This is a genomic window from Rhizobium favelukesii, assembly GCF_000577275.2.
Classification (GTDB): domain Bacteria; phylum Pseudomonadota; class Alphaproteobacteria; order Rhizobiales; family Rhizobiaceae; genus Rhizobium; species Rhizobium favelukesii.
The window spans coordinates 113,373-171,043 of record NZ_HG916855.1 but is presented as its reverse complement, the minus strand read 5'-3'; the positions used below and the strand labels follow the sequence as shown (position 1 = coordinate 171,043).

Annotated in this window: 49 protein-coding genes (2 of these 49 cut by a window edge); 21 read left to right on the top strand and 28 right to left on the bottom strand. The window is 59.4% G+C overall.

The annotated features are described in order from the left end of the window. Positions 1 to 552, top strand: partial view of a tetratricopeptide repeat protein gene (locus tag LPU83_RS64430; protein WP_024314417.1) — the final stretch only. 741 nt of this gene lie to the left of the window's left edge; 552 of the gene's 1,293 nt are visible here — the last part of the coding sequence; the start codon falls outside the window, past its left edge; the stop codon is at positions 550 to 552. Positions 553 to 591: 39 nt separating this feature from the next. On the opposite strand, the gene LPU83_RS64425 is transcribed toward LPU83_RS64430, so the two are convergent. Then, positions 592 to 1,629, bottom strand: a complete 1,038-nt coding sequence (locus LPU83_RS64425) for a right-handed parallel beta-helix repeat-containing protein (RefSeq protein WP_029709971.1) — start codon at positions 1,627 to 1,629, stop codon at positions 592 to 594. Positions 1,630 to 1,869: 240 nt separating this feature from the next. On the opposite strand from LPU83_RS64425, the gene LPU83_RS64420 reads away from it, so the two are divergent. The 14 genes from LPU83_RS64420 (at position 1,870) to LPU83_RS64355 (ending at position 16,149) form a co-directional block, all read left to right on the top strand. After that, positions 1,870 to 2,241, top strand: coding sequence for a hypothetical protein (locus tag LPU83_RS64420; RefSeq protein ID WP_024314415.1), 372 nt, complete (start codon positions 1,870 to 1,872; stop codon positions 2,239 to 2,241). 769 nt (positions 2,242 to 3,010) lie between these two features. Further along, positions 3,011 to 4,450, top strand: coding sequence for an exopolysaccharide biosynthesis polyprenyl glycosylphosphotransferase (locus tag LPU83_RS64415; RefSeq protein ID WP_024314414.1), 1,440 nt, complete (start codon positions 3,011 to 3,013; stop codon positions 4,448 to 4,450). Between the two features lie 49 nt (positions 4,451 to 4,499). Continuing rightward, on the top strand, positions 4,500 to 5,549 hold the full coding sequence (gene rfbB / locus LPU83_RS64410; RefSeq protein WP_024314413.1) for a dTDP-glucose 4,6-dehydratase: 1,050 nt from the start codon (positions 4,500 to 4,502) through the stop codon (positions 5,547 to 5,549). Continuing rightward, positions 5,546 to 6,442, top strand: a complete 897-nt coding sequence (gene rfbD / locus LPU83_RS64405) for a dTDP-4-dehydrorhamnose reductase (protein WP_024314412.1) — start codon at positions 5,546 to 5,548, stop codon at positions 6,440 to 6,442. Before rfbB ends, rfbD begins: the two co-directional genes overlap by 4 nt. Continuing rightward, complete coding sequence (gene rfbA, locus LPU83_RS64400; RefSeq protein ID WP_024314411.1) at positions 6,439 to 7,323, top strand: glucose-1-phosphate thymidylyltransferase RfbA; 885 nt, start codon at positions 6,439 to 6,441, stop codon at positions 7,321 to 7,323. The genes rfbD and rfbA overlap by 4 nt, the downstream gene beginning before the upstream one ends. Next, positions 7,320 to 7,880, top strand: a complete 561-nt coding sequence (gene rfbC, locus LPU83_RS64395) for a dTDP-4-dehydrorhamnose 3,5-epimerase (protein WP_024314410.1) — start codon at positions 7,320 to 7,322, stop codon at positions 7,878 to 7,880. The genes rfbA and rfbC overlap by 4 nt, the downstream gene beginning before the upstream one ends. Before the next feature lie 70 nt (positions 7,881 to 7,950). After that, positions 7,951 to 8,334: a hypothetical protein gene (locus tag LPU83_RS64390; RefSeq protein ID WP_029709968.1), complete on the top strand. Its 384-nt coding sequence runs from the start codon at positions 7,951 to 7,953 to the stop codon at positions 8,332 to 8,334. Positions 8,335 to 8,435: 101 nt separating this feature from the next. After that, a complete protein-coding gene (locus LPU83_RS64385) occupies positions 8,436 to 9,473 on the top strand; it encodes a LacI family DNA-binding transcriptional regulator (RefSeq protein ID WP_024314408.1) in 1,038 nt (345 codons plus the stop codon). 380 nt (positions 9,474 to 9,853) lie between these two features. Further along, positions 9,854 to 10,852: a Gfo/Idh/MocA family protein gene (locus LPU83_RS64380; RefSeq protein ID WP_051166647.1), complete on the top strand. Its 999-nt coding sequence runs from the start codon at positions 9,854 to 9,856 to the stop codon at positions 10,850 to 10,852. Between the two features lie 11 nt (positions 10,853 to 10,863). Continuing rightward, a complete protein-coding gene (locus tag LPU83_RS64375) occupies positions 10,864 to 11,766 on the top strand; it encodes a sugar phosphate isomerase/epimerase family protein (protein WP_024314406.1) in 903 nt (300 codons plus the stop codon). A 65-nt stretch (positions 11,767 to 11,831) separates the two neighbouring features. Continuing rightward, on the top strand, positions 11,832 to 13,070 hold the full coding sequence (locus LPU83_RS64370) for an ABC transporter substrate-binding protein (RefSeq protein WP_040680866.1): 1,239 nt from the start codon (positions 11,832 to 11,834) through the stop codon (positions 13,068 to 13,070). A 285-nt stretch (positions 13,071 to 13,355) separates the two neighbouring features. Then, a complete protein-coding gene (locus tag LPU83_RS64365; RefSeq protein ID WP_024314404.1) occupies positions 13,356 to 14,258 on the top strand; it encodes a carbohydrate ABC transporter permease in 903 nt (300 codons plus the stop codon). Next, positions 14,255 to 15,082, top strand: coding sequence for a carbohydrate ABC transporter permease (locus LPU83_RS64360; RefSeq protein WP_024314403.1), 828 nt, complete (start codon positions 14,255 to 14,257; stop codon positions 15,080 to 15,082). Before LPU83_RS64365 ends, LPU83_RS64360 begins: the two co-directional genes overlap by 4 nt. Beyond that, complete coding sequence (locus LPU83_RS64355) at positions 15,079 to 16,149, top strand: ABC transporter ATP-binding protein (RefSeq protein ID WP_024314402.1); 1,071 nt, start codon at positions 15,079 to 15,081, stop codon at positions 16,147 to 16,149. Before LPU83_RS64360 ends, LPU83_RS64355 begins: the two co-directional genes overlap by 4 nt. Before the next feature lie 42 nt (positions 16,150 to 16,191). Here the strand turns inward: LPU83_RS64355 and LPU83_RS64350 are convergent, their stop codons facing one another. The 3 genes from LPU83_RS64350 to LPU83_RS64340 are packed head-to-tail and all read right to left on the bottom strand — an operon-like array spanning position 16,192 to position 20,969. Next, positions 16,192 to 17,223, bottom strand: coding sequence for an aldo/keto reductase (locus LPU83_RS64350; RefSeq protein WP_024314401.1), 1,032 nt, complete (start codon positions 17,221 to 17,223; stop codon positions 16,192 to 16,194). Between the two features lie 28 nt (positions 17,224 to 17,251). Beyond that, entirely contained in the window at positions 17,252 to 19,150 is a 1,899-nt protein-coding gene (locus LPU83_RS64345; protein ID WP_024314400.1) for an ABC transporter ATP-binding protein, read from the bottom strand. A 10-nt stretch (positions 19,151 to 19,160) separates the two neighbouring features. Then, positions 19,161 to 20,969 carry an ABC transporter ATP-binding protein gene (locus LPU83_RS64340; RefSeq protein WP_024314399.1) on the bottom strand — a complete coding sequence of 603 codons (1,809 nt, stop codon included), beginning with the start codon at positions 20,967 to 20,969 and terminating at the stop codon, positions 19,161 to 19,163. Positions 20,970 to 21,417: 448 nt separating this feature from the next. Here LPU83_RS64340 and LPU83_RS64335 point away from each other — a divergent pair, with 448 nt between their 5' ends. Beyond that, positions 21,418 to 22,824, top strand: coding sequence for an FAD/NAD(P)-binding protein (locus tag LPU83_RS64335; RefSeq protein WP_024314398.1), 1,407 nt, complete (start codon positions 21,418 to 21,420; stop codon positions 22,822 to 22,824). Here the strand turns inward: LPU83_RS64335 and LPU83_RS64330 are convergent, their stop codons facing one another. From LPU83_RS64330 to cyoA, 5 genes are read right to left on the bottom strand one after another with little or no spacing between them, the layout of a single operon-like run. Beyond that, complete coding sequence (locus LPU83_RS64330; protein WP_024314397.1) at positions 22,825 to 23,580, bottom strand: SURF1 family protein; 756 nt, start codon at positions 23,578 to 23,580, stop codon at positions 22,825 to 22,827. Positions 23,581 to 23,625: 45 nt separating this feature from the next. Beyond that, complete coding sequence (gene cyoD / locus LPU83_RS64325) at positions 23,626 to 24,027, bottom strand: cytochrome o ubiquinol oxidase subunit IV (protein WP_024314396.1); 402 nt, start codon at positions 24,025 to 24,027, stop codon at positions 23,626 to 23,628. Further along, positions 24,024 to 24,644 carry a cytochrome o ubiquinol oxidase subunit III gene (cyoC, locus tag LPU83_RS64320; RefSeq protein WP_024314395.1) on the bottom strand — a complete coding sequence of 207 codons (621 nt, stop codon included), beginning with the start codon at positions 24,642 to 24,644 and terminating at the stop codon, positions 24,024 to 24,026. Before cyoC ends, cyoD begins: the two co-directional genes overlap by 4 nt. Before the next feature lie 4 nt (positions 24,645 to 24,648). Next, the gene (gene cyoB, locus LPU83_RS64315; RefSeq protein WP_024314394.1) at positions 24,649 to 26,652 is read right to left on the bottom strand and encodes a cytochrome o ubiquinol oxidase subunit I; all 2,004 of its coding nucleotides are present in this window, start codon (positions 26,650 to 26,652) and stop codon (positions 24,649 to 24,651) included. A gap of 46 nt (positions 26,653 to 26,698) precedes the next feature. Continuing rightward, on the bottom strand, positions 26,699 to 27,865 hold the full coding sequence (cyoA, locus tag LPU83_RS64310; RefSeq protein ID WP_024314393.1) for a ubiquinol oxidase subunit II: 1,167 nt from the start codon (positions 27,863 to 27,865) through the stop codon (positions 26,699 to 26,701). Positions 27,866 to 28,245: 380 nt separating this feature from the next. Here cyoA and LPU83_RS64305 point away from each other — a divergent pair, with 380 nt between their 5' ends. Beyond that, positions 28,246 to 29,577, top strand: a complete 1,332-nt coding sequence (locus LPU83_RS64305; RefSeq protein ID WP_024314392.1) for an MFS transporter — start codon at positions 28,246 to 28,248, stop codon at positions 29,575 to 29,577. 73 nt (positions 29,578 to 29,650) lie between these two features. Here the strand turns inward: LPU83_RS64305 and LPU83_RS64300 are convergent, their stop codons facing one another. The 10 genes from LPU83_RS64300 to LPU83_RS64255 all read right to left on the bottom strand — a co-directional run bounded on the left by LPU83_RS64300 (position 29,651) and on the right by LPU83_RS64255 (position 44,278). Next, complete coding sequence (locus LPU83_RS64300; protein WP_024314391.1) at positions 29,651 to 30,118, bottom strand: cyclic nucleotide-binding domain-containing protein; 468 nt, start codon at positions 30,116 to 30,118, stop codon at positions 29,651 to 29,653. 93 nt (positions 30,119 to 30,211) lie between these two features. Next, complete coding sequence (locus LPU83_RS64295; RefSeq protein WP_024314390.1) at positions 30,212 to 32,926, bottom strand: ABC transporter ATP-binding protein; 2,715 nt, start codon at positions 32,924 to 32,926, stop codon at positions 30,212 to 30,214. A gap of 195 nt (positions 32,927 to 33,121) precedes the next feature. Beyond that, complete coding sequence (locus LPU83_RS64290) at positions 33,122 to 34,270, bottom strand: glycosyltransferase family protein (RefSeq protein WP_024314389.1); 1,149 nt, start codon at positions 34,268 to 34,270, stop codon at positions 33,122 to 33,124. Then, entirely contained in the window at positions 34,252 to 35,499 is a 1,248-nt protein-coding gene (locus LPU83_RS64285; RefSeq protein WP_024314388.1) for a glycosyltransferase, read from the bottom strand. The genes LPU83_RS64290 and LPU83_RS64285 overlap by 19 nt, the downstream gene beginning before the upstream one ends. An 11-nt stretch (positions 35,500 to 35,510) precedes the next feature. Beyond that, a complete protein-coding gene (locus LPU83_RS64280) occupies positions 35,511 to 36,719 on the bottom strand; it encodes a glycosyltransferase family protein (protein ID WP_024314387.1) in 1,209 nt (402 codons plus the stop codon). Positions 36,720 to 36,808: 89 nt separating this feature from the next. Further along, positions 36,809 to 37,981, bottom strand: a complete 1,173-nt coding sequence (locus tag LPU83_RS64275) for an ABC transporter permease (protein WP_024314386.1) — start codon at positions 37,979 to 37,981, stop codon at positions 36,809 to 36,811. Beyond that, a complete protein-coding gene (locus tag LPU83_RS64270; RefSeq protein ID WP_024314385.1) occupies positions 37,982 to 38,980 on the bottom strand; it encodes an ABC transporter permease in 999 nt (332 codons plus the stop codon). It abuts the gene before it with no gap. 3 nt (positions 38,981 to 38,983) lie between these two features. Continuing rightward, entirely contained in the window at positions 38,984 to 40,894 is a 1,911-nt protein-coding gene (locus tag LPU83_RS64265) for an ABC transporter substrate-binding protein (RefSeq protein ID WP_024314384.1), read from the bottom strand. Further along, positions 40,888 to 42,780 (bottom strand): ABC transporter ATP-binding protein, encoded by a 1,893-nt coding sequence (locus tag LPU83_RS64260; protein ID WP_024314383.1) that lies wholly within the window; start codon positions 42,778 to 42,780, stop codon positions 40,888 to 40,890. Before LPU83_RS64260 ends, LPU83_RS64265 begins: the two co-directional genes overlap by 7 nt. 154 nt (positions 42,781 to 42,934) lie before the next feature. After that, positions 42,935 to 44,278, bottom strand: a complete 1,344-nt coding sequence (locus tag LPU83_RS64255) for an adenylate/guanylate cyclase domain-containing protein (RefSeq protein WP_024314382.1) — start codon at positions 44,276 to 44,278, stop codon at positions 42,935 to 42,937. Positions 44,279 to 44,712: 434 nt separating this feature from the next. On the opposite strand from LPU83_RS64255, the gene LPU83_RS64250 reads away from it, so the two are divergent. Then, positions 44,713 to 46,065: a nucleotide sugar dehydrogenase gene (locus LPU83_RS64250; RefSeq protein ID WP_197901962.1), complete on the top strand. Its 1,353-nt coding sequence runs from the start codon at positions 44,713 to 44,715 to the stop codon at positions 46,063 to 46,065. On the opposite strand, the gene LPU83_RS64245 is transcribed toward LPU83_RS64250, so the two are convergent. Next, the gene (locus tag LPU83_RS64245) at positions 46,055 to 47,233 is read right to left on the bottom strand and encodes a DUF3095 domain-containing protein (RefSeq protein ID WP_024314380.1); all 1,179 of its coding nucleotides are present in this window, start codon (positions 47,231 to 47,233) and stop codon (positions 46,055 to 46,057) included. The genes LPU83_RS64250 and LPU83_RS64245 overlap by 11 nt on opposite strands. Positions 47,234 to 47,357: 124 nt before the next feature. Here LPU83_RS64245 and LPU83_RS64240 point away from each other — a divergent pair, with 124 nt between their 5' ends. Beyond that, positions 47,358 to 47,837 (top strand): class I SAM-dependent methyltransferase, encoded by a 480-nt coding sequence (locus tag LPU83_RS64240; protein WP_024314379.1) that lies wholly within the window; start codon positions 47,358 to 47,360, stop codon positions 47,835 to 47,837. On the opposite strand, the gene LPU83_RS64235 is transcribed toward LPU83_RS64240, so the two are convergent. Further along, a complete protein-coding gene (locus LPU83_RS64235) occupies positions 47,838 to 48,716 on the bottom strand; it encodes an FkbM family methyltransferase (protein WP_024314378.1) in 879 nt (292 codons plus the stop codon). It abuts the gene before it with no gap. Continuing rightward, a complete protein-coding gene (locus tag LPU83_RS64230) occupies positions 48,713 to 50,434 on the bottom strand; it encodes an adenylate/guanylate cyclase domain-containing protein (protein ID WP_024314377.1) in 1,722 nt (573 codons plus the stop codon). The genes LPU83_RS64235 and LPU83_RS64230 overlap by 4 nt, the downstream gene beginning before the upstream one ends. Before the next feature lie 192 nt (positions 50,435 to 50,626). Between LPU83_RS64230 and LPU83_RS64225 the strand changes: the two genes are divergently transcribed. After that, the gene (locus LPU83_RS64225; protein ID WP_024314376.1) at positions 50,627 to 51,715 is read left to right on the top strand and encodes a glycosyltransferase family 4 protein; all 1,089 of its coding nucleotides are present in this window, start codon (positions 50,627 to 50,629) and stop codon (positions 51,713 to 51,715) included. Then, positions 51,712 to 52,461, top strand: a complete 750-nt coding sequence (locus tag LPU83_RS64220; RefSeq protein ID WP_024314375.1) for a polysaccharide deacetylase family protein — start codon at positions 51,712 to 51,714, stop codon at positions 52,459 to 52,461. Before LPU83_RS64225 ends, LPU83_RS64220 begins: the two co-directional genes overlap by 4 nt. Here the strand turns inward: LPU83_RS64220 and LPU83_RS64215 are convergent. The 6 genes from LPU83_RS64215 to pcaC all read right to left on the bottom strand — a co-directional run. Continuing rightward, positions 52,458 to 53,288 carry an MBL fold metallo-hydrolase gene (locus LPU83_RS64215; protein WP_024314374.1) on the bottom strand — a complete coding sequence of 277 codons (831 nt, stop codon included), beginning with the start codon at positions 53,286 to 53,288 and terminating at the stop codon, positions 52,458 to 52,460. The genes LPU83_RS64220 and LPU83_RS64215 overlap by 4 nt on opposite strands. A gap of 360 nt (positions 53,289 to 53,648) precedes the next feature. After that, positions 53,649 to 54,899 (bottom strand): ABC transporter substrate-binding protein, encoded by a 1,251-nt coding sequence (locus tag LPU83_RS75965; protein ID WP_024314373.1) that lies wholly within the window; start codon positions 54,897 to 54,899, stop codon positions 53,649 to 53,651. Positions 54,900 to 55,025: 126 nt separating this feature from the next. Further along, complete coding sequence (locus tag LPU83_RS64205; protein ID WP_024314372.1) at positions 55,026 to 56,078, bottom strand: 3-carboxy-cis,cis-muconate cycloisomerase; 1,053 nt, start codon at positions 56,076 to 56,078, stop codon at positions 55,026 to 55,028. Positions 56,079 to 56,153: 75 nt separating this feature from the next. Continuing rightward, the gene (pcaG, locus tag LPU83_RS64200; protein ID WP_024314371.1) at positions 56,154 to 56,768 is read right to left on the bottom strand and encodes a protocatechuate 3,4-dioxygenase subunit alpha; all 615 of its coding nucleotides are present in this window, start codon (positions 56,766 to 56,768) and stop codon (positions 56,154 to 56,156) included. After that, positions 56,768 to 57,517: a protocatechuate 3,4-dioxygenase subunit beta gene (gene pcaH, locus LPU83_RS64195; protein WP_024314370.1), complete on the bottom strand. Its 750-nt coding sequence runs from the start codon at positions 57,515 to 57,517 to the stop codon at positions 56,768 to 56,770. The genes pcaG and pcaH overlap by 1 nt, the downstream gene beginning before the upstream one ends. Before the next feature lie 10 nt (positions 57,518 to 57,527). Continuing rightward, on the bottom strand, positions 57,528 to 57,671 hold the 3' end of the coding sequence (gene pcaC, locus LPU83_RS64190) for a 4-carboxymuconolactone decarboxylase (protein WP_024314369.1). Its footprint extends 258 nt past the window's final position; only the last 144 of its 402 coding nucleotides appear in the window; the start codon falls outside the window, past its right edge; it ends in the stop codon at positions 57,528 to 57,530.

Below are 57,671 nucleotides of genomic sequence, written 5' to 3'. Positions count from 1 at the left end.
CAATTGCTCAATCTCGATTACCCACCATCGGTACAGGACGAAGCGATGGCTGCCATCCGGGCGGAGGGACGGGCGGCCGATCCAAATGCGCTGAAGGTGATGGCACAGGTCCTGTGGAAGAAGGACAAGCCGGAGGCGGTCGACGAGGCAATTTCGATATTCCAGACCCTGGCGGAACGCGGCAACGCTGATGCCATCGATTATCTGTCACGGGCTCTGTCGCGTTCCGATGTCAACAAGAGCCGGAAGGACCAGATCATCGGCAGTCTTCAGTCGGCTGCAGCCAGTGGATATGCGAGAGCCTCAAAGGTGCTTGGCAATGCCTATTACTACGGCACCGGCGTCGATGCCTCGCTTGAGAAGGCACAGACCTATCGCGAAAGCGCAGCCAAGCAGAATGATCCGGAGGCGCAATATCTTCTGGGCATGATGATGCTTCAGTCGACCGACGACGCGCAGGACGACGCGACAGGTCGGCAGTGGTTGGAAAAGTCGGCAGCGGGCGGATATCCCCTGGCGCAGGCCGCACTTCAGAAGCTGTCATCCAATTGAGAAGCGGACCGAGACACCTGGCTGCGGCGGCAGCAACCGTCAGCATTTGGCGAGTGGTTCGACCGGTACCTTGCCCTTTTTCTTTTCGGAACTGCTCTGCGAGGTGTTGCCGCACACCTTGCCCTGTGGACCGCGCTCTGCGCGCACGACCGCTACTCCGACTTTGCGAAACGTGTTGCCATAGACATCGTTGTGGAGGCCGTCCTTGTCGCTGTCACCACCGAGACGCACCCCAGCGCCTCGCACATTGCTAACAGTGTTGTAGCGGAAGACGTTGTTGTTGCCGCGAGAATCGAAGCCGCCCGAGTTCTTGTCCTTCTGGCCGGAACATTGATTGTGCTCGACGATGTTACGGCTTGACCCTTCCTTGATATCAACGCACTCGTTGCCCTTGGTGTCGATGACATTGTGATGGACGAGATTGCCGTCTGAGGCGTCGACGGATCGGTCCGGAGCTCCATGAGCGCCCCGCTGCTCCGGCGCGGTGCCAATGTAGATGCCCTCGCCGTTCTTGCCGCCATCTCTGAAGGCGAAGTCGTAGCGGCCGCAATTGCTGATCTGCGAATAGGCAATCTCGTTTCGACGCGTCTGGTAGCGAAGCCTGATGCATTCACCACCGGCATTTTTGACGGACATGTTCAATATTCGCAGGCCCGTTACGCCGTCTCCACGCGTCTTGCCGATGACATAGATGAGCTTGTTGCGATAACTCCTCTTGTTGTTACCGGCGCCGACCTTTCCATCGACGGTGAATCCGCGCAGCACCGTATAGTCGTGGTTGATTTCGATCACCCTCGGCGCGCCAGCTCCCTTGACGATTGCCGACCGAGGACCGGTGATCACGATCGGTTTGCCGGGCTTGCCGTTTCGGACCGTCTTGAAATCTTCATAATACACTCCGGGTTTAAGCCGGATCACATCACCTGGCTCTGCTTTGTTGAGGGCAGCCTGGATGCTGCGCCTTGGCGATGGAGAAACATCAAGTGTCGCCGCGAAACTCGCACCGGCGAACGCCGCGCAGCTGCAGAAAACCGACATGCGAACGACAAGAAAAGACGCCAAAAATCCGTGAGCCATTGTGAACCTCTTCGCACTCGCCGAAGGATTTAGCTGCCAGTGAAAGCATTGCTTGCAGACGGCAAGATCAACGTACATTCACGCCCGCTGAAACATAGAAAGAATTTCTCACAAGACTATGTCAAATCATTGATACAAGCTCGGATCGTCTCTCGTTTTTCTTCTTGAGATTCGAAAAAATCTTGTCGATTAGCTTGTGTTAATATAGCTTTACATTGTTGACAACGAAGGAGCTGGATCATGTTGAGATTATTCCTTGTCGTCTCCGCCCTACTGTCATTGTCCGTGCCTTGCGCTGTCGCCGACAGCCCTTGGTACCGGATTATTCCGGTACCAAACGCGCCGGGCTGCAAGGTCCTTGCCGACCCGAATGGCCGGCCGATTCAACAACGATACGAAACGGGCGGGGCACGCATCTATGCCATCGGTGGCAAGGCATGTCCGCAGAAATTCCCCGGAGAAAGCTACGCCACGATTTCGACCGCGCGGTCGATCACGACGGATGGAAACTTCGCGCGCATCATAACCAAGACGCGCAAATTGGTGGTCAGCCGCGGGGGCACGGGCAACCACTATCAGTTCGCAATAAACAAGCTAGACGCGGTGAGATAGGAAACCGGCTGGAAACGGCGCTGGAGCGAAGACGTTGGTCCGTTCGCACAAGTCCGATTGCCATCAGCAAGCGGGCTCCGGCGCCAACCAGTCGTCGACCGCCTGTGCGTCGAATGCTCCAGGAGGCGAGCCCTCCACGACCCGACGACCGTGCCTGTCATCAGCGGGCAAGCGAACGCGGTTTGAGCCGCTGTCGCGGGCGACGAGCCCAAAACAATTCATCCAATTCTCGGGCGACCGGAGGCCATTTCAAGACGCGCTCATGGCCGTGGCAAATAGCGTTCTTGAGGACGCGCCAGTCGTATGGCCAGTCGTGGCTTGAGCCATCGGCATCGTTTGGAATTCTGTGTCGTTGTCGATTGCGATGAGCCGCAGATGCTGCGCGAAAGCTTTCCGCCTATACCTTAAAAGACCTGCCAAACGCCCAACCTTGGTCGCCTTGTACACGAGTGGAAGCCGGTGCGAGCGTCTGCTCGAGAGGGCGATATTACCTGTCTCGTCGATCCAGCGGGCGTCATCTAACTGGTTGATTCGACTAATCTATGTCGAGCGGCGTGGTGAAAGAGGAGACCGCACGCGCAGCTTGATCTCAGGAGCAGACAATAAATTCCTTCCTTCTCTACAAGTATCAAGAATATATTTAAAGTATAACACAAGTAAAATATTCTTTCAAAAGGCATCTCTCGTTACGCAATAAGGCGTATTCGAGGATAATTGTTGCGTACGTTCAACTCATGTTAACTATTAGGCAGGGTTGAGGGTGTGAAACATGACCATTCCAGTCGAGCATAACTGGGACCTGCACCTTTCCGTCAAGAGCGACCGGAGATGGTTCGGTTTCAATAGCTTTGCGATCACCGGCATTGCGGCGGCGTTCGATTTTATTCTTCTCATCGCGGCGAGCGCCGCGGGCCATCTGTTTTACGAACGGATTGTCTTTGGTGGTCTTGCTGACCCGTCACTTTACGTTGGCATCGGTCTGCTCGTTGCCACGATTTTTGTGCTGGCCATGTTTGGCGTCCATGCTTATCGACCCGGCGAGATGCTCTCGTTCCGTCGCCAGTTGGTGTTGATTTCTGCACTTCTGCCCGCGGTGCTTTTGTTCCTTCTGGCCGTTGTCCTGTTCCTAAAGCTCGACACGACGGTATCTCGGGGTGCAATCATAACGACGTCGGTTCTCTCCATGGGTGGACTGATCGCTTTGCGCCTGTTCTGGCACCACCATCTCCACAGGGCCGTTGCACGCGCTGCATTTCCCACCCGTCGCGTCCTTTTGATTTGCCCAGGCACGATGCCGACCGAACCTGTCGTTCAACGTGCCGCTCTCAGCGGTCTATCCGTCAAGTACACGATGCGGATCGCCGAGGCCGATCTGGCCCTGGCATCAACCAGCGACGCCTATGAGAAACATGGCATAGCCGAGGTCGATGAGGTGCTGGTTGCCTGGAGTGACTTCGCGAATTTGCGTGCCCTGGAAGAGTGCCTGATCACGCTTCGCCAATTCTGCGTGCCGGTGAGCGTCATGTTCGGCGGCATCGTTGGCGACGTCGTCGAAGGCTTTGCGCAGACCGTCGGCGAACGACGTGTATTTCAGACACACCGCCCGCCTCTCGACGTTTACGAGCGCGGGCTGAAACGAGCGTTCGATATCGTCTTTTCGATTGCCGCCCTGGTGGTCATGTTTCCGATCTGCGCCGTCGTCGCGGTTGTCATCAAACTCGACAGTGCCGGACCGATTTTCTTCGTGCAGTCGCGAAAGGGGTATAGTGGCCGCGCGTTTCGCATCCTCAAGTTTCGCAGCATGTCGGTCATGGAGGATTCCACTGACGTGCGCCAGGCAACACGCAACGATCCTCGCGTCACTCGCGTTGGCAGCTTCATTCGATCGACCAGCCTGGACGAACTGCCTCAATTCTGGAACGTCCTTCGAGGCGACATGTCGGTGGTCGGGCCGCGCCCACATGCGTTGGTGCACGATGATCTCTACGGAGCGCTTATCGCTCAATATGCTTCACGTCGGCATGTCAAACCGGGACTAACGGGCTGGGCTCAGATCAACGGATGCCGAGGCGAAACGCCGACTGTGGATCGGATGGCTGATCGTGTTCGCCATGACCTCTGGTACATCAATAACTGGTCGCTGTGGCTCGATCTGAAAATCGTCTTTTTGACAATGGTCTGCATGGTTGACCGCAGCAACGTCTACTAGGTGGTCATCGTTAGTGAGTATTTGCGTTAGTGCGAAGGGTGTGTAAGCGATGATTTTGGTGACTGGCGGCGCCGGTTTTATCGGCTCGAACTTCATTCTTGACTGGCTGGCTCAAAGCGACGAGCCCGTTCTTAACCTCGACGCGCTGACCTATGCTGGCAACAGTGAGAATTTGGCCTCGCTCACGACAGACGCCAGGTACACGTTCGTCCATGGAAGCATTGGAGACGGCGCTCTCGTAACCAACCTCATGACGCGATACCAGCCGCGCGCAATCGTGAACTTCGCCGCCGAAAGTCACGTTGACCGCTCGATCCATGGGCCCGAGGACTTCATTCAGACCAACATCGTGGGCGCATTCCGCTTGCTGGAAGCAGCCCGGGCCCATTGGGGCGGGTTAAGGGATCGCCAGGAGTTTCGTTTCCTACACATTTCGACCGATGAGGTTTTTGGTACATTGCAGGCCGGTGATCCTGCCTTCGATGAACAAAATCAGTACCAGCCCAACAGCCCTTACTCCGCCAGCAAAGCAGCCGCGGACCATCTGATGCGAGCCTACCATCACACCTATGGTCTGCCTGTGCTGACCACCAATTGCTCCAACAACTACGGTCCATTTCACTTTCCCGAAAAGCTCATTCCTCTGGTCATTCACAACGCCATTTCGGGTCGCCCATTGCCGCTCTACGGCGATGGGCGGCAAATTCGCGACTGGCTCTATGTAAAGGATCACTGCAGCGCAATTCGGCGAGTGTTGGATGCAGGCCTGCCGGGGCAGACCTACAATATCGGAGGCTGGAACGAGCGGACCAATCTTGAGGTCGTGATGATGCTGTGCGACGTGCTTGACGAACTTAAGCCAAGAGCCGATGGCAGCTCCTATCAGGAACAGATCACATTCGTGACCGATCGTCCGGGCCACGACCGGCGCTATGCGATCAACGCGGGCAAGATTGAAGCAGAGTTGGGTTGGCGACCAGCCGAGACGTTCGAGACCGGCATCAGGAAGACCGTTCGCTGGTATCTGGATCATCCGGACTGGGTCCGCAATGTCACCTTGGGCAGCTATCGCAACTGGATCGCAAAGCAATACGCATGAACATCCTGCTGCTTGGCAAGAACGGCCAGGTGGGCCGGGAACTTCATCGAACGCTTCTTCCGCTCGGTGCGGTGACGGCGCTGGAACGGCGAGACCTCGACATGGCGGCGACGGACACCCTTCCTGCGATCTTGGAAGCTCATGCGCCCGATCTCATCGTCAACGCAGCCGCCTGGACTGAGGTTGATCGCGCAGAATCGACGCCCGATACCGCTTTCCGCATCAATGCCGATGCGCCGCAGATTATCGCTCGGTTTGCCCGCGACCGCGGCGCGACGCTCATTCACTACTCGACAGACTACGTATTCGACGGCCGGAAACAGAGGCCATACGTCGAAAGTGACGACACCAATCCGCTGAACGTCTACGGGCAATCAAAGCGAGCAGGCGAGCAAGCGATCAAGGCATCAGGCTGCAGGTTCGTCATATTGCGGACGAGCTGGGTTTTCTCGGCGACGGGTGCCAATTTCATCAACACCATCCTTCGCTTGGCGCGTGAACGGCCGACGCTGCGAATTGTTGCCGACCAGTTTGGCGCGCCGACATCAGCCGAACTTATCGCCGACGTTACGGCGCTGGCGGTGGCGGCTCATCGCCAAGGGCAATTTGACAGCGGCATCTATCATCTGACGGCGCAGGGCCAAACCAGCTGGCATGAACTTGCATTCTATGTCGTTCGACGTGCGCGTGAACTGGGGTTCACCCTGCGGACTGATGTTGGCGACATCGAGCCCATTGCGACGGAGGAATACCCACTGCCTGCAGCGCGGCCGCGGAACTCCTTGCTCAACTGCGATGCACTCGCCAGTTGCCTGGGATTGGATCTGCCGTACTGGAGCGTGCACGTAGACAGGATGCTTGATCAACTCAGAGAACGGGAGCCGCAGACGTGACTCGAAAAGGCATCATCCTCGCCGGCGGTTCCGGCACCCGCCTGCACCCCGCGACGTTGGCAATCAGCAAGCAGTTGCTGCCGGTCTTCGACAAACCGATGATCTACTATCCGCTGAGCACGCTGATGCTCGCGGGTATCCGGGACATACTCGTCATATCGACCCCGCAGGATACCCCGCGCTTTGAGGCGTTGCTGGGGACCGGCGAGCAATGGGGCATCAACTTCTCCTATGCCGTACAGCCGTCGCCCGATGGCCTGGCCCAGGCCTTCGTCATCGGCGAGGACTTTCTCGAAGGATCACCGAGCGCCCTTGTGCTCGGCGACAATATTTTTTACGGACATGACCTGCCGCTGTTGCTCGCCAGCGGCATGTCGCGCACAAGCGGCGCAACCGTCTTCGCCTACCATGTGCTCGATCCCGAACGCTACGGTGTCGTCGAGTTCGACGGAGCAAACAGAGCCCTGTCAATCGAGGAAAAGCCGTCTCGAGCGAAATCGAACTATGCCGTAACAGGCCTTTATTTCTATGACGAGAGGGCTGTCGAGTATGCCAGGCAGCTCAAGCCCTCGGCGAGGGGCGAGCTAGAGATTACCGACCTCAACAGCCGCTACCTGAATGACGGCAGCCTGACGGTGGAAATCATGGGTCGAGGCTATGCCTGGCTCGATACGGGCACCCACGACTCTCTGCTTGACGCCGGCCAGTTCATTTCGACGCTGGAACACCGCCAAGGTCTGAAGGTCTCCTGCCCAGAAGAGATTGCCTTCCGAAACGGCTGGATCGACGGTGGGCATCTCGAGCGCCTGGCTGCACCGCTTGCCAAAAGCGGCTATGGCAAATACCTGCTGCGGCTTGTGGCGGAGGCCGGCAATCAATGAAGGTAAAGTCGCTGGAGATCGCTGACGTGTTGCTGATCGAGCCGACGGTCTATGGCGACGATCGCGGCTTTTTCTTCGAGAGCTTCAATCAGGCGCAGTTTAGTGCGCTTGTCGGTCAAGATCTCACCTTCGTGCAGGACAACCACTCCAAATCGGCAAGGGGCGTGCTGCGAGGACTGCACTACCAGATCAAACAACCGCAGGGAAAACTGGTGCGCGTCGTCGACGGAGAGGTGTTTGACGTTGCCGTCGACCTGCGCAAGGCGTCGCCGACCTTCGGCAAATGGGTCGGGGAAACCCTGTCTGCCGACAACAAACGGCAGCTCTGGATTCCGGCCGGTTTCGCCCACGGCTTTCTTGTGCTTTCCGAGTCCGCGCAGTTCCTCTACAAGACCACGGATTTCTATTCGCCGGAGAACGAGCGGGCGATTATTTGGAATGATCCGACGCTGAACATTCGCTGGCCGATCGATACGATGCCCATTCTTTCGAGGAAGGATGCGGTGGCGCAGGCGTTCCCTGATGCGGAGGTCTTCGCCGGTTCACTGGATTCTTGAATTCGCTTTCGTCGCATAGTTGAAACCGTGCCAGCGCGTCTGCATGTTCCTGCAAAGCGGCGATAAGAGGATGTCCGACGTGTCCGACGAAATTGTCAGTGGGTTGCACCTGGTCGTCGTTGCGCAAGCAATCGCGTGGCTGCTGTTTGCCTTGATTTTCTTCGTGACGATTGCCCCCATCAGGCTGCGCCCGCGAACGATCACGCGCGTCAACCTCGACAGAAGCCTCGCCTTCGCGGCAATGGCGTTCTTCTTTGTGCTTGGCTATTCACATTCCGCGGCACTGGTTGGTGTCAGCTGTGTGATCGGCGCGGGCATTTCGGAATTGCTGCAGCTCTTGTCGCCGTCGCGCCATGCGCGACTGCCAGACGCAATGGCGAAATCGACCGGAGCCGCCGCCGGCGCCCTCGTGGCGATGGTGGCGCTGGCGACATCCGGCTCACTGGCGATTTGAACACCGGGCCCCATCGCTCGTCGTAAGGACGCTTTCCGGAAACGTTTTAGTATGGCAGATAGGAAGGCAAATCGTTCCATCGGGGAGGAAGATTGCCGCAGATGAAGGGTATTCGCCAACTCGCCAAGCATCTCGACATTTCAATCGGGACGGTTTCGCGTGCGCTAAACGACAGGCCCGACGTCAACGAAGAGACGCGCAAGCGTGTGCTCGCAGCCGCCGAAGAGCTTGGATATGTGGCGAACCAGTCCGGACGCAGCCTGCGTCAGGGCACGACAAACGTCATCGGCCTGATGATCGAATCCAGCAAGGAGACGGTCGAAAACAGCGACAACTTCTTCCTTGGCGTCACCGGCGGCTTGCAGAGCGTGCTGTCGCGTCACAAGCTTGACCTGCTCATGCTGCCGTGCCCGAATGATGAAGACCCCCACGAGTATCTGAAGCGGATGGTCGCGCGACGGATCGTCGATGCCATGATCATCTCGGCAACGCAGCGCGTCGACAAACGCATCGACCTGCTGGTGAAAGCCAAGATCCCCTTCGTAGCACTCGGCCGCAGCACATCCGGCGGCAGCCACACCTGGATCGATCTTGACTTCGAGGGCGTTGCTGCCTGCGCCGTCGATCGCCTGGTATCGAAGGGACATCGTCGTATCGCCATCGCCGCACCATCCAACGACATCAACCTCGGCTATATCTTCGTCGATACCTATCGGCAAGCCCTTGAGCGGCATGGCATCGCCTTCGATCCGTCGCTGGTCATCCGCGTCAAATCCAGTGAGCAGGGCGGCTATCAGGCCGGCCACGAGATGCTGCGGCTCGACAGCAAGCCGACGGCGATCATCCTTATCTATGAGCTCATGGCGATCGGTCTCTACCGGCGCCTGAATGAGGCAGGCATTATTCCCGGTCGCGATCTCGCGGTCATCGGCTTTCGCGAAGAACCGCGCGGCAAATTCCTGCAGCCATCACTCACCTGCTTTCGCATGTCACTGCGCGATCTCGGCGTCGAGCTTGCCGAAACCTTGCTTGCGACAATGCCGGCCTATGCGGCGCACTACCCGAAAGGCGCACGCAACACGATCTGGCCTCTCGAACTCGTTCCCGGAGAAAGCGACGCTTTTTCTCTTAAGGCATAAGCTCGGATGTCTTGCCAGTCTGCTCACTGCAGCGTTGACGAGGGCGCAAGTCCGCGTCCTCGTTTGCCGACTGACGACCTTGGCGCCGATGACGTCATCTGTTTGAACGATCCATCCTCGCTGCAATGCTCGTGCACCGGTCAGCCTTTGAAATCGACGGTGATATTTTCCTTGCTGCGGCGCAATATCGATTTGCCTAAGGGTCCGCATTTGCAGGTGTTTTCCGCAGCATTCTTGCAAGAACCGCATGGTATTGACACCAGGAAACGTTTCCGCTTAGTATCGTAAACGTTTACGGGATGCGTTTCGGGAGGAAAACCAGAAACGATCCACCGGAGGAAATCGTGATTTTGAATGCCGTTCTATGCGGGTGCGGAGCCATGTCCAAGGGTTGGCTGCGCGCTATCCAGGAAACCCCGGCTCTTAAAGCCGCCATAAAGGTCAAGGGCCTCGTCGACGTCAATCCGGCAGCAGCCGAGGCGCTCGCCGCCGAGTTCGGCCTCGAAGGGGCTGTGACCGGTACAGATCTTGCCGACGTCATTGCAAGGTCGAACGCCGAGATCGTGTTTGACGTCGTCGTCCCGACGGCACGTTTCAACGTCGTCTCCACCGCGCTGAAGGCCGGCTGCCACGTTCTCAGCGAAAAGCCGATGGCAACCTCGCTTGCCGAAGGAGCGGCCCTGATCGATCTGGCGGCTGAAACCGGCAAGATCCACGCCATCATCCAGAACCGTCGGTTCATCTCGGGCGTGCGCCGCATGCGCCGTTTTGTCGAGAGCGGGTCAATCGGTGACCTGACCGCCATCCATTGCGATTTCTTCCTCGGACCGCATTTCGGGGGCTTCCGCGAAGAGATGGACAATGTCCTGCTCCTCGACATGGCGATCCACACGTTCGATGCCGCCCGCTATGTCGCCGACAAGAAGCCGCTCGCCGTCTATTGCGTTGAACGCAACCCCAAAGGCTCCTGGTACAGGCACGGCGCATCTGCCAATGCGACCTTCGAATTTGCCGATGATGTCGTCTTCACCTATCGCGGCTCCTGGTGTGCGGAAGGCGAGCGCACCAGTTGGGAAAGTGAGTGGCGTCTCGTCGGCTCAAAGGGCATGCTGACCTGGGATGGCGCCGATACGTTCAGCGCCGCCGTTGCCGGCAATGAGCCTGGTCTGTTGCATGGCGTTGCGCCCGTAAACGTTCCTGAACCGGCTCACGAGGGAGAAACGCATGGCCATGCCAGCGTCATTTCGAGTTTCGTGGAGGCGATCAATACCGGCAAGCGGCCTGAGACGGCAAGTTCCGACAATATCAGAAGCCTCGCCATGGTCTTCGGCGCGATCGAGAGCGCCAAGACCGGCAGGCGCATTGAGATTTCAGCATAAGGAAAGAGATTGTGAGCAACCCTGCCAAGTCCATTCGTATCGGCACCATGGTCAGCGCCTCCAAGGGCGGTGCCGACAAGCGTATCGGCCAGATCGCCGATATGGGCTTCGAAAGCTTCGAGCCCTTCTTCTGGCAGACGACCAACGGCCAGGATCTTGCCGAACTTGGCAAGCGCTGCGTCGATGCCATCGGCGGTCGTGACATTACCATTTCGACGCTTGGCATGTTCGGCAATCCGCTGGAGACCGCCGACATCGACCTTGAGACGCTAAAGGGCTGGAAGGATTGCATCGACAACGCCCACCATTTCGGCGCAACCTGCGTTGCCGGCTTTACCGGCCGCATCCGCAACAAGCCGCTGACCGACAGCCTGCCGCGCTACAAGGAGATCTGGAGCGAGCTTGCCAAGCGTGCAGCCGACAAGGGCATCAAGATCGCCTTCGAAAACTGCGCCATGGACGGCAACTGGGCGACCGGTGATTGGAACATCGCCCACAACCCGGATGCCTGGGAACTGATCTTTAACGAAACCCCGGACGATCATATCGGCCTGGAGTGGGAGCCCTGCCATCAGATGGTCTATCTGATCGAGCCGCTACCGCAGATCCGCAAGTGGGCAAAAAAGATCTTCCACGTGCACGGCAAGGACGCGACGATCCGCTGGGATGTCATCAAGGAGCACGGCATCTTCGGCAAGGAGAAGTTCGTCTTCATGCGCACGCCGGGCTTTGGCGACAGCAACTGGACCGACGTTATTTCCGAACTGCGGCTTGCCGGTTGGTCCGGCTCGATCGACATCGAAGGCTGGCACGACCCGGTCTACCGCGACGATTTGGAAATGACCGGTCAGGTCTACGCACTGAACCATCTCAAGCATGCCCGGGGCGGCGACTTCGTCGTCGATCCGGTCTGATGACATCGTGGCCGGCGAGGAGGAATCGCCGGCTTCCGACAGGATAACCACAAAGGAGGAGAACTATGGGTATCCGCAAGTTTGCAGTAATCGGCGCTTTGGCGCTGGCAGGCGTTTCTCTCTTCGGCCTGGCCGCCAAGGCCGAGGATGTCACCATCACGGTCTGGTCGCTGGACAAGGATGTCCAGCCGGCGCCGAACCTGGTGAAGGAATTCAACGCGCTGAACAACGGCATCAAGATCGAATATCGCGAGATCCAGTTCGACGATGTTGTCAGTGAAGCGATGCGCGCTTATTCCACCGGTCAGGCGCCAGATATCATCGCTGTCGACAATCCGGAACATGCAATGTTCGCCTCGCATGGCGCGTTCCTCGATCTCACCGACATGATCGCCAAGTCATCGGTGATCAAGAAGGAAAACTATTTTCCTGGTCCGCTGAACTCGGTCACCTGGGACAGCAAGCTCTTCGGCGTGCCGAAAGCAACCAATACGATTGCGCTCTACTACAATGTCGACATGTTCAAGGCCAAGGGCCTCGATCCCGACAAGCCGCCGCACACCTGGGATGAACTGGTGGATACGGCCCGCAAGCTGAACGATCCGGCCAAGAACGTTTATGGTCTGGCTTTCTCGGCCAAGGCGAACGAGGAAGGCACTTTCCAGTTCCTGCCTTGGGCGCAGATGGGCGGGGGTGGCTATGACCACGTCAATACGGCTGGCGCCGTCAAGGCGCTGGAAACCTGGAAGACCATCCTCGACGAGAAGCTTGCTTCGCCTGACACCCTGACCCGCGGACAGTGGGACTCGACGGGTACCTTCAATTCCGGCAATGCGGCGATGGTGATTTCCGGTCCGTGGGAACTCGACCGCATGTCGCAGGAAGCCAAGTTCGACTGGCGCGTGACGCTAATGCCGGTGCCGAAGGACGGCGTCGAGCCGTCTTCCGCGATGGGCGACTTCAACTGGGCGATCTTCGCCAGTACCAAGCATCCGGCCGAGGCCTTCAAGGCGCTCGAATACTTCGCTTCACAGGATGACAAGATGTTCAAAAACTATGGCCAGTTGCCGGCCCGTTCGGACATCGCCATTCCGCCGACCGGCAATGAGAAGAAGGATGCTGCACTCAAGGTATTCCTCGAGCAGCTGAAATACGCCAAGCCGCGTGGTCCGCATCCGCAGTGGCCGAAGATATCCAAGGCGATCCAGGACGCCATCCAGTCCGCGCTGGCGGGGCAGGCCACACCGCAGGCTGCTCTCGACCAGGCAGCCCAGACCATCAAGGGTATCCTCGGCGAAGGCTGAGATCGGCCTGACGTGCCGCCGGATTGTCGTCCGGCGGCACCGCCAGGAACACGGATTGTCGTGTTATTGTTCTTCGGACATCTTCCTCTCAAGGGAGAGGGTGGAGACTGTGGTGGCGCTCCCTCCCGGCACTCTCTGCTCTTGCTTGCGCGGCACGGATCTTGACGTCGCGGTTCGGCAAGCATCTGCTCTCTTCCTTGAGAGGAAGGTGCCCGGAGGGGCATTCAGAAAATATGGACATTCGAAGCATATCGCGTCGAATGTATGGGTCAGGAGCCTTGGAGTATGCGCACTGTTGCCAGCGGAATAAGAGACGGAAAGGGGTTTGACGTCACACTTGCGGCGATTCCCTTTGCATTTCTGTTTTTCCTGTCTTTCCTGCCGCTTGTCTACAACGTGCTGATGAGCCTGCAACAGGTCGATATGTTCAGTCTCGCGCAGGTATTCCGCCCCTTTGTCGGCTTGAAGAACTATCAGGAAGTGTTCGCGCGGCCGGAAGCCTGGCTGGTGATGAAGAACACGGTGGTCTTCGTCGTAGCGTCGATCGCCGGACAGTTTCTTATCGGCTTCGGGCTGGCGCTGTTCTTCTGGATCGGTTTTCCCGGATCGTCCTGGCTGCGCGGTCTGTTTCTTGTTTCGTGGGTGATGCCCGGCCTCGTCGTCGGCGCGATCTGGAATCTGATCCTGTCGGGTGATTTCGGCGTGCTGAACTACCTGCTCAAGAGCCTGTCGATCACAGATGCCAACATCTTCTGGCGCTCAGATCCGGCCTATTCGCTGTGGGCGGTGATTATCGCCAATATCTGGCTCGGTGTGTCCTTCAATATGATCCTGCTTTCGGTTGGTCTCTCCTCCATTCCCGGCGACCTCTACGAGGCGGCCGAACTCGACGGCGCCAATGGCTGGCAGCGGTTCTGGACCATCACGCTGCCGATGATGCGTTCAACGATCGGTGCCGTCGTCTCGCTCGGCATGATCTTCACATTGCAGCAATTCGATCTCTTTGCGGTTATCACATCAGGCGGCCCGAACAATTCCTCCAACGTCGCGCAATACTGGGCGTGGCTTTGGTCCTTCAAGGAGTATGATTTCGCCAAGGGCGCAACGATTTCAGTGGTGATGATCATCGTCGTGATGATCGCCTCGGTCATCTATGTACGTTCGACCCGCCATGAGGTGCGCGGATGAGCGAGACCATGAAGTACCGTCTGCTTTTCGTGATTGCCGTGGTGCTGGCAATCATCTACCTCTTTCCGCTCTACTGGATGTATCTGAGCAGCCTCAAGACCACGTCGGACATGTTCGCGACGCCGCCGACTTTCCACGCCAGCAATCCGCAATGGCATGTCTATGGTGACGTCTGGTTGGGCCTGAAGATGGGCCACTACATCTGGAATTCGGTGGTGATCGCCACCGGCAGCGTCGCGCTGGTGACGATACTGGGCACCGGGCTTGCCTATGTGCTGGCGCGCTACCGCAACATCTGGATCGATATCGGTCTTTTCCTCGTGCTGATGCTGCAGGTGTTACCCGCCTCGCTGATGATTACGCCGATTTTCGTCGGGTTTTCGCAGATTGGCGTTCTCGACTTCCCACGCTTTGCTGTAATTTTGGCGACAGCGGCGAAAACCATGCCCTTCTTCGTGGTGCTTGTGCGAGCCACTTTCATGTGCGTGCCCCAGGAACTCGAGGAGGCGGCGCTGGTCGACGGAAATTCGCGTGTCGGCGCCTTCTTCAACATCGTCCTGCCACTGGCGCGCAACGGCATCCTGGTCGCCGCGATCCTGATCTTCATGCAGGCCTTCGGCGAATTCGTCTATTCGAAGTCGATGATCCAGAACATCGAACTCCAGCCGTCGAGTGTCGGCCTTTATTCCTTCATCGGCCCAAATACCAGCGAGTGGAACAAGATCATGGCTTTCGCGGCGATGTATGTGACGCCGATCCTCGCCATCTTCGTTCTTCTACAGCGCCGGATCGTCTCCGGCCTGACTTCCGGAGCTTTGAAATGACCACACAGATCGAATTGACCGGCGTCAACAAGCATTACGGTGCCTACCATGCGCTGAGGGATATCAACCTTACGATCCCAAAAGGCAGTTTCGTGGCACTTGTCGGTCCGTCGGGCTGCGGCAAATCCACGTTGCTCCGGTCGCTGGCGGGGCTGGAGAAGATTTCCGAAGGCACCTTGCAGATCGCCGGCGAGGTAATGAACGACATGCCGCCGCGCAAGCGTGACATCGCCATGGTGTTCCAGTCCTATGCGCTTTATCCACATATGACGGTGGCCGAAAATCTGACCTATTCGTTGCGCATGCGTGGCGTATCCAAGGATGAAGCGAGAAAGAGGGCGCACGAGGTGGCGCAGATAACCGGTCTTACCGGACTGCTCGACCGCTATCCACGTCAGCTTTCCGGCGGCCAGCGCCAGCGCGTCGCCATGGGCCGCGCAATCATCCGGCATCCCAAGGCCTTCCTGTTTGACGAGCCGCTATCCAATCTCGATGCGGCACTGCGCGTGTCGATGCGCAAGGAAATCCGCGCGCTGCACGACCGGCTCGGCGCGACGTCGGTCTATGTCACCCACGACCAGATCGAGGCGATGACCATGGCCGACCATGTCGTCGTCATGCGCGAAGGTATCATCGAGCAGCAGGGCAGGCCGCTGGACCTTTACGACAAGCCCGCCAACAAGTTTGTCGCAGGTTTCATCGGTTCGCCCGCCATGAACTTCATTCCGGCTGTTGTCGCCGACGACGGCAAGAGCCTGACGATCGATCTTGGCAGTGTGAAGCACAAGATCGCGATCGACCATCAAGTCCAAGCCGGCCGCAAGGTCACCGTTGGCCTTCGCCCGGAGCATATCGGGATCACGGCAGCAGGGCAGGGCACGTTCGACGTGCCGGTAGCCGTGGTGGAATCGACCGGTTCATCCACCTTCGTCACGGCGGCGACCACACCCGAACTGACGATCGTCGAGACGGGCCGAGGCATCGCGCGGGCGCGCGAGACGATTGGCGTGACCGTCGATCCGTCGCGGCTACATCTTTTCGACGAGACAAGCGGCGTGCGCCTCTGATCAAAGTGGCAGCCGAAATGCCTTCCGGCCGCCACGACCAATTTACCGTCCGCCTTCGATTTTTCGATACCGCTGGTTCGTGCCGCCGGCACCATAGGGGTAGTCGGCCACATGGGGCTGGCTGACTTCGCTCAGCTTCGTCATCTCCTCTTCGGAAAGCAAAAGCTTTGCCGCAGCGAGATTGTCCGCAAGCTGCTCACTCGTGCGCGCGCCGAGAATGACCGACGTCACCGCTGGTCGCGCCGCCGTCCAGGCAAGCGCCACCTGCGCCATGCTGACGCCACGGGCCTTGGCAATCTCCTCCACCGTGTCGATGATCGCCCAGGTGCGCTCCTGCGCATTGCGCGCGGCGTAAGATTCCATACCCCTGTTCGGGTTCTCGCCGAGACGGGTCGCACCCGTCGGCATCTGGTCACGCCGGTATTTGCCCGTCAGCCAGCCGCCGCCAAGCGGTGACCATGGCAGCAGGCCCATGCCGGCATCCTGGCATGCCGCGATAATCTCCAGCTCGATGTCGCGCACCAGAAGGCTATATTGCGGCTGCAGCGTTACTGGTCGCGTATAGCCGCGCGACTTGGCGATTTCCACGGCTTTGGCGATGTGCCATCCCACATAGTTGGAGAAGCCGTAATAACCGATCTTGCCGGCCGATACGGCATCATCGAGAAAGCGCAACGTCTCCTCGATCGGCGTCAGCGCGTCCCATGCATGCATCTGATAGAGATCGATATGCTCGACACCGAGACGCGAAAGCGAAGCGTCGAGCGCCTGGTTCAGGTGGCGGCGCGAAAGGCCGATGTCGTTTGGACCGGGGCCCATCGGGAAGCGCCCCTTGGTTGCGATCACGGCCTGTTTTGCCTCGGTCGGCCGTGTCTTCAGCCACTGGCCGATGATCTCTTCGGACTTGCCGGCGCTGTAGACATCGGCGGTGTCGACGAAATTGCCGCCCCAGGCGAAATAGTCGTCGAGAAGCTTGTGCGATGCCGCTTCATCAGCCTCGGCGCCGAATGTCATGGTGCCGAGGCAGTAGGCGGCGACGACCGCTCCACTATGGCCAAGCCTGCGATAATCCATGGAAGGTCCTCCTCTTCAATTAGTAACGTTAAGTGGCTGAACCGTTCGCCGCCGTTTCTTCCAAAACCGTGTCGGGAATATCGTCGAACGACGCGTAGTTCAGATTGTAGAGCCTGGAATAGAGCTTGCGGTTTTTCATCAGCTGTTGATGGTTCCCGGTCTCGATCAGTTCGCCGTTCTGCAAGACGATGATGCGATCCGCCTCCCGGATGGTGGCGAGGCGGTGGGCTATGACAAGTCCCGTGCGGTTTTCGAGGAGCTTGACCAGCGCCTTCTGGATCAGCATCTCCGTATAGCTGTCGATATTGGCCGTCGCCTCGTCGAGGACCAGGATTTTCGCGTCAGCCACCAGCGCGCGGGCAAAGCTCAGAAGCTGACGCTGACCAAGAGATAGATTGCCGCCACGCTCGCCAAGCATGCTGTCATAGCCCTGCGGCAAACGCATGATGAAGTCATGGGCGCCGACGGCCTTCGCAGCCTCGATGACCTGCTCGCGGGTTGCCTCCGCCTTGTGGTAGCGAATGTTGTCGAACACCGTGCCGGTAAACAGGAATGGTTCCTGAAGAACCATGGCGATCTGGTTGCCAAGCGAATCCTGTGTCAGATCGCGCACATCGTGCCCGCCGACCAGTACCTGTCCCTGCTGAACGTCGTAAAAGCGATGGATCAGCGACATGCAGCTCGATTTGCCCGAACCTGTCGGGCCGACAAGGGCAACCGTTTCGCCCGGGTTTACCTTGAAGCTGACATGCTTGAGAACCGGGAGCTTGGGATTGTAGCCGAAGACGACGTCACGAAATTCAACCGATCCGTCCATATCGGCGGAAAGCGCCCTGGCATTTGGTGCGTCCCTGATGTCGACCGGCACATCGAGAACTTCCGTCAGTCGCTGACCGGAGGCCATGGCGCGCTGCATCACCGAATACTGCAGTGTCAGCGACCGGATCGGGTCGAAGAACCGCTGGATATAGAACAGGAAAGCGACAAGGACGCCGACATCAAGCGCCTGGTTGAGCACACGTGCACCACCGACGACAATGACAAGCGCCATAGCAACACCGGTCAGCGAGTCCACGATCGGCACCATCACCTGGGCGTAGCGCGCCGCCGTCAGGTGCGTCGTCAGGTTCGCCTTCGCCTTGTCGTCATAGAGCATGAAGTTGACGCCCTGGCGGTCCATGCTCTGGACGGCCCGCACGCCATGGATCGCTTCGGCCAGCGCGCCGCTGGCGACGGAATTGGTCTCATGCGCTGCCATGAAGGACTTGCGCGCCAGCGGCAGCCAGAAGAGACGCACGACAAAAAGGATCGGCAGGACGGAAAGTGTCAGAAGGCCGAGCTTGAAGTCGAGATAGAGCATGACGAAGACGATGCCGAACAGCAGTGCGATATCACCGACCGACAGGACGGAGGTTTCCAGAAATTCCTGCATCGAATTGACGTCGCCCTGCAGGCGCGACATCAGGCGCCCGACCTCGGTTTTGTCCATGAAGGAGAGCGAAACCCGCTGCAGGTGCGAAAACATCGCCTTGCGGATGTCGAAGAGAACCTCTTCGGCAACGTTGCCCACCAGCGTCTCCTGCGCGTAGCTGGCACCGTAGTTGATCAAGATCGCGATCACAAAGGCGACCATCGACCCCATCAGCGCTGAATGGCTTCCTCCGGGCTGCATGCCGTGATCGATCGCATAGCGGATGATCAGCGGGATTAGCAACTGCATCGCCGTGAACGTCAAAACGGCGGCCACCGAGAGTACCACCTGCCTGCGATAGGGATGCACAAAGCCCCAGATGCGTTTGACGATGTTGCCGTCGAAGGCCTTGCCGAACATCTCCTCCTCGATGCGGTGGGAGCCGACGACCGCGCGCGGCGGGCGGCGTCCGTCCTCGCGAACGTCGGAGCGTTCGGTTTCCAGTTCCTCGGCCATTCATTCCTCCCTAGGCACTGAGGGCCTCGTCGCCCGGCCGCACCTGTAGATCGAAAAGCGCCTTGTAGCGCCCGCCGGCGGCCAGCAACTCTTCATGTGTGCCCCGCTCGACGATTTCTCCATGCTCGACAAACAGGATCTGGTCGGCATGCATCAAAGAACTCAAGCGATGCGCCACGATGATCGTCACGCGATCAGCCGCATATTTGCGCATTGCTGCACGGATGCGCTGTTCGGTTGCGGCATCGATTGCAGCCGTCGAATCATCGAAGATCATGACGGCAGGCTTCAGCATCAGCGCGCGGGCGATCGACAGACGCTGGCGCTGTCCTCCCGACAGCGACACGCCGCGTTCGCCGACGACCGTTCCATAGCCGGTCGGCAGGCCGAGCACGTAGTTGTGCAGCTGTGCGCTTTCGCTCGCCCGCTCGATCCGGCTTTCCTTTGCCCAGGGGTCTCCATAGGCAATGTTGTTTTCGATCGAGGTCGTGAACAGGAAGGAATCCTGCTGCACGACGGCGACGGCGCGACGCAGCGACTGCAGCGTCGCCTTGCCAATGTCCTGTCCGTCAAGGGTAATCCTGCCCTTGGTGACGTCGTAAAAGCGCGGGATGAGGTGGGCAAGCGTCGACTTACCGCTGCCGGGCGGACCCACGATGCCGATCGTCTCGCCGCGCTTTGCCTCGAAGGAAACATTGCGCAACACCTCGTGTATCGGCGAACTCGGATAGGTAAAGCTTACATTCTCGAGGCGAAGCGTACCGTCATTCAGCGCCAGATCCTTTGCATCCGGCGCATCGCGCACGGCGATCTCGAGGTCGAGCAGGTTGAAGAGGCGGGTGCCGCAGGTCGAAGCACGTGCGAAGGCATTGACCATGAGACCAAGCTGGCGAACCGGCATCTGCAGGATCGTCATGAAGGTCAGGAACGAGGCGAGCGTGCCGACGGTGATCTCGCCTGACATCACCTTGCCGCCGCCGATCCACAGCACCAGTCCCATGGCCGCGAAGAAGGAGAAGGTCATAGCGCTGGTGTTGACAACGCGGATACCGACGCGCTGGTGGGCGAGTGTGAGAGCGCTCTTCGAGGCCTTCTCGAACTTCCTTATCTCGTGCGCCTGCGCGGCAAAGGCGCGGACGACGCGGATGCCCCCGAGATTTTCCTCCATGATGCGCGTCAACACCGATAGCCGCTCCTGCAGCTCGAGCCAGGTTGCACGCAACCGCAACTGCGTGACCGAGGAGCGCCAGCCGACGAATGGCACGAAGCTTAAGGCAAGCAAACCGAGAACGACGTCTGTGGAAAGCAGCATATAGGCGCCGATGCCAATCAGCATCGTCAACAGCACCATGCGCACCAGCGCCGTCGAAAAGTACATGCGCACACCTTCGAGGTCGAGCAACCCGATGGTGATCAGGTCGCCCGAATGGACGCTGTCGTGAAAGCTGAAGGAGAGCCGTTGGATCTTCTCGTAGCAGGCAAGGCGTAGCTCGTAGCCGATATGATGGCCGACGCTTTCGCTGTAATAGTTCTGGATCATCGTAAAGATGCCGCGCAGGACGCTGGCGCCGAGCAGCATCAGCGCGGTCGTCAAAAGCGCATCCTGCGCCAGTTGCCCTGCCTGACCGCCTTGCACCGCGATCTGCGTGTGGTCGACGGCCTGGCCGAGCAGGCGAGGGATCATCAGCTGGAAGGTGGAGGCCACAAGGGTTGCGCCAATGGCGAAACCGGATTGCCAGGGATGGCGAAACGCCATGACGGTGATGCGCACGAGCGTGAAGAGGCCTTTGCCCCAGCCTGCCGCAATCGCCTTCGCCATCGAAGCCGAGGGCTTCGTCGCGCGTGTTAAAGCATCGCTGCTCACGGTAATGTTCCAAAACATAAGGTGTGGCCGGACGCTGGTCCGGAAAGACGGCGAATCCATGAAGGATTGATTAGCGCCCTTACTTTTGCCGATTCCTCTCGGCCCTTCAAGTCAAGAATTCACCAGTTGGTTATTTTATCGTGAGCTTGGCAAGTTGAAGATGCGGGCACCGAGACGGCCCGTTTTCTCCAAAAATATCCAAATGTTTCCTGTACTTATCATATTCCGACAATAGGACTTCGAATAAAATGCTTGCCTAAATCGTCTTTTGGAGCTTTCATACACGACCAGTTTGATAGACTATAGGCGGTTCAAAACCGCGTGAACCTTGTCAACGCGCGAGCAATTTTCCCGCGTTGAAACCAATCGAGACACGATGCGCAAGGGTCGCAGGGGAGTTGAGATGACGGTTCAAGGCCTGTTTTCTTCGAAGTCAGCGGCGGCAGCACAGATCTGCGCCATGCCGCGGTTTGCCATTGTCGGCCGCGGCTTTTCCGGAATGATGAGCGCAATCGCCCTGATGAAGACGGTGCGCATGCCGTTTCATCTGCAGCTTTTCGATCCCAATTCGTCGGTCAGCGGTGGACAGGCACTCTCCTCAACGCGTGCCTCAACGATCCTGAATACGCGTGTGCGCGATCTTTCGGTTTGCGCCGGCGATAGCGACGATTTCAACGACTGGCTCTGTAGCAACGCGGAATTTCGCGCCGCCGTACCTGCGGCGATCCCGGGATTTCGCCAGATCTTCGTGCCGAAAGAGATTTTCAGCGACTACGTCTACCAACGCTTCTCGGAAGCCTTGTCCGCCCGCAAGGACATCACCGTTCAGGTCTGCCACGAACCGGTCGTGGCGATCCGCAGGAGCCACCGCAACCGCTTCCTGCTCGAAAGCGCCAATCCTGCCAATCCGCTGTTCGATGCAGTCATCCTCGCCACCGGCTACGGCTTGCCAGAGATCGAAGAACCGCAGCAAGAGCCGTCGCCGATCAGAGCCCAGCGCCTGATTGCACGACCGCACACGGTCCTGCTTGGCAGCGGCATCAGGGTCGTCGATCAGCTTCTGCAGTTGCGCGATGGCGGCTATGCGGGTCAGGTTACCATTCTTTCCAGGCACGGTTTCCTGCCGCAGAGCCATACGCCGAACTCTGCTGACCCGGTTTTTCCCGCAGATGCTCTGCCATCAAACCTTCCCGACATCCTGCGCTTCATCCGCAGCGCCTGCCGCCAGGCAGAGGAGGAGGGCCGAAGCTGGCAATCCGTCATGAACGGATTGCGCAGGCACGCCCGTTCTTTGTGGCGCGCGCTGCCGGCCCATCAAAAGCATCAATTCAACCGGCATCTACGAGCCATCTACGACAGCCATCGCAACCGCCTGCCGGAGGCCATTTACGCCCGTCTTCAGAGCGAACTGGCCGGTGGCAATACGGTTCTTCGCCGCGGCGTCGTGGGACGTCAGGGCCTGGGCGGCCTCTTCTTCCGGCCTGCCGGCTCGCAGTCCGACGAGATCGTGCATGCCGAGCGCATCCTGGATTGCCGCTGCCGCGGACCGCACCTGAGCGCACCACTGCTCGCAAGCCTGGTAAGCGAAGGCTTGGCTCTGCCGGACGAATTATCACTGGGCCTGGCCGTCAATCAGCGCGGCCAGCCTTGCCTTGCGGATGGATCAACGGCCGATGGACTGTTTGCCGTCGGACCTCTTGGGCTCGGCAGTCTGCCTGACATCGATCTCGTTCCCGAGATCGTCAGTCAGGCTTTTGCACTGGGAGAGCATGTCGCCCAGCGCTTCTACCCGCAGAGCAAGGCTGTCTGATCAGACCCGACGGGCGCGCAACTCACTGCGGGCAACCAAGGCCAGCAGCCCGGCAGCCATGATCGCCAGCACGAACCAGGTCAGCGCATAGACCAGATGGTTGTTGGGGAAGACGATCTGCGTCAACCCGCCGACCGGCAGGCCGCCGGGATTGGGCGTCGCATCGGCATCGATGAAATAGGGGGCGACGTTAGCGACGTCGCGGCGCTCGGCGATGGCGGCCACATCGCGTGAATACCAGCGATCGTTGGCCGGATCGTTGGACTTGATCAACGTGCCCTTCGGCTCCGTGATCCTCAGCAGCCCGGTGATCTTCACCGGCGTCGGTTTCTGCCCTTCGCTGCGTGTTGAAGGATCGCGCTTGTCGGCTGGTACGAAGCCGCGGTTGATCAGGATAGACGTCCCGCCCGAGAGCGTGAGCGGCGTGATCACCCAATAGCCGGGGCCGAGCGTCGTCGACGCGTAGATCAGCGTTTCCTTGTCGTTCTGCAAGATACCTTCGGCCGTCACATGACGATATTCGTCCATAGCGCGGCTGACCTGTCCCCATGCTGCGCGTGCCGGCGCAGGAACCGGTTCGCCATGAACACGCTGATCGACGCTGGCAATCAGGCCCTTTTTCCAGGAAAGCCGTTCGACCTGCCAGACACCGAGCAAAACCAGCGCGGCAATCAGCAGCACCATGAGGCCGCAGAACGTCGCCAACCCAGCGGCACTATGCTGTCTTTGTGCTTTTTTGGTGGGAGCGTCGGCCATGGCCAGAAACCTTGCGGGCGGCGTGACCGCCACCCGCTCCTGCCCTTAGGGCATGTTCTTCATCATTTCGGGGCTCATCGGCATCATGTTTGTGTTCAGATGATGCATGACCCAGAGGGAGCCGGCGAGCGCGATCGCGACAAGCAAGAGCGTGAAGATCAGCGCCATCATCGTCCAGCCGCCTTCCGAGCGCGGGTTCATATGCAGGAAGAAGATCATATGAACGACGATCTGAACGGCGGCGAGCCCCATGACGCAGACGGCGGTGACGGCCGAGTTGTCGAACACGCCGGCGATAACCAGCCAGAACGGGATCGCCGTCAGGATGACCGACAGCACGAAGCCGATCATATAGCTCTTGAAGGTGCCGTGGGCGGCCTCGTGACCGTGGCTGTGACCGTGATGGGCTTCGTGAGCGTCCTCGGTTGCAGGTGCGTTAGAGGTCATCCGAGAACTCCCATCAGATAGACGAAGGAGAAGACGCCGATCCAGACGACGTCTAGGAAGTGCCAGAACATCGACAGGCACATCAGGCGGCGGCGATTTTCCGGGATCAGACCGCGCATCGACACCTGCACCATCAGCGTCACCAGCCAGACGATGCCGAAGGTGACGTGCAGACCGTGCGTGCCGACCAGCGTGAAGAAGCACGACAGGAAGGCACTGCGCGTCGGGCCGGCACCTTCGTGGATCAGGTGCGCAAACTCGTAGAGTTCGAGGCCGAGGAAGGCCAGGCCGAAGATGCCGGTAATGGCGAGCCAGAAGAGCGTGGCGCCCTTCTCCTTCCGCTCCATCTGCAGCATCGCAAAGCCGTAGGTGATGGAGGACAGAAGCAGCATCGAGGTGTTGATCGCCACCAGCGGCAGATCGAAAAGATCGGCCGGCGACGGCCCGGCCGCATAGTTGCGGCCGAGAACGCCATAGGTTGCAAACAGCACCGCAAAGATGAGGCAGTCGCTCATCAGGTAGAGCCAGAAGCCCAGCATGGTGCTGCCTTCCGGGTGGTGCTCCTCGGTCAGGTAGAATTCAGGCTTGTCGGCCTTGTCGATCACAGTATCGCTCATGGTCTTACACCTGCTCGGCAAGCAGTGCCGTACGCTTGCCTTCCGTTTCCGTAACTTCCTTCGCGGGGATATAGAAGTCGCGCTTGTAGTTAAAGGTATGGCCGATCGCGACGGCAATCATGGCTGCGAACGACAGAACGGCGAGCCACCACATGTACCAGATGAGGGCGAAGGCCAGCACGACGCTGATTGCGCCGAGGATGACACCGGTTCCGGTGTTCTTCGGCATGTGGATCGGCTTGAAGCCTTCCAGCGGGCGGGCATAGCCGCGCGCCTTCATGTCGTAGAAGGAATCATGGTCGTGGACGACCGGCGTGAAGGCGAAGTTGTAGGCCGGAGGAGGCGACGAGGTCGACCATTCCAGCGTCCGGGCATCCCACGGATCACCCGTCGTGTCACGCAGCTCTTCGCGCTTGAAGAAGCTGACGACGAGCTGGATGATGAAGGAGGCGATGCCGATCGCGATCAGGACGGCGCCGAATGCGGCGATGATGAACCAGATCTGCAACGACGGATCCTCGAACTGCGACACGCGGCGGGTCACGCCCATCAGGCCGAGCACGTAAAGCGGCATGAAGGCGAAGTAGAAGCCGATCAGCCAGAACCAGAAGGACATCTTGCCCCAGAACGGATCGAGCTTGTAGCCGAACGCCTTCGGGAACCAATAGGTGACGCCCGCCATCAGACCGAACACCACGCCGCCGATGATGACATTGTGGAAGTGAGCGATCAGGAAGAGCGAGTTGTGCAGCACGAAATCTGCCGGCGGGACGGCGAGCAGAACGCCGGTCATGCCGCCGATGACGAAGGTCACCATGAAGCCGATCGTCCAGAGCATCGGCACTTCGTAGCGAATGCGGCCACGATACATCGTAAACAGCCAGTTGAACATCTTCGCCCCTGTCGGGATCGAGATGATCATCGTGGTGATGCCGAAGAACGAGTTGACGCTGGCGCCCGAGCCCATCGTGAAGAAATGGTGCAGCCAGACGAGGTAGGACAGGATCATGATCACGCAGGTGGCATAGACCATCGAGGCGTAGCCAAAGAGACGCTTGCCGCAGAAGGTGGCAACGACTTCCGAGAAGATACCGAAGGCCGGCAGCACCAGGATGTAGACTTCCGGGTGCCCCCAGATCCAGATGAGGTTGACGTACATCATCGGATTGCCGCCGAGGTCATTCGTGAAGAAGTTCGTGCCGGCGTAACGGTCGAGCGAGAGCAGCGCCAGCGTCGCCGTCAGGACCGGGAAGGTCGCCACGATCAGGATGTTGGTGCACAGCGACGTCCAGGTGAAGACCGGCATCTTCATAAAACTCATACCGGGTGCGCGCATCTTCACGATGGTCGCAATCAGGTTGATCCCCGATAGCGTCGTGCCGACACCGGCCACCTGCAGACCCCAGATGTAATAGTCGACACCGACGCCCGGGCTGTAGTCGGACCCCGACAGCGGCGGATAGGCCAGCCAGCCGGTCTGGGCGAATTCGCCGATGAAGAGCGAGAGCATGATGATGATCGCGCCGGCCGTCGTCATCCAGAACGAGAAATTGTTTAGGAACGGGAAGGAGACGTCGCGTGCGCCGATCTGCAGCGGCACGACAAGGTTCATCAGGCCCGTGACGAACGGCATCGCCATGAAAAAGATCATGATGACGCCATGGGCGGTGAAGACCTGGTCGTAGTGATGCGGCGGCAGATAGCCACCCGATCCGTTGAAGGCGATTGCCTGCTGCAGGCGCATCATGATCGCGTCGGAGAACCCACGCAGCAGCATGATGAGCGCAAGGATGACATACATGATGCCGATCTTCTTGTGATCGACGCTCGTCAGCCATTCACGCCAGAGATAACCCCAGAGCTTGAAGTAGGTGACAACGCCCAGAAGCGCGATGCCGCCAAGCGCGACGACCGCAAAGGTCACGACCAGGATCGGCTCGTGATAGGGGATCGATTCTAGGGTCAACCGACCGAAGATGAACTTCAGGAGGTCCGGATTGGAAAACATGGAATAAACCCGTTTATTGATGTCGTATCGACGCAAAGCGCCAGGTCTAGTTGCTGTTTGGTTGCGCAGGCGTCGTATCGCCGGTTTTCTGGTCCATGCCGGGCATGGAGTGCCCATCATGCTGCATTCCCGGCATGGTCTGCATGTCGTCGGTCTGGCCGGCGCCGTTGACAGCGTCTGCCGGCCTGGTTTCGATGGCATCGTGGCTCTCATCCGCTGAAGCCCCGTGGCCCGTTTGATCGGCGTGGCGGGTGTCGTAGCTCAGCTTCTCGCGGTTTTCGGCGCTTTCCTTGCCGCCGCCGCCCATCATGTCGATGTGCATCATTTCGTTCATGCACATCTTGCCTGGTGCTGCGCACAGGTTGAGGATCGCATTGAAGAGATCGTTGTCGACCGACGCGAAGTAGCGCACCGGCTCTCTCTCACTTGGCCGCTCGAGCTTGAGATAGGTATCCCGATTAAGCGCCGTCCCCTTCTCCTTGACCTGCGCCACCCACTGATTGAAGCCTTCTTGATTCACGCCATGGAACTTGAAGCGCATGTGCGAGAAGCCGGCGCCACTGTAATTGGCCGAAAAGCCGTCATAGACGCCTTCCTTGTTGATGACCGCGTGCAGATTGGTCTCCATGCCGGGCATCGCATAGATCTGGCCGGCGAGCGCCGGCACGTAGAAGGAGTTCATGACCGACGAGGCGGTGATCCTGAATCTAATCGGAACGTCGACAGGGGCCGCCATCTCATTGACGGTCGCGATGCCGAGTTCGGGATAGAAGAACAGCCATTTCCAGTCGAGGGCGACCACTTCGACGGTCAGCGGCTTGACATCAGCAGGGATGCTGCGTTCGGCATCGAGCCGGTCCAGCGGCCGAAACGGGTCGAGCTTGTGCGTGCTGATCCAGGTAACGGCGCCGAGCGCGATGATGATTGCCAGCGGTGCCGACCAGATGACCACTTCGAGACGTGTGGAATGGTGCCATTCCGGATCATAGGTGGCTGCCGTGTTGGACCGGCGGTAACGCCAGGCAAACAGCAGCGTCAGGAAGATCACCGGAACGATGATCAGCAGCATCAAAACCGTCGACACAATGATCAGGTCGCGTTGCTGCACAGCGATATCGCCCGAAGGCGACATGACCACCAAATTACATCCTGCCAGCGTCAAAAGCAGTGGCAGAATGAGGAGATGGCGAGAAAACTTTGGCAGTTTTTGCACGTCTCTATGCTCTTGTTGTTTCGTCCGAACCGCGACTAAAGCACTGTACCTGATAGCAACATGAGGTGTTTGGTCGCAGTGCAGCAGAATTGCCGCACTGCGGGATAAGACACGTGGCGCAGGATGTCAAAATCCTGATCAAGATTCGAAGGATTTTTGCGCACAACCCTTTTCGAAGGGCTAATATATCCCCGAGGGCCGATCATGCCAGCTTTTTGCGGGCCGATTTCGCGGCACGGAAAGCGATTTTTCATCCACATCTAATTTTCGGAGCAGGAAGATGAACTATTTACGTCGATCAGACTTGATAAGCGCAGTGGTTTGATCAAGATCGCTGCTGAGGCGCTTTGCCACAGGGTGCCTCGACAGGGAGGCGTTTAATGGCGAATACTACACATTACGGACCATCATCCACATCGATGGAACAGGATGCGCGGCGAATTCATGCCGACAAGCCGGTATCACCCGGCAGCATCGCGATCGGCGTCGTCATTGGGCGCATGTCGGAATTCTTCGATTTCTTCGTCTACGGCCTGGCATCGGTCCTGGTCTTCCCTCAGCTTGTCTTTCCTTTCGCACCCGATCGACTGACGGCAACACTCTATTCCTTTGCGATCTTTTCGCTCGCCTTTCTGGCGCGCCCGGTCGGATCGGTCGTGTTCATGACCATCGACCGTATCTACGGCCGCGGCGCCAAGCTGACGATCGCATTGTTTCTGCTTGGCGGTTCGACGGCGTCGATCGCGTTCCTGCCGGGCTACAACGAGATCGGCGCCTGGTCGATCGCCTTGCTGGCCCTGTTCCGGCTCGGCCAGGGCTTTGCACTCGGCGGCGCATGGGATGGTCTGGCCTCGCTGCTTGCACTCAACGCACCGCCAAACCACCGCGGCTGGTATGCGATGATCCCGCAGATCGGCGCCCCGATCGGCTTTGCGCTGGCAAGCGTGCTGTTTGGTTATTTCATCGCCAATCTGTCCAGTGAGGACTTCCTGAGCTGGGGCTGGCGCTTTCCGTTCTTCGTCGCCTTTGCAATCAACGTGGTTGCGCTCTTTGCGCGTTTGCGTCTCGTCATGACGCCGGATTTCGGCTCGGCGCTGGAACAGCACGAACTCGAAGCAGCACCGATCCGTGATGTGCTGCGCGTCCATGGACGCGACATTCTGCTCGGGGCCTTCGTTCCGCTCGCAAGCTTCGCGATGTTCCACCTCGTGACGATCTTCCCGCTTACCTGGATGTACCTCTACGGAACCCAGCCGATCGGCACGTTCATGGTCGTGCAGATCGTCGGCGCCATGGTCGGTCTCGTCGCGATCGTCGTCTCCGGCATGATCGCAGACCGCATCGGCCGGCGCGCCCAGCTTGGCATCTGTGCCGTGCTGATCGCGATCTTCAGCTTCATCGGGCCGTTCCTGATCGCTGCCGGATCCGAAGGGCTGGATGCCTTTGTCATCATCGGCTTCGGCGTCCTTGGCCTGTCCTTCGGCCAGGCGACCGGCTCGATCTCATCGCGCTTCGGCAGAGGCTACCGCTATACGGGCGCCGCTTTTACCTCCGATCTTGCCTGGCTCGTCGGCGCTGGTTTTGCGCCGCTGGTCGCACTGACACTGTCCAGTCGTTTCGGCCTGCCTTTCGTTGGCTACTACCTGCTGTCGGGCGCCGTTTGCACACTCGCTGCTCTGGCCTTCAGCAAGGCGCTCGAACAGCGCGACTGAATGCGCCAAAACAGAAAAAAGGCCTGCCTCACGATCTGAGGCAGGCCTTTTGCCTTCAAAGACGTTGAAATCGCTACATCGCGACCTGCGGCAGCTTCGCCGCACGGGCTGCAGTCAGTTCCGCCGTTGTATGGTTCAGACGGTCTGCCAACACCCGCATCACCTCGACGGCCATTTCGGGGAAATCGCTGAGCAATTTCAGGAAGTGTTCCTTGCTGATGCGCAGGACTTCCAAAGGCGAGGTGGCGCGAACCGTCGCGGTACGCGAGACGTCACATAGAATGGCGATTTCGCCGACGATCGAATTGAGTTCCACATCGGCGACCTTGATGTCGCCGGCGGGCGAATGGACAAGAATGTCGGCGGTTCCCGACAGAACGACATAAGCGGCATCGGCCGGATCGCCCTGATGGAAGAGGTCCTGTCCGACGTTGTATGTCATGCGATCGGAAGTGAAGGCCAACAATTTGAGTTTCGCAGGTGCTATCCGCGAGAAGATTGGCACCCGCCGCAGCATTTCGACTTCGTCTCTCAACAGCATAAACGTATTATCCCTGTCGCGCTGTTCGGTGCACGACGTTTGACCGTGGCACCTCGCAAGGGGCGCCATCTTTATTGTCCCCTCAGTAGAATATTACGATAACAGTTCCTTGAACATACCGTTTTGTTCGGAAAGCTCCGGAAAGTTGCCTGCTTCGGCCAGCGCGCCGCGGTCAAACAACAGGATTCGATCAAACATTTCCGCGAGTTTTGCGTTCGAAAGCACCCAGATGATGGCCGGCCGTTCGCCTTCCTTGTGCAATCCTTCGACAATGTTGCGCGTGATCTGGTCCTGAACACGCTGGTCGAGCGCTGACATCGGCCGATTGAAGACGAAATAGTCAGATCGTTTGAGAAGCGCGCGGGCAAGATTGAGCTTCTGCCGCTGCACCATTGTCAGGCGTTTGCCGCCTGAGCCAACGTCAAATTCAAGCCCGATCGACAAGACGTCGTCGAACAGGTCGAGCTTGTCGAACAGGTCACCCATGATGGCCCGGATACGATCGGACGCGTCGGCCTGCTGGTAGGCGATACGTCCGAACAGGACGTTGTCCATCAGGCTTGCCGAGGAGATGAAGCGCTCCGGATCGTATCGTTCGATGACGGCGGCGAGATCTTCAGGAATGTTCTCGTGGAACTGCTTGCGGGCATTGACGATCTTTTCCATCAGCTCGTCTGTCAGCAGACCAAAACGATGCCGCGGCTCGATATAGGCAAAGCTTAGCCGAATAATGGCCGAACGCTCGTCGGGAGCTGCGTCGTCAAACCGTCGGCTCTGCAGTTTCTGCAGCAGAGCCTGATAGGTCGGGATATCGTCTGCCGTCATGAAGGTCAGCTGCTGGAAGAACGGGTGATCCGGCGGCAGGTCATGAAAGAGTTCGACGGCGTTTTCCGCGATCTCAAGGCCCATGGCATAGAGATCGTTGCTGAGACCGGTCTCACGAAAAAGCGCCTGGAAATAGGGATGCGCCGCCAACCGGCGATTGTTCATCATCGGCCGCTTCATCGAACCGAAGAGCAGGTTCTCGCCGACCGTGGCCTGCCGATTGTAGGCGTCGAAATCAAACGGCACGACGATGTTGGCGAGCTCGGTTTCCTGCATGCGCTGGCGCAGTGCCGATCGCAGATCGACGATGTGATCGGCGAGCGCCACATGCACGCTTGTGTTAACCGTCGATCGAAGCGCGAGATCGAGAATGTCCTGCGAAATGAGCACGGCATCGAGCACCGGCCGGATCGCCGTTAGGATGTCGTGCGGGCCCGTCGCACCGGCGGCCTGATAGTCCACCCAGTCGCTGTTGATATCCATCGTCGGATTGCCGGCCTTGACGGCCTCTTCAGCATGCCACTTGGCCTCCAGAGCCTCCTTGCCGTCATATTGCGGCTCGCGCAAGGGGGCGTGCTTCAAGCCGTAAAGGAGATTGTCCTGCAGCGTCCCGTGGAAGAAGTAGGTGTCGGCGGATGCGTAGGAAATGCGTCGACCGGTGATGGACTCGGGCAGATCGAGAAGGTCCTTGCCGTCGATGGTCACGCGGCCGGAGTCCGGCCACACCAGCCGACCGAGAGCCTCCGCGAAGGCTTCCGCGCCGCTGGAGTTCGGGCCGACCACCGCGACCGTTTCATTCGGCTTGATCTCGACCGAGACGTGGTCGACCAGCCGCGCGCCGCTATCGTCACTCACAGTCAGGTTGGTGATCACGAGCGGGGCCGACAATGCGCCTATCGCCGCATCCGAAATCTCCTGGATCTTGCCATCGATCAACGGCTCCACGTTGAACTGCTCGTAGACCTGCTGGTACTTGACCTGCACGTCCTGGCGCATCTGATCCCAATCGATTAGCTCCTTCAGCGGACCGGGCAGGTCCTTGTAGGCGCTGATGACGGCCACAAGCTGACCGATATCCAGGCGCCCCTGCAGCGCGAGATAGCCGCCGATCGCATAAAACAGGAACGGCGTCACCTGGGCCAGAAAGTTGTTCAGGAACTTGACCAGAAACTTCCACTGATAGAGATCGTATCGGATCGAGAAGATCAACCCAAGCCGCGTGGCAATGTCGGCACGCTCGAAATTCGACGTGTCGTTACCATGAATTGTGCCTATGCCATCGACGATCTCGCCGACGCGGCCAGACAGTTCGCGCGCTGTGATCTGACGCAGGCGGCCAAGCTCAAGCAGCCGCTTTCTCATGCGCGGGATCACGACCGCCTGGACACCGACGATCGCCGCAGCGATCATCCCGAGCCAGAAGTTCTGAATGATGATAAAGGCGAGTGCCGTCAGCGCCTGACCGCCGAGCAGGGCCGGCGAAACGAAGGCATCGCCCGTGAAGCCGCCCATCGGCTCCACTTCATCCTTGATCATTGTCGCGATCTCAGCCGATTTGACGCGCTTGAAATGCGACGGCGGGAACCGCAGGACCCGGTCTATCAGCTCGAAGCGAATGCGGCGCAGCATCCGCTCGCCAAGCCGCCCCTTGTAGGTGTTGATATAGAATTTGAAGAGTCCGTTCAGAACAACAAGCGCCAGGAAGACGAGGCTCAGCCCCATCAGCATCTGCAGCCGGTCAAGCTGGACACCCTTGAAGAACTCGACTTCGCCGATGACGGGAAACGTATAGACGAGCCGCATGAAGGTTTGTGTTGCGCCCTGGCCCTCGAAGCCCGAACCCTGAATCGGTCCGTTGACGATCTGCTTCGGCAGGTCGAAAGACAGGAAATAGGGGATCATCGAAACTGCAACGACTGTCAAAATCCAGAGCTGCTGCAGCCGCGTGTTTGACCAGATGTAACGCGCGAGGCTTTTTTCCATTGCTAACCGTCAGTTGCCTGGGAAATCTGGGGGCAGTGAACCTGCGGCAAGACAAAGGGGAATGCCGAAAACAGGACCATGCAACCGGACCGCCGGATCTCATAATGAAAACAAGGCGAATCGGCTTGCCGTCGTCATGCCGATTCTCGCCGGGACGTTGTTTATATCACATGACTTTCGCAAAGTGCGAGGGTTTCAGCCAATCATTGAACGAATGATCGCCGCTGTTTTGTGAGCACCGCTCAGATCCAGCGACACCGGCGCCGCGCGCCGCGTCGCAAGTGCAGTCCTGATAGCACCGGCAACGATCTCGGGGGTCAGACCGGCCTGCGGCAGGACATCTGCAAGCCCGAGTGCCTGCAGCCGTTGCGCACGAACCGTCTGCTCCGTTTCTCCGCCAGCAACGAAGGGAACGAGGATCGCCCTGCAATCGGTCTGCAGCAGATCACCAATGGTGTTGTAACCCGCCTGCGAGATGGAAACGCGCGCGCCGCGCAGCAGCGAAGGGAAATCCTTGCGAAACCGGACGAGGGTAACATTTTGCGGCGCCGCATCCGCCAAGCTGGCGAAATCGACCTCCGGAAGGTTCGGCCCGCCGATAAGCAGCCACCGCAGGTTCGCCGGCAACAGGGCGGCGGCTTTGTTGGCGGCACCAAGCAGATCAAGGCCGACCGCTCCGCCACCGGCGGATGCAATAATGTCAAAGGTTTCCTTGGGATCGGCCGAGCGTGCGGCCGCCACCATGCCGGTATAGCGAATTTTCGATGCGATCTCGCACGTCAAGGGAAACGTATCTTCCAAACGCACAAAGTCGGGATCCCCGTGCACCAAGACCCCGTCAAAATGGTCCCTGACAAGCCCGACGGTCTCCTCGTCGCGTCCCGGCTTGCGGTTCTGCTGCAGGATATCGCGCACGGAGCTAAAGAGCTTCGGTCGAGGATGCGCCGTTTCGAGGGCGTCAAGAAGCGGAAGCAATTCGAACCGCATCTGCCGGCGACCAAAGGGAAAAGCTTCGATGATGACGACATCCGGCACTGCATCAAAAAAGGCGGCAAGCAGCAGATCGCGACGCCGGCTCAGGAATGCCGCGTCGGCGGCAACGCCATTGCCGTCCGCAAGTCCGGAAAAACCCGCATTGCTCGCCACAACCGGCGGCAGCGCCACCGTCTTGATGCCGCCTGCGGGGAAACCCGGAACCGGCAGACCGCCGGTCACAACGGTGACGTCGAACCCGTCGCTGACGAGCGCGCTGGCGATGCGGCTTGCCCGAGCAATGTGGCCGATGCCAAGCAGGTGTTGGACATAGAAAAAGACCCGGGGCGTCTTCATGAGGCTTTCTGCCATTCGTCTGCAAACAGCCGGCCAAGCTGATCGATACTCGCCTCATGATCGAAATGCTCGCGCACGCGCTTTTCCGCGGCGTTTCCCAACCGCGACCGCAAGGCGGGATGGCGGATCATTTCCTCAAGTGCCACCGCGAACGCTGCTGGGTCGTCCGGTGGCACCACCATCCCGTTTTCGCCATCGACGAGAAGCTCTGGGACGCCGGATACCGACGTCGAAATGCAAGGCACACGCTGGCTGGACGCCTCCACCAGCACGTTCGGCAAACCGTCGCGATCACCATTGGAAGCAATCCGGCAGGCAAGCGCAAAAACATCGGCCCGGCGATAATGATCGAGCACATCTTCCTGGGCAAGTGCACCCTTCCAGGTGATCCGATCCGCCAGATTAAGGTCCGCAGCCAGGACCTTCAGCTTCGACAGATTGTCGCCACCACCGATATGTTCGAAACGCCAGTTCAAGTCGCCGGGCAGCAGGGACAGTGCCTTCAACAGCGTGTCGTATCCCTTCTTCTCCACCGCGCGGCCGACGCTGAGAATGAAGGCCGGATCCGCCGGGTCGCTGCCATCGCGCTGCGATCGTTTGCCGCCGAAATGCCCGAAACGTGCCAGATCGAGCCCGTGATAGCTCAAATGCACAGCTTCCTTGCGCGGTGTCAGCGTCCGCATGTGCTCGTATCCGCTTCGCGTGCAGGTCACGGTCCAGCGGGCACTGCCAAGCTTCTCATGCAGTTCCCAATCGGGCGATGTCCAGATGTCCTTGGCATGGGCAGAGCACGTCCACGGCACGCCGGTAAGAATGCTCGTATATTCGGTCACGGAGGCGGGGGTATGGATGAAATGTGCGTGCAGCCATTCGCCATTGTCCGGCCACTCGCGTGCGAGTACCATCGCCTGTCCAAGCCGTCTGAAGCGGTTGCGGGAGAGGTCGCGCGCCAGGTCCTTGAAGAAGCGTTTCCACAGCGCCTTGATGCCGGGCTTACGAAAGCTCGCCATCAGTCCCTTCAGCACGCGGATCGGCTCCTCATGGAGATACTCCGGCAGATAGACGACGCGTGCCCTGATCTCGTCATGCACCGGATGCCGCTTCTTGTCGGTGGGGCGGCGCATCGAGATCAAGGTCAGGTTGAAGCCGGCCTTCTCCAGACCGCGCAGTTCCTGGGCGATAAACGTTTCCGAAAGGCGCGGATAGCCCTTCAGAACGACAAGGATCTTACGACGCTGCGACAAGGTCTTGGTCTTCACTCGGCCCCGACGACGGACAGGTGGCGACCGCGGCCATCCAGCCAATGTCCGACCGTCTGCGAGATATGATCCAAGCCTTGCAGCTGCAAGGTACAGCCACTCTTTGACGGCGGTACGCGTTCGGGCAGTCGTTTCAACGCTTCAGACATGACCGTCGGATCTGCGGACTGATCCGGCAGCAATACATCAACGAGCCCGAGCGCACTTGCCCGCCTGGCGCGCAACAACTGCTCCTGCCGCGGCTTCACGCGAGGAACAATAAGGGCAGGCTTGTCGAACGAGAGGATTTCGCAATAGGTATTGTAACCGCCCATGGCCACGACGCCCGTGGCGCCCACCATCAATTCTTCCATGTGGTTATCGAACTCGATCACCTCGATGTAGGGGATGCGTGACCCTTTGGCCACCAGCTTGGAGCGCTCGGCCGCTGGCATGTAAGGGCCCAGCACAACGAGGGCTTTTTGTTGCAAGGTCGGATCATTCTCATAGGCATTCATGACATCGTGGACCAGATCTGACCCGTCGCCGCCACCGCCGGTCGTGACCAGAATGTAGTTGTCCGAGCGTGCATTGATCGAGGTCTTGCTCGTGGAGACACTGCGTTGCAAGAATCCCACGAAATCCATCTTTCTGCGCACACTTGCCGGAACGTCCAGACCGACGAGCGGATCGTAGAAATCCGGCGGCCCGTAAACCCAGACGGAATCGTAATAGTGGTCGATCTTTTGCATGATGCCGTTTCGCTTCCATTCGGCATCGAGCAGGTGTGGCGCATCCATGATTTCGCGCAGCCCAAGCACCAGAACGGTGCCGCGCGCCTTGAGATAGGCCAACGTCTCCTCGACCTCACCCTTCAGCCCCATCGGCTCCTTGTCGACGATGAAAATGTCGGGTTGGAACGTTTCGGCCGTGTGGCGAATACTGGCCTCACGCATCTTCAGCGTTTCATGCAGGTCGATATGGCCCGCCATCGAGGTATATTCGCCGTTGCGAAGCTTGATAACGCTCGGGATCTTCACGAAGTCGACGCGCGCTCGATAGTCGAACGCGCCGGCGATCGTGGCACCAGAGATAATGAGAATGTTGAGGCCGCGATAATCCTCGACCAAAGCATGCGCGATCGCGCGGCAGCGGCGCAAATGGCCGAGTCCGAACGTGTCGTGGCTATACATGAGGATACGGGCATCTTCCAGGCGCCGTGCCATGGGCAATCCTTCTGCGCTGTAGACCATACTAGCACCGTCGGTTTCTGCTGGCCGTCAGAAGACAGAGCAGCGCTCCGCCGGGCTGGCCGCTATTTGTAGGGATCTGCCGCATCGCGCAAGCCGTCTCCCAGAAAGTTGAACGCCAAAATCACCAGAACGACCGGTATAATCGGAAAAAGCAACCATGGATAGAATGCGATGACGCTTACGCTCTTTGCTTCTGTCAGCAGAATGCCCCAACTGGTGATCGGCGGACGCAGACCGAGGCCAAGAAAGCTGAGTGCCGTCTCGCCAAGAATCATCCCAGGGATCGAAATCGTGGCAGAGGCGATCAGATGGGACATGAAGCCGGGAACAAGGTGTCGGCCAATGACGCGCGGTGTGCTGGCGCCCATCAGCTGGGCGGCCTGCACATAATCTTCTTCCCGCAGAGCCAAGAGTTTCGAGCGCACCGCTCGCGCCAGCCCGGTCCAATCGATGATCCCCAGGATGACCGTGATCCCGAAATAGATGACGATCGGGCTCCAGGTGACCGGCATGATCGCCGCCAGCGCCATCCAAAGCGGCAGGCTCGGCAACGACTGCAGCACTTCGATCACGCGCTGAACGATCAAATCGAAGGCGCCGCCCCAATAGCCGGCAAGGCCGCCGATCACGATGCCGAGGCAGAAGCTGATGGTGATGCCGATCAGGCCGATCGTCAGCGAAATGCGCGCGCCGTAGAGAATGCGGGAAAGCACATCGCGACCGAGGCGGTCAGTACCGAGTAGAAACATCTGTCCGCCGATTGCCGGGCAGACCAGATGCAGGTCAGAACTCACCAGCCCCCAGAGCTTGTAGGGATCGCCGCGGCAGAAGAAACGGATCGGCTGCACATCGTTTGGCTTGTCGGTGTAGATCCGGTGCAGCGTGTCGAGATCAAGCGACATGCTTCGCCCGTAGACGAAGGGGCCGACAAACTTGCCATTGTTGAAGAAATGGACGCGCTGTGGCGGCGAGTGGATGAAATCGACATTCCTGGTGTGCAGCCCGTAGGGCGCAATGAATTCGACGACGACAATCATGAGGTAAATGGCAAGCAGGAAGATACCGGAGGCAAGCGCCAGCCGGTGCTGCTTGAATTTCCACCACATCAATTGCTTCTGCGAGGCGAGATGGATGCGCGATTGCGCAGACGTCATCCCTTCGGTCGCCATGGGATCGAAGGGTGCGGTGGAAACATAGTGCGGCAGCGGTGCGCCGGGCGGTGGCAAGGGCGACATCTATTTGGTGCTCCTGCCTTGCAGGCGGATACGCGGATCGAGGAAACCAAGCGCGATGTCGGAGACGAGAACACCGATCACGTTGAGAAAGGCGAGAAACATCAGGAAGGAACCTGCCAGATACATGTCCTGGCTCTGAAGAGCCTTGATGAGCATTGGCCCGGTCGTCTCCAGCGAAAGCACGATCGCAACGATTTCCGCACCTGAGATGATTGAAGGCAGGATCGATCCGATATCGGCAACGAAGAAGTTAAGAGCCATGCGCAGCGGGTATTTCACCAGCGCGCGAAGCGGGTGAAGCCCTTTGGCGCGGGCGGTCACGACATACTGTTTTTGCATCTCGTCGAGCAGGTTGGCGCGAAGCCGCCGGATCATACCGGCCGTGCCTGCCGTTCCCACGATGATCACCGGTATCCAGAGATGCGAGAGGATCGAACGCGCCTTTTCCCAGCTCATCGGCTCGTTGAGGAACCTCTGATCCATCAAATGCCCGATCGAAACCCCGAACCAGATATTGGCGAAGTACATCAGGATCAACGCCAGCATGAAGTTCGGGACGGCGATGCCCAGGAGACCGAGAAAGGTCAGCCCGTAGTCTCCCCAACTGTACTGATGGGTCGCTGAATAGATCCCGATCGGAAATGCGATGAGCCAGGTCAAAAGGATGGTGGAAAAGGAGACGAGCATCGTCAACCAAAGGCGATCACCGACGACATCGGAAACCGGCAGCTGGTACTCGAACGAATAGCCGAAGTCCCCATGAAGCATGCCGCCAACCCAATAGACGTAGCGGACGATCTCGGATCTGTCGAAACCATACTGCTTGCGAAGCTCTTCGATCTCCTCAAGGTTGGCGCTTTCGCCCTGGGCGCGCAGTTCGGCGATCTGGCTTTCGAAGAAGTCACCTGGCGGCAGTTCGATGATCGTGAAGACCAGTGCCGAGATGATGAACAGCGTCGGCACCATCGCTGCGATGCGCCAAAGAATGTATTTCAGCATCCCTCAAGCCTCCTTGAACCAGAAGGCATCCGGCATATAGAGGCCGAGATAGGACGTTGGATCGAAACCATAGAGGGCCTTCTCAGGCACGTTCTGCAGCTTGGCGGATCTGAGGATCGGCTGCAGGGTGCCGTTGATGAGGCCGATCGAGAAGACCTGTTGGGTATAGAGCCCCAGCATCTGATGCCAGATCACTTCGCGCTCTTTAAACCTTGCGGTCTCGCCCCACTGTTGGAGAAGATCGACCAGCTGCTCCACTTCCGGCAGATCGGGAGCGCTGCCTTCCTGCCCAGCAGACAGGTGGTACATTCCCCAAAGCGGCCATTGCAGCTGATCGTCAAGCGTCGGTGCAAGCTGCCCGGGAGGCATGTCGGCGGTTGCGACGCCGTTCTCGATGCCGAACCAGATCGACATCATGATCGTGCCGCTCATGGCGCGGCTGCGAAAGACATCACGCTGCGAGGTGCGGGTATAGAGGGCGAGACCGACCTCGCGCCAATGGTCACGCACCAGTTCCAGCACGTCAGTGTCGAGATTGCTTTCCCCAGCCGTTTCCACGGTGATTTCGGCGCGGCGCCCGTCAGACAGCAGACGAATGCCGTCGTCGGCACGGTTCGTCAGTCCGAGCTCGTCCAGGAGCTTGTTTGCCTGATCCGGATCGTGGGCAATGAAGGCTTCGGCATATTCCGGCTTGAAAAGGGGGCTATCGGGCAAAACGGTATCAGCACTTGCCCTGCCAAGGCCGTAGAAGGCGACCATGTTGATCTCGTGCCGGTCGATCGCCATCGACAGCGCGCGGCGGAAGCGGGCTTCTCGAAACAGGTTACGCCAGACCTCGTCGGCGCAGTTGAGGTTTGGCAGCAGCGCCACGCGCGATCCGCGCACCTGCTTCCACAGGTTGACCTTCACCGGAAACCGCTTTTCGGCATCCTTAAGGAATGTGTAGTCGTTGAAGTCGACGCCCGTCGCCTGCAGGTCGGATTCACCGGCACCGGCCTTGGCAGCGATGATCGAGGACGAACTGACGTTAAGGATGAACTTGTCGATATAGGGCAGTTGCACGCCGTTCTCGTCGACCCGGTGGAAAAACGGGTTTCGCACGAACACGAACTGGTCGGCCGGCAGTGGCGTGGTGTTGCGCCATGGATCGAGCGTCGGCAAGTTCGGGTTTTCAGGGCGTGAGGAGCGCGACATCTTGATGTGCAAGTCCGCCCATTTCTTGACGCGGTTTTCCTTCATCAGCGCCGACAGGCGGAAGTCGTCCTGATATTTCTTGTGGAACTGCTTGAGATAGTGCCCTGGCCCGAAGATTACGAGCGGCAGTGGGCCGGCGAGCGCCGGCATGAACATCGGATTGGGTCGATCCCAGGTGTAGCGAACCGTCAAAGCGTCGAGCACTTCAAATTTCGGCAGCTTGCCGTGCGGTCGCAACTCAAGCGCGCCTCCCCCAGGCGTCAGATCCTTGCTGAGGATCACATCGTCCCACCAGTAGCGGAAATCGTCCACCGTAAAGGGTGCGCCATCGGACCAGCGGTGACCCTCGCGCAGATAGAAGGTGAAGACCGTGTCATCCTTGGATTCGAAGCCCATGAGAATATCCGGCTGGAACATCAGATGCTTGTCATAACCGACCAGGCGCGAATAGCCGTAGACGGTCATGTAGCGGATGTCCTTCTGGCTGCCGATGATCGTGCGAACCGTGCCGCCATAGACGCCGGGTTGCCGCCCCGCTTCCTTCATGTTGACGATGCGCGGATGCGTCGGCAGGCGATCCACCATCGGAGGAATGCGGCCCGCGCGCAACCAATCCCTGAGAAACTCCGGCTCAATGTCACGATCCGCCGCTGCCTCGACGAGGGAAGGCGCTATTGCCGAACCGATAACACCACCAAGAAATGTGCGCCGCGTTACCATGAGCGAAGCTCCTTTGCGTCGGCACCCTTGCGGGCCCGCACAAGATGGCCGTTGCCGAGATCGGCATAATCGAGCTCGGAAGCATCATCATGTTCCGCCGTAAAGGTAATGCCCCAGTTCTGCTTGTCTGCGGCGCCGTTTTTTCTCAGCGCCTCGAAATCGAGCGGCCGATTGAGGTCGGGGAAGGGGACTGCCGCCAACAGCGACTTCGTGTAGGGATGCACCGGATCACGCAAGATAATCTCGCGCGGGGCGATCTCGACGATGCGCCCCTTGCACATCACTGCGATGCGGTCGGCCATGTAGTCGACGACCGCCAGATTGTGCGAAATGAACAGGTAGGTCAGCCCGAGGTCCTTCTGCAGGTCCTTGAGCAGGTTGAGGATCTGTGCCTGAACGGAAACGTCGAGCGCCGATACCGGCTCGTCGAGAATGACAAGTTTCGGCCCAAGCGCAAGCGCACGGGCAATGCCGATACGCTGGCGCTGTCCGCCGGAGAAACTGTGCGGGTAGCGATTGAGGTAGCGCCGGTCGAGGCCGATCGCGCCCATCAACCCCTCCACCCTCTGCTTACGCTCCGCACCGTTCCCACGATCGTGAATCTCCAGCGGCTCGCTGAGGATATTGCGCACGGTCATGCGTGGCGACAGCGAGGAGACCGGGTCCTGGAAGACCATCTGTATCTTGGTGCGCAGCGCCTGCAGATCGTCACCGGAGACGGACAGGACGTCGATCACGTCCTTGCCATCGTTGAAAATGACCGAGCCGCCGTCCGGCGTCACGGCCCGCATCAATATCTTGCTGACCGTCGTCTTGCCGCATCCCGATTCACCGACGAGCCCCAGGCACTCCCCTCGGCGGATGTCAAAGCTGACATCGTCAACAGCGCGGACAAGGGCAGCTTCGCGCGTTCCAAAGAAGCCGCGGTTGCGGGTCTTGAACACCTTGGAGAGGTTGTTGACGGAAAGGAGGATCTCCGGCCCTTCGGCCTTCACCTTCTTCTTGCCGATTAAGGACTCCAGGTTAACCGGAACATCGCGCAACGCCTTAAGGCGCTCGCCCGGCTTCATGTCGAAATGCGGCACGGCCGCCATCAGGCCCTTGAGGTACGGATGCTGAGGGTTGCGGAAGATCGACTCGACCGGTCCCGCCTCCATGATCTCACCGTGATAGATCACCACCACCTCGTCTGCCATGTTGGCGACGACGCCGAGATCGTGGGTGATCAGCAGCATCGCCATTCCGAGCTTGTGCTGGAGGTCACGCAACAGCTCCAGGATCTGCGCCTGAATTGTCACGTCGAGGGCGGTTGTCGGCTCGTCGGCGATCAGCAGCGCCGGATTGCAGATCAGCGCCATGGCGATCATCGCGCGCTGGCGCATGCCGCCCGAGAGTTCGAAGGGGTACATCTCGAAGGTGCGCTTCGGGTTGGCAAAGCCCACGAGACCCAGCATCTCCTCGGTCTTCTCGCGTGCTTCCTTCTTGTCGGCCTCCGTGTGGATGAGGAGCGCTTCTCCGATCTGATTGCCGACGGTGTGGAGCGGCGACAGCGAGGTCATCGGCTCCTGAAAGATCGTCGTCATACGCCGGCCGCGCAGGTCACGCATCTCAGCGCTGTCGCGCGAATATTGCAGAATATCGGTCGTTTTGCCGTCCAACGGATCGGTGAAGAGAATGCGCCCTTCCGCTCTCGCCGGGTTCGGGAGAATCCCCATTATGCTCTGGCTGATGACCGATTTGCCCGAGCCGGATTCTCCGACGAGCGCGGTGACCTTGCCCGGCAAAATACGAATATTCGCGTTCTTTACGACGCGCAGGCGATCGCCGAAAACCGAGAAGGAAACGTCGAGGTTCTCGATGCGCAAAAGATCCGAGGCGGACGCCATACCAATGAAATTCCCCAGTTTTTCTTTGTTCCCGTTAAGGCACACTATCGTACCGCAATCGGGGTGTCCAGTTGATGACGGACACGGAAAAACTGGCGCATTTCATACGCTGGACAAGTTCAAACCTCGACTGTCTCTGGGGTTGCCAGCACCCCTATTGAATGAACTCCTCCACCGTTGGTTTCTTGGCCTGCTTGCGAGCATCACGATGAAGCAGGATGACCTGCTCCGCCTCAGAAAGTGCGGCTGGTACGACGTCCCGGAAGTTCTCTTCGACATGCAGGACAGACGCCGGCACGTGCGGCTGCAGAACCGTGACCTTCTGGCGGATGCCGCGCAGCTTTTCTTCTCCCAAGGTGCGCCACTCGCCACCGCAGTAGCCGGCGAAAGCCTGGCTTGCGACCACCTCGCTCGAGTATTTCTTCGTCAGCGATTGCAGGCGCTGGACCTCGTTGACAGCAGAGCCGAAGGCCGAAAACGTCAGCCGGTCCTTGAGGCCGACATTGCCGAACATCACATTGCCGACGTGCAGGCCGATCCCGTAGGAAACCTTGCTCAAGCCCGCCTCCAATCGTTCCCGGTTCAATTCCGCAACCCGGGCTTGCGCCTGATGGACCGCAGAAAGGGCGGCCTGACAGGCAATCTTGGAGGGATCCTTGTGCCGGCCGCAGGGATAGACCGCCAGGAAGCCGTCCCCGAGGAAACTTAGGATCTCACCACCATTGCGATTGAACGGCGCCGCGATTGCGTCGAAGAACTGGTTCAGCGTATCGATGTAGGCCTGCCGGCCTTCCTTTTCGGCATACACGGTCGACTGGCGCATATCGCCCATAACGAGAGCGGCACGGATCGTCTCGCCGTCGCCGCGACGGATCTGGCCATTCAACACCCGCTTGCCGGCATCGCCGCCCAGATAGGTGGTCAGCATGTTGTTGGCGAGCTTGCCGAGAACTGCCATCTTGGCCGCAACGGCAAGGTGGTTCTGCATACGCAGCAGCGCATCGATCATGTCGTCGGAAAAACCGGTATGGCTGTCAGTCGACCACGATCCCATCATCCCCTGCACCGAGCCATCGCCGAACGGTTGGACGAACGCCAAATAGTCGGTGATGCGCTCTTCGCGCAGATCGACGAAGACCGGAAACTCGGCTGCCCCATCGGCTGGGATGCGACGGCGGATGTGCTGGAGGTTATTGTCCAGGAGGTAGTAATACGGGCTCTGCAGAAAGCGGTCTGGTTTCTGCCCTGCGGTATGGCGATATCCTTCGATCGTCACGCCGCTTGCGCGTCGCCATGTGAAGCTCAGCGCATCGTAGAGCGGATGCAGCATGGAAAATGTGAGATGCACGCGCGCGATCGGCAGGCCGGCCGCCGCGATGCGTTCGCAAAATCCGCGAACGACGCTCTCTAGATCATCCCCGGCCAACGAGGAATTGGTCAGCCATTCAGCGACCCGATCCAACAAAATAGAGGAGACGCTGGATTCGATCGTGCCCATTCTCGGTAGTATCCTCATAAAGGACGTCCACTCCTGAAAAGCGTCAGCGACCCAGCCTGCAGCAATGCCGTGCGCAGGGCGGGTAGGAGGATGGACGAGCGGTAATATTGTGTCAACGATCTGCCGGGAGCCCGGCAGCGGCACCTGTCAAACCCTTGATAAAGCGGGCAGGATAGGCAGTCCTTTCTCGCGGTTCGTTATTCAACGTAGATAGGCATGGGGCAAACCCCAAACAATGGCATCTGCACATTTTCTGGCATTGCGATGGCTCTCTTCGGGCACACCGGGTCTTTTTGGTCACACCGGTCAGACCTGCGGGGTGATCGCGGCGCATCCTTGGCGCGAGTTTCACGATTGCGTCGTGGGCAGTGATTTGCGGGCGGGTTTCAATTGCCACGGTCTTCCATTAGATCAGGGTACCGTTCAGCACTCAGATGAGACCTGCCTTGGCCAGTTCCTTTGCCTACGACATCCTTTCAAGCAAGATCGAAACCCGCAGCGCCCGAGCCGGCGTCATAGGCCTCGGCTACGTCGGCCTGCCGCTGGCAATCGCCATTGCCCGCAGCGGTTTTGTCGTTACCGGCTTTGACATCGACGCCAAGAAGATCGTCGCGCTCGAGGCGAGGCGTTCCTACATCGATTCTGTCGGAAGCGACGATCTCGCTGCCGAAATTGACGGCGGGCGCTTTTCTGCCACAACGGACTTTGCCAAGCTTGCGGCCTGCGATGTCATTGTCATCTGCGTGCCGACGCCGCTCACCAAGCACCGCGACCCTGATCTTTCCTTTGTCGAGGAAACGTCCCGCTCGATTGCCGAGCATCTGCGAGCCGGCCAGCTTGTGGTGCTGGAATCGACGACTTATCCGGGCACCACGGACGACATCGTCAAGGTCATCCTTGAGAAGACCGGTCTGAAATCGGGCAGCGACTTCTTCGTCGGCTTTTCGCCCGAACGTGAGGACCCGGGCAATCAGCACTATCACACGGCGACCATTCCAAAGGTCGTCGCCGGCGACGGTGCACAGGCGCTGGCGCTGATGACGAGCTTTTACGGCGCGGCGGTCAAAACCGTCGTTCCGGTGTCTTCCAACGCAACCGCAGAGGCCGTCAAGCTGACGGAAAACATCTTCCGGTCGGTCAACATCGCGCTCGTTAACGAGCTGAAGACCGTCTACGCCGCCATGGGGATCGATGTCTGGGAAGTGATCGACGCTGCAAAGACCAAGCCATTCGGCTACATGCCCTTCTATCCCGGCCCCGGCCTCGGCGGCCACTGCATCCCGATCGATCCCTTCTACCTCACCTGGAAATCCCGCGAATACGAGTTGCCGACGCGCTTCATCGAACTCGCCGGTGAGATCAATTCGGCCATGCCGCGTTACGTCGTCGGCAAGCTTGCCGAAGCACTCGACATCCGCGCCGGCAAGGCCCTTAGCCGCTCACGGGTCCTGGTTCTCGGCCTTGCCTACAAGAAGAACGTCGCCGACATTCGCGAGAGCCCTTCGCTACGCCTGATGGAGCTCATCGAAGAGCGCGGCGGCAAGGCCGATTATCACGATCCCCATGTCGCCGAGATTCCGTCGACACGCGAATACCAGCATCTGAAGGGCCGGACGTCAATGACCCTGACGCGGGAGACTTTGGAAACCTACGACGCCGTTCTCGTGGCAACCGACCATGATCAGCTCGACTATGCGGTCATCGCAAGCAGTGCCGCGCTGATCATCGACACGCGCAACGTTTTCGCGCGTCTCGGGCTGCGCGCCGATCACATCGTCAAGGCGTGATGTTGACCGCAGACAGCTTCTTGCCTGTGATCTGGCTCGCGGCGACGGCGTAGCCGCCGCTGGCGCCATCGATGAAGTGCACGTGATCGCGCGAAAGCGGCGTGGGAACAAAACAGGTCATCAGCGCTGAAGCCTGCCGGTGAAGACCAAAACGAGCAATGCCCTTCGCTTTCGCCTCTTCGAGGAGCGCCTCAATGCGGCCGAGATGTTGCGCGTCGACATCGATCGTCATCTTCAGGCCATCGTCGAACTTGCGAAAGTCAGAGTTTCCGGAAACGTCCTGCGTGTAACGCCGGGCATCGAAGCCGAAGAACTTGGCGCCCAGCCTGTGCAAGACGACCACGAGAACGATTTGAAGCATGATGAACAGCTTCTGCTTCAACCGCTTTCCCGGCATTGCTGTTGCCCGCGCCTCTCGATCGACGCCCCTCATCGAAAAGGCAAATTCGGGGCCGTCCGGAGGAACCGGGTGGCCGCCGCGGCCCTGCTCTGCAGAGATGGCCACCACCTCCATCACGAGCTTGCGGAACGCCGCGCTGGGGCGACCGCCCTCGGCCGGTACGGCGATAATGGAGACAATCTCGCCGTTGTGTGCCGCGATTGGGCTCCATCGGCACGACAGACCGGTCAGATCCGGCCGTGTGCCGGGCGGTGAGGCGTCAACACCATAGCGTCCGCTCTTCATCTGGCGTTCGGCCCAACTGGCTCCACCGCCGGCAAACATCGCATAGGTGACGAACGGGCTGGCAGCATGACGCGCGACGCGAACGTCCAGGCCTTCCTTGCGAATATCGGTGAGAGGCACGACCGCAATGCGCAGCGTCAGGCCCATTTCCTCCTCAACCCATCGCTGCGCCGCCGCCAATGCGCCACGCGCTAAACCCTCCAGTCCTCCCGGCAATGCGACCACGGCGCCATCGCCGCCGAACACGAACGGGTAGTCGCCCTTGTCAACCGCATTCAGCACCGCCGAAATGACGCTGACGCCGGCCATGTTCACGTCCTTGTAGCGGCCGGCCGCGATCGCCTGCGTCGAACCGACGATGTCGGCGAGCGCCAGGAACCAGCCGTCGGGGAGCGGGTGATAGTTGCTGGTATCGGTGACGCGCTCGAAGTCGGTGAAAACCGGCACGTCGGCAAAGAATCTTTCATTTGATACGTCGTTCATGTGAGAAGCCTAGCACAGACCTATGCTGCGACTGCAACGCCATTTTGCATCTACGGCAATCGACTTCATACGGTTTCATGTGTTAGCACCGATGTCGAAAATTAGTGAATGGACAAGGACATAGATGAGCCGCCTGGACAGCTTTATCCGCCGCTTAACGGCTCAGCGCGACATATTGAATGCAATCGTCGCCCTCGTGAACGGCACCGAAGGTCCGGTTCTGGAATTTGGCCTCGGCAATGGCCGCACCTATGATCATCTGCGCGAGCATTTTCCGGATCGTCGCATCATTGCCTTCGATCGCGAGGTCCGCTCCTATTCGTCTTCGACGCCGCCGGCGGAGAACATGGTGACCGGCGATATCCGCAAATCCGGCCAGGCTTTCGTTGGTATCGGGGCAGCACTCGCGCATGCCGATATCGGCACCGGGCACGACGAGATCGACGCCATCACGCTGACGTGGCTGCCGCAACTCATGGTCGGTGTGCTTGCCAGGGATGGTATCGCGGTCAGCGGCCTGCCGCTGGAGCGCCCGGAACTCGAGCCACTGCCCTTGCCCGCCGGCGTCAAGGAAGGCCGCTACTTTCTCTATCGGCGGACGTGATCAGGCAAGAAAGAGCACGTCATACTGCTCGATGCTGCCCGGCAGGTCGATGACTTTCATCTCCTGCTCGTCCTCCTCGAAGAAGACCAGGCAATTCTCGTAGAAGGCGGAAAGCGTCTTGATGAACTCGCGTGTCTGTTCCGGACCGTAAAAAAGCGGCGTGAACTCCATGTAGAGCGGCACGCGGCGTGACAGGAGCGGCGTCATCGAGCGGCAGGCAATCGGTTCATAGCCCTCGATGTCCATCCAGACGAGGCCAATATCGGCAGGATCGATGCAAAGCTCGTCCAGGATCTGCATCACCGGCTTGACCGGGACGCTCGTCTTCCGGTCTGTGGCGCTCTTTCGAAACGCGCTGCTTTTTCCATGATTGTTGGCGTTCATGTAGAAGTCGATCTCGCCCGCTGTCGCCCCGGCGGCGCAGTGGACCAGCGTTACCATTCCCTCGAGCTTGTTCTGGCGGATATTGGTCTGCAACAGCGGGAAGTTGCGCGGGTCGGGCTCGACGCTGACGATGCGCGCATAGGCGCCGCTCAGCGCGAAGTAGACGGTCTGCGTGCCGATGTTGCCGCCGATCTCCAGAAGACAGCCATGTTTGTGCATCAAGCCGCGCTCGCGCAGCACGGTGATCAAACGGTCGACATGCTCGCGCTCAAAGTGTCCCTTTCGAAAAACCTTGCGCCCGATGTAGTCCGACGGCGAAAAGGTCATCAGGTGATCGCCCGCATCGACCGTCATTGCAACGACGCGTGGCCCGAGATTTTCGATCAGCAACCGCCGCCCGGTGCGGGTATTGAAGAACCTTTTGGCAATTGCATTGCGCGCCCTACGCAGGCGCTTCTTCCAGAATTTGGCCCTGAACCAGTCGCGGCTCGTCATGCATCTTTTCCTTCGACCAGTTCGGCGGCTTTGTCACTCGGAATGACATAGACTTTCAAGGGCAGGGCGCGACCGCGCACACTGATTTCACGGCTTTCCACACCGGCCGTATCCGCTCCGGAAAGGTTTGCGACCGTTTCGGAAATGACGATGGCCGCATCGAATTCCTTGGCCGCAGTCTCCAGCCGGCTTGCCACATTCACCGTATCGCCGATTGCGGTGAGGCTGCGCACCCGGCCATAGCCGAGCGTTCCGACGACGGCCGGGCCCGTATGAATGCCGATGGCGATGTGAAGCGGCATGGAAAGTTCGTCCGAAAGTTCGGCGCCGAGCTTTTCGATGTCGCGCACGATGGCCGCCGCCGCGGCAAGCGCCTGGCGACACGCCTCTTGCGGCGAGCTACCGATGCCGAAGAGTGCCATGGCGCCGTCCCCGATGAACTTGTCTATGCGCCCGCCGGACTTCTCTACGGCGTTGCCGACCAACGCAAAATAGCGGTTGAGCAGAAACACGATGTCGAAGGGCAGGCGCGTTTCCGTCAATGAGGTGAAATGGCGGATGTCGCAGAACAGAACGGTGATCTCGCGCTCGCGTCCAGGGCTCGTCTCCTGGGTGTTTGGCGGCAATGTCGTTTCCGTCGCCGCAATGAGCAGCGGCGCGACTGTCACGTCGTGCGTCGGTCGCAGTTGGCAGGCAAGCCGTACGTCGGCGGCGGCTTTGATCCGTTTGAGCGTCGATTGCTCCAGCTTGTCAGGCGGCGGCAGGTCGTCAAACCGGCTCAGAATCTGGACCCGGCAGGTCGAGCATTGCCCTTTTCCGCCGCAGACAGAATAGTGCGGCAGGCCGCCGAGCCGGCTTGCCTCGAGAACGGTAAAGCCACGCGGCACGCTGATGGCCTCACCGCCCGGATAGCGCACCGTGACTTGATTGACCCGCTCGCGCCAACGTCGCCAGGAGCGGGCACCGACGACGATCAGCAGCGCGCCGGAAAAGGACCCGTAAAGTCCCGCGCGGACCATGGCGAGTTGACGCTGCGCTTCCGGGTCCGAGTAGTGGCGGGTGTTGAGATTGTCGCGGTAGCGATCGGTGTTGACCATTCCCTCATAAGCGGGTTCTGCGATCGTCCGGCCCATTTCGATGAAGCCGAGGATGGCAAGAACGGGCAGCAGGATCGCAACGGCAAGGAAAAGGGCGGCGATGCTGCCATACCAGGGCCTATAGCGCAGCCAAAAATGCAGACCGATGCAGCCGTGGATCCAGACGGCGAGCAGTGCGGCGACCTGGCGCCATCCGCTCGCCGGCGCCGTGATCCACAAGAGACGAACGATTGTCTCGTAGTCGTCCCGGTAGTGGAAGAGCGTATGGGCGATGCGGGTGCCGATGACATGGTCCATCAACAGCAAGGGGATGGAGATCCCAAGCACGATCTGAGCCATCTCGCCGGCCGGCATCACCAGGCTGCGACGCATATAGACAGCGCGCAGAACCAGCGTGATGTGAACGAGGACGGCCCCGTAAAACACCGTCGTTCCCAAAGGGTTGCGCCAGACCGCCAGAAAAAGCCTTCGCCCATCGTCGGCGGCCGAGACGGAAATAAGACCCAGCGCATGGTTGGACAGATGCAGCAGCACGAAGAAAAACATAACGAGCCCGGAGCCGAGCCGAGCTCGTCTGATCGAGCGCTCTGAAAAAATACTGGTGGCAGCGATCGTCGCCATTCATTCCCGTTCTTGAATATCAAATGACAAATGCAATAGAGATGACGGAATTGAGGTGGAATTGCCGCCACTGCGATTGCGATCGCCTTTCACATGTTATCAGCAAAACTCAAGGGAGCTGACAATAGCGGAATTTCTCGTGGCAAGCCCAGACATCGATTGTAAACAGTGTGTGTCGGCGGAGGTAGGACAATGCGGGTTGCGTTCTTCGCACCGTTGAAATCGCCGGACCACCCTGTTCCGTCCGGCGACCGTTTGATGGCGCGCCTGCTCATGCGGGCCCTGGAGCTTGCCGGGCATTCCGTCGAGATCGTCTCGGCATTCCGCAGCTTTGCCGCGACGCCCGAAGAGGCGACCCGGCGACTGTCAGCCGCACACGTGGAACTGCAGCGCCTGCGCAACGACTGGTCCAGTCAGCAGCGGCCAGATCTGTGGTTCTGCTACCATCCATACTACAAATCGCCCGATCCCTTCGGACCGACACTGTGCCGGGAATTCGCCATTCCCTACGTCACAGCCGAGGCATCCTATTCGGCCAAGCGAGATGCAAGCGAATGGGCGCCGCTGCAGCGGCTGGTGGTGGATGGCGCCCGCGACGCCGCCGTCAACATCGTTTTGACGGAGCGTGACAGGGCGGGTCTGATTAAGGCCCTGCCAACAGGTTCATTCGCCGCGCTTAAGCCTTTCATCGACACTGCGCTTTTCGAGACCGCCTTGCCTCAGGCTAAGCCACAACGCCTGATCGCCGTCGCGATGATGCGCGGCGGCGACAAGATGCAGAGCTACACGATGCTCGCCGAGGCGCTGGGGCTCCTTCGGGATCGTCCCTGGACACTGGCAATCGCCGGGGATGGGCCGATGCGGGCCGACGTGGAGCGGTTGCTTGGCGTGTTCGAACCGGATCGCATCGAATGGCTCAAAGAGCTGAGCGCCGGCGAGATCGCTGATGAGCTCAGCCACTCCGGCATCTATGTGTGGCCGGGTTGCGGAGAAGCCTACGGACTTGCTTACCTGGAAGCCCAGGCGGCGGGGTTGCCGGTGGTCGCCCAGAGGACCGCTGGCGTTCCGGAGGTGGTTATCGACGGCATCACCGGCGATCTGACACCCCAGGCAGATGTGCCGGCCTTCGCAGCGGCAATCGCGGCTTTGCTTGACGATCCCGTCAGGCGCTCGACAATGGGGACACGTGCGCGTCACTTCGTTCTGAAAGAGCGCTCTATCAAGGTCGCGGCGACAGCGCTCGACACCATTTTGCGGACTTACGTGAGACAAGAAGCATGACCGACGATCAGATCTGGACCCCACTGCGACAGGAGCTGGACCGCTGGCGGGCAGCAGGTTGCCAGGCACGATTTTGGTTGCGCGACGACGATGCCACCGAGCCGACTGACGCACTCGAAACCCTGCTGGAGGTCACTCGCCGGGCTTGCCTCCCGCTAACAATTGCGGTCATTCCGGCCTCTACCGGAGAAGCCCTGGCGACACGTCTGTCTGGAGAAGGCCACATCCTTGTGGCCGTGCACGGCTGGTCGCATGCAAACCATGCCGGCCCAGACGAAAAGAAACAGGAACTCGGCCGCCACCGGTCGGCCGACGTCGTGCTCGGGCAATTGCACGATGGACTTGTCGCCCTTCAAGGCCTTTACGGCCCAAGGCTGGTCCCGATGCTGGTGCCGCCCTGGAACAGAATAAGCGAGGCACTGGTCCCCCAACTTGGCGCGCGGGACTTCAAAGCTCTGTCGATATTCGGCAGGGCTGAGGCCGGCGGTCCGATCCGCCTGTTGAACACGCATGTCGACGTTGTCAACAGCCGCAAACAGCGCGGGAACCGGCCGCATGGCGATCTGGTCGCAGACCTGGTCGCGCAATTGCAGGCTCGCTTTGCAAAGGACGATGAGCCGGTCGGCATACTCACCCACCATCTGGTGCATGGCGCGTCGGAATGGGAGTTCCTGACCCGTCTCTTCCAAGAGACCGGGCATCATCCGGGCGCCGCCTGGATGTCGGCGCGCGATCTGCTTGGCTAGATTTCGAGGACCTGATTGTCCCTTGCGGCGAAAGCTCCTCGGAACGAAGCCTGTGCCTCGTGTTCCATCCGCTCCAGCTGGGTATCTGTTCGCGAGGGTGCATGGTGGAACAGGGCAAACTGCTTGGTGCCGGCCATCTTGGCGAGTTCGACACCATGCTGCCATGTGGAATGGCCGAAGCCCTTGAAGCGCTGCATCTCGTCTTCGTTGTAGGTGCAGTCGTAAACGGCAAGATCGACGTCTTTCATCATCTCCAGCGCAACCGGATCATAGACGCCGGGAATATGCTCGATGTCGTAGATCAGCGCCACGGAGCGTCCCTTCCATTCCACACGGTACCCGATCGCCCCGCCGGGATGGTTCAGCATGAAGGTCTTGATCTTGATGCCGGGCCGTGGCTCCAGCGTCTGACCCGCATGAAAGTCGCGAAAGCTCATCGTCGCCTGGCAGATGTCGGTTTTGACAGGGAACCATGGCGGGCTGATGAACTGCTCGATCATCTCGCGGGTGCTCATCTTTCCGTCAAGATGGCCGGACCAGATCGTCAGGTCGATGGTGGGATAGTAAATCGCCTTGAAGAACGGCAGGCCGATGATGTGGTCGTAGTGACAGTGACTGAAAAACAGGTCGACATTCCGGACGTCCTCATTCAGCATGGCAAGCCCGGCTTCGCGTACGCCTGATCCGGCGTCGAAGATCATCCGGTGTTCACCGCAGCGAATTTCGATGCACGAGGTGTTGCCGCCGTAGCGATCGAATTCGGGGCCCGAGACCGGGATGCTGCCGCGAACGCCCCAAAACTTTACCTGAAACAGATCTTTACTCATCGCGTCTTCAAAATGGGCCGACCCCACAACGCCATCGTAATCATACTTTGATGAACAAGCGAAGCGCTGATTTCCATAGGCTGCCCTGTATCCTTCATACCGTTTCTACCAGCTGCCAGCAGAATGGTAGATATTCCTAAGCAATCGGTTTTCACGTCAGAACGCAACTGCTTATGGTTTGTTTTTGGTGAACGGAGGATGACGCCTGGCAAGACAAAAGCGGCACGTTCCGCATTTCTTGTCTATTAAATGGTTTCTCAACTGCGCGAATACAATTGTCGGCTCCTGCGTCGATAGTATGAGAACGCCAGGCGCGGGCAGGACGCTTCTGTTGGAACCGCAACGCGACGTGGTCGCGAGTTAGTGCAAACCGCCCACGCCCAGCAGACGCTCGACGGCATCCTGGTCGTCCGACAGCGTCTTCGGCGTGCCAGCCCAGGCAAGCCGCCCGCGCTCAAGCACGATCACATGATCGGCAAAGTCGAGCGCGCTTTGGATGCGCTGCTCCACAAGAAGAATGGTCATATCACCGGTCTTTGCAAGTTCGGCGAAGGCCGCCATCAGTTCCTCGCAAATGACGGGCGCCAGCCCCTCGAGTGGCTCGTCCAGCAGAAGTACCGACGGGCGGCCGAGGATCGTGCGCGCCGTGGACAGCATCTGCTGTTCGCCGCCCGAAAGCTGGTTGCCGAGGTTTCGGCGTCGCTCCTTCAAACGCGGAAACATGTCGTAGGCTTCTTCCAGGGCGGTCTTGGCGCGGCCTTTCAGGCCGACGAAGAGGTTTTCCTCCACTGTCAATGTAGGGAAGACGCAGCGCGCCTGCGGCACATAGCCCAATCCCTTGTGAAGATCGGACTCTTGCGTCAGGTCGCCCGGCGCGAAGAACTTGATGCCGGCATCCTTGAGGCCATTTTCGTTGTAGGCCTTGACGAAGCCGAGGGTGGTCGGACCGGACGGCAGGAAGGCGAAGACCCCTTTCGCACCGGAATCCTTGATGCGCTGCATGATCGGGCTGAAGTCGTTGGTCGACAGCGGCATGCGGATTGCCTCGACCACCTGCCCGCCTTCCTTCTCGAACGCCGCCTTAAAGGCATTCTCGGCATCGACACCGGGGCCGTAGTCGCTGACGACAGAGATCACCTTGGCGACGCCGGCATCATGGGCAACCTTGGCGATCGGGGTGGAGGTCTGCCAGGTCGTGAAGGAGGTGCGCACCACCAGCGGGCTCTTTGTGACAATCGCCGATGTGGCGGCGTTCATGATGACGAGCGGCGTATTCGCCTGCTTGAGGATCGGCGTCACAGCCATGGCGTCAGGCGTGAAATAGAAGCCGGCGAGATACTGCACCTTTTCCTTGACGACCAGTTCCTGCGCCAAGGCCTTGGATTGCGCCGGATCGGCGGCGGGAAGGTCGCGATAGATCACCTCCACGGTATTGTCGCCGATCTTGTTGCCGTTGATCGTCATGTAAGCGTCGATGCCGGCCTTGAAGTTCTTGCCCTGCAGGGCGAATGGACCCGAGAACGGCCCGACGACACCGACCTTTATGGTATCGGCATAGGCCGCTGTGCTCATGACGATTGCCGCAACGGCGGCCAGGACAAACCGTTTCATAAATCCTCCCATTGACGATGGCGCACTCCTACGCCGGATTAGCCCAGAGCTAAAACTTTGGCGATAGTGTCTCATTCAAAACGGTAATGTAAAATGAAATAAAAGGCGAAACTCATAGTTCAGGGGTTATGATTTTGCGGCGCCAATTCGCCGTATATTGCCCGTCAGCTCGAATGCCAGACGCAGCGAAGCGGCCGTAGCCATAACCATTTGCGGCAGAATGAGCCATTCCAGCGTCCAGGCCGCACCGGAGCGCTCCTGCTCGTGCACGAGCGACTGATGAATACCGGAAAGCTGGGTTGCGTTGAAACGCGCAAGGGCAACCAGAGTTTCGGCCGCGACTGGGTTCTGCTTGTGGAACATGGCGGACGAACCACCGCCACCGGCAAGCCCGATCTCATCGCCGGCCTGCGCCAGAAGCGCAATATCCTGGCCAAACTTGCCAAGACTTCCGCTGATGAGGGAAAGCAGACTGGCGAGATCTGCTATTAACCCGCGCTGGCTTTGCCACTGCGGCTCGTCGCCAAGCCCGAGCTCCTGAGCAAGAGCGGCCCGTATGGGCGGCGCCTTGTCCTTAAGCGTCTCAAGCGTTCCGGCGGCGCCGCCGAACTGCACAAGAAACCGCTGTTCGGTCAGCCTGTCGCGATAGCCCTCGAGCGGCGCGCGCCAGGCCCGGAGACGATCGGACACGGTGATGGCAATGGCCGCCTGCATGCGTGTGCGCCCCATCAGGCGGGCCTTGCCAAACCTCGCGTCGAGGTCGTCGAATGCTTGTGCGATCTTTGAAAGGCGGTTCGAAAACAGGAACGCGACGGCCTTCAGCCGAACCATCAGGCTGGTGTCGATGACATCCTGGCTGGTGGCGCCGAGGTGAACACAATCCGAAAACGGGCTGCCCACGGCTTTGCGAAGCTGTTTGACGAGATCGGCAACGACAACGCCATCGCAGGCCGTGGCGGCTCTGAGCTGGGAAAGATCCGGTTCAAATGTGGCGCAAACGACACCGATCCGGCGAGCCGCATCAGGCGAAATCAGACCATGGACCGCCTCGGCCTTGGCGAGGGCGGCCTCAAAAGCAAGCATGGCGCGAATATCCGCATCAGCAGAGAAATACGACGCCGTTTCGCCATCGCCGAGCAGGCCGCAGAGGAAGGGGTGATCGAAAGGTGAGATGGTCATCGGCGTCTTTCTTGCAAGGACCGATAACTGCGCCGGGAATCGTCGCGTTTACTAGGTCCCGCACCAGCTTGCGGGTCAGATATCCAGGAACACCGTCTCCCTGTCTCCCTGGAGCCGGATGTCGAAGGTGTAGGTCGATCCTTCACGCGTGGCGATCAGCGTATCGACGCGCTCTTTCTGCTCGATGCGCATGAGGAGCGGATCTGTCTTGTTTGCCTCGGTCTCTTCGGGGAAATACATGCGCGTATGCAGGCCGATGTTGATGCCGCGCGCGACGATCCAGAAAGTGATGTGCGGCGCCATCTCGCGGCCGTCCTTGAAAGGGACGCGGCCGGGCTTGATCGTGTCGAAAACGAAGACGCCGTCGTCGGCGCGTGTCGCACAACGCCCCCAGCCGGAGAAGTTCGGATCGGTCGTACCACGCATGTCAGAGGGGCTATTGTAGAGGCCGGCGCTGTCTGCCTGCCAGATTTCGATAACTGCATCGCGTACCAACGCGCCGGCACCATCAAAGACGCGGCCGCTGACGCTGATGCGCTCGCCAAGCGTTTTGTCGTTGACCATCACCGTGCCAAGGTCGGCCTCGTAGACGCCGTTGATATCGCACACGTTCGGGGTCAGACCAATATGGACATAGGGACCCGCCGTCTGCGAAGGCGTTTCCTTCAGGTAGCCGAGTTGCTGTACCATCAGTTCCCCTCCGGCCGGTTTTCGAACATCGTCGAGCGGCGACCGCGCAGCACGATGTCGAATTTATAGGCGCGTGCATCCATTGGAATTGTGTTGCCCCAGTCGAGCGGCGCAATCAATTGCTCGATGGCGCGCTTGTCGGGGATCGTGCCGACGATTGGACACTTCCAGATCATCGGATCCCCCTCGAAATACATTTGTGTGATCAGGCGCTGGGCAAAGCCGTGGCCGAAGATCGAGAAGTGGATATGGGCCGGTCGCCAGTCATTGACACCGTTCGGCCAGGGATAGGCGCCCGGACGAACGGTACGGAACGCATATTGACCGTCTTCATCGGTGATGGAGCGCCCACAGCCGCCGAAGTTCGGATCGATGGCGGCAAGATAGGTTTCCTTCTTGTGGCGGTAGCGGCCGCCGGCATTGGCCTGCCAGAATTCAACAAGCGCACCGGGCACCGCCCGGCCGCGTTCGTCAAGCACGCGGCCATGAACCACGATGCGCTCGCCGATGGCGCTCTCGCCTGGCTTGGCGAAGTTGTGGATCAGGTCATTGTCGAGTTCGCCGATCATCGAATGGCCAAAGACAGGACCGGTGATCTCCGAGATCGTGCCGTCGAGCGAAAGCAGGGCGCGCTGCGGCGAGCGCAGGACCGACGTCTTGTAGCCGGGGGTGAAGGCGGGCGCGTGCCATTCTCGGTCACGTGCAAAGAAGGCGCCGGTTTCGGGCATGCGGTTAGGGAGGTCGGACATCCTATGCCTTTCAGGCCGCCTTGCCGGCGTCCATCTGTTCGAAAACATGCTTGGCGATCTTGATGGCGTGATTGGCAGCGGGAACGCCGGCATAAATCGCCACATGCAGCAGCGCTTCGCAGATGTCGTCACGAGAGGCGCCGGTGTTGGCGGT

Bases quoted from the DNA above. Each gene is read 5' to 3' on its own strand.
- LPU83_RS64350 (WP_024314401.1), bottom strand. From the start codon at position 17,223: ATGGATTATCGCAGGCTTGGCCATAGTGGAGCGGTCGTCGCCGCCTAC.
- LPU83_RS64235 (WP_024314378.1), bottom strand. From the start codon at position 48,716: ATGACGAGCCGCGACTGGTTCAGGGCCAAATTCTGGAAGAAGCGCCTG.
- LPU83_RS64355 (WP_024314402.1), top strand. From the start codon at position 15,079: ATGACCACACAGATCGAATTGACCGGCGTCAACAAGCATTACGGTGCC.
- LPU83_RS64365 (WP_024314404.1), top strand. From the start codon at position 13,356: ATGCGCACTGTTGCCAGCGGAATAAGAGACGGAAAGGGGTTTGACGTC.
- LPU83_RS64300 (WP_024314391.1), bottom strand. From the start codon at position 30,118: ATGCTGTTGAGAGACGAAGTCGAAATGCTGCGGCGGGTGCCAATCTTC.
- pcaG (WP_024314371.1), bottom strand. From the start codon at position 56,768: ATGGTACAGCAACTCGGCTACCTGAAGGAAACGCCTTCGCAGACGGCG.
- cyoD (WP_024314396.1), bottom strand. From the start codon at position 24,027: ATGACCTCTAACGCACCTGCAACCGAGGACGCTCACGAAGCCCATCAC.
- LPU83_RS64385 (WP_024314408.1), top strand. From the start codon at position 8,436: ATGAAGGGTATTCGCCAACTCGCCAAGCATCTCGACATTTCAATCGGG.
- rfbD (WP_024314412.1), top strand. From the start codon at position 5,546: ATGAACATCCTGCTGCTTGGCAAGAACGGCCAGGTGGGCCGGGAACTT.
- LPU83_RS64255 (WP_024314382.1), bottom strand. From the start codon at position 44,278: ATGGGCACGATCGAATCCAGCGTCTCCTCTATTTTGTTGGATCGGGTC.
- LPU83_RS64305 (WP_024314392.1), top strand. From the start codon at position 28,246: ATGGCGAATACTACACATTACGGACCATCATCCACATCGATGGAACAG.
- pcaH (WP_024314370.1), bottom strand. From the start codon at position 57,517: ATGTCCGACCTCCCTAACCGCATGCCCGAAACCGGCGCCTTCTTTGCA.
- LPU83_RS64415 (WP_024314414.1), top strand. From the start codon at position 3,011: ATGACCATTCCAGTCGAGCATAACTGGGACCTGCACCTTTCCGTCAAG.
- LPU83_RS64205 (WP_024314372.1), bottom strand. From the start codon at position 56,078: ATGACCATCTCACCTTTCGATCACCCCTTCCTCTGCGGCCTGCTCGGC.
- LPU83_RS64240 (WP_024314379.1), top strand. From the start codon at position 47,358: ATGAGCCGCCTGGACAGCTTTATCCGCCGCTTAACGGCTCAGCGCGAC.
- LPU83_RS64260 (WP_024314383.1), bottom strand. From the start codon at position 42,780: ATGGCGTCCGCCTCGGATCTTTTGCGCATCGAGAACCTCGACGTTTCC.
- LPU83_RS64245 (WP_024314380.1), bottom strand. From the start codon at position 47,233: ATGAACGACGTATCAAATGAAAGATTCTTTGCCGACGTGCCGGTTTTC.
- LPU83_RS64335 (WP_024314398.1), top strand. From the start codon at position 21,418: ATGACGGTTCAAGGCCTGTTTTCTTCGAAGTCAGCGGCGGCAGCACAG.
- cyoC (WP_024314395.1), bottom strand. From the start codon at position 24,644: ATGAGCGATACTGTGATCGACAAGGCCGACAAGCCTGAATTCTACCTG.
- LPU83_RS64345 (WP_024314400.1), bottom strand. From the start codon at position 19,150: ATGGCCGAGGAACTGGAAACCGAACGCTCCGACGTTCGCGAGGACGGA.
- rfbB (WP_024314413.1), top strand. From the start codon at position 4,500: ATGATTTTGGTGACTGGCGGCGCCGGTTTTATCGGCTCGAACTTCATT.
- LPU83_RS64230 (WP_024314377.1), bottom strand. From the start codon at position 50,434: ATGGCGACGATCGCTGCCACCAGTATTTTTTCAGAGCGCTCGATCAGA.
- rfbC (WP_024314410.1), top strand. From the start codon at position 7,320: ATGAAGGTAAAGTCGCTGGAGATCGCTGACGTGTTGCTGATCGAGCCG.
- LPU83_RS64265 (WP_024314384.1), bottom strand. From the start codon at position 40,894: ATGGTAACGCGGCGCACATTTCTTGGTGGTGTTATCGGTTCGGCAATA.
- LPU83_RS64250 (WP_197901962.1), top strand. From the start codon at position 44,713: ATGAGACCTGCCTTGGCCAGTTCCTTTGCCTACGACATCCTTTCAAGC.
- LPU83_RS64330 (WP_024314397.1), bottom strand. From the start codon at position 23,580: ATGGCCGACGCTCCCACCAAAAAAGCACAAAGACAGCATAGTGCCGCT.
- LPU83_RS64280 (WP_024314387.1), bottom strand. From the start codon at position 36,719: ATGGCACGGCGCCTGGAAGATGCCCGTATCCTCATGTATAGCCACGAC.
- LPU83_RS64290 (WP_024314389.1), bottom strand. From the start codon at position 34,270: ATGGCAGAAAGCCTCATGAAGACGCCCCGGGTCTTTTTCTATGTCCAA.
- LPU83_RS64215 (WP_024314374.1), bottom strand. From the start codon at position 53,288: ATGAGTAAAGATCTGTTTCAGGTAAAGTTTTGGGGCGTTCGCGGCAGC.
- LPU83_RS64295 (WP_024314390.1), bottom strand. From the start codon at position 32,926: ATGGAAAAAAGCCTCGCGCGTTACATCTGGTCAAACACGCGGCTGCAG.
- LPU83_RS64360 (WP_024314403.1), top strand. From the start codon at position 14,255: ATGAGCGAGACCATGAAGTACCGTCTGCTTTTCGTGATTGCCGTGGTG.
- LPU83_RS64370 (WP_040680866.1), top strand. From the start codon at position 11,832: ATGGGTATCCGCAAGTTTGCAGTAATCGGCGCTTTGGCGCTGGCAGGC.
- LPU83_RS64340 (WP_024314399.1), bottom strand. From the start codon at position 20,969: ATGGCGAAGGCGATTGCGGCAGGCTGGGGCAAAGGCCTCTTCACGCTC.
- LPU83_RS64220 (WP_024314375.1), top strand. From the start codon at position 51,712: ATGACCGACGATCAGATCTGGACCCCACTGCGACAGGAGCTGGACCGC.
- LPU83_RS64420 (WP_024314415.1), top strand. From the start codon at position 1,870: ATGTTGAGATTATTCCTTGTCGTCTCCGCCCTACTGTCATTGTCCGTG.
- LPU83_RS64225 (WP_024314376.1), top strand. From the start codon at position 50,627: ATGCGGGTTGCGTTCTTCGCACCGTTGAAATCGCCGGACCACCCTGTT.
- LPU83_RS75965 (WP_024314373.1), bottom strand. From the start codon at position 54,899: ATGAAACGGTTTGTCCTGGCCGCCGTTGCGGCAATCGTCATGAGCACA.
- cyoB (WP_024314394.1), bottom strand. From the start codon at position 26,652: ATGTTTTCCAATCCGGACCTCCTGAAGTTCATCTTCGGTCGGTTGACC.
- LPU83_RS64425 (WP_029709971.1), bottom strand. From the start codon at position 1,629: ATGGCTCACGGATTTTTGGCGTCTTTTCTTGTCGTTCGCATGTCGGTT.
- LPU83_RS64390 (WP_029709968.1), top strand. From the start codon at position 7,951: ATGTCCGACGTGTCCGACGAAATTGTCAGTGGGTTGCACCTGGTCGTC.
- LPU83_RS64380 (WP_051166647.1), top strand. From the start codon at position 9,854: ATGTCCAAGGGTTGGCTGCGCGCTATCCAGGAAACCCCGGCTCTTAAA.
- LPU83_RS64275 (WP_024314386.1), bottom strand. From the start codon at position 37,981: ATGTCGCCCTTGCCACCGCCCGGCGCACCGCTGCCGCACTATGTTTCC.
- LPU83_RS64270 (WP_024314385.1), bottom strand. From the start codon at position 38,980: ATGCTGAAATACATTCTTTGGCGCATCGCAGCGATGGTGCCGACGCTG.